Source organism: Streptococcus infantis (genome assembly GCF_001579645.1).
Lineage (GTDB): Bacteria > Bacillota > Bacilli > Lactobacillales > Streptococcaceae > Streptococcus > Streptococcus infantis_E.
Genome location: NZ_KQ970822.1, coordinates 1 through 57,480, shown reverse-complemented (window position 1 = coordinate 57,480; position 57,480 = coordinate 1). Strand labels below are relative to the sequence as shown.

The following is a 57,480-nucleotide window of genomic DNA, read 5'->3' as shown; positions in this document are numbered from 1 at the left end:
AGCTCACAACAAACGTAAATTGGCTCGTCACTTGAAAGAACACCAAGGTGTGGAAATCAATACAAACTCTATTTTTGATATCCAAATCAAACGTCTTCACGAGTACAAACGTCAACAAATGAACGCTTTGTATGTGATCCACAAATATCTTGACATCAAGGCTGGTAACATCCCTGCTCGTCCAATCACAGTATTCTTTGGTGGTAAAGCAGCTCCTGCCTACACAATCGCTCAAGACATCATCCACTTGATTCTTTGCTTGTCAGAAGTAATTGCTAACGATCCAGAAGTAGCACCACACTTACAAGTGGTTATGGTTGAAAACTACAACGTTACTGCAGCAAGCTTCTTGATCCCAGCATGTGACATCTCAGAACAAATCTCACTTGCTTCTAAAGAAGCTTCAGGTACTGGTAACATGAAATTCATGTTGAACGGAGCTTTGACTCTTGGTACTATGGACGGTGCTAACGTGGAAATCGCTGAGTTGGTTGGCGACGAAAACATCTACATCTTCGGTGAAGATTCAGAAACAGTTATCGACCTTTACGCTAAGTCAGCTTACAAATCAAGCGAATTCTACGCTCGTGAAGCTATCAAACCATTGGTTGACTTTATCGTGAGCGATGCGGTTCTTGCGGTTGGTAAGATTGAACGCTTGGAACGTCTTTATAACGAATTGATCAACAAAGACTGGTTCATGACTCTTCTTGACTTGGAAGACTACATCAAAGTGAAAGAGCAAATGCTTGCTGACTACGAAGATCGTGACGCATGGTTGGATAAAGTCATCGTTAACATTTCTAAAGCAGGATTCTTCTCATCTGACCGTACAATCGCTCAGTATAATGAAGATATCTGGCACTTGAACTAAGATATGAAATTTAATAGTTATTACATATCTAGCAAAAAAGCGAGTTTCAATTGAAATTCGCTTTTTTGAATGTTATGGATTTGAGGTTGACTGGTCTCAAAAGAAAAAATAATTTGTCAATAATTTCTAGACTTAAAAATCAGACCTAGAGGACACTAAGAAGGCTGGTTGTACTACCTTTAAACCTCAGGTTCTTATTAGCTATTACCTCAAATTTCTTGTATTCGTTTACAAACAGTATTATAATAGTATTGTAGTAAAGAAAGAGGGTGTTTTTATGTGGAAAAAATATTTTTCAAAATATAAATGGACTGATTTATTTTGGATTCTTCTTGTAATTTGGTCATGCCTTTATATGGGTAATAGTTTTTCGTTTCCATTGACTCATCAAGAAATCTCTTTTCATGGATGTTGTTATGGGGCCTCGCTTGCCTTATATCACTTGCTATTTATTGATAAATTTTTCATTTCGAATCGAAAATAAATGGAGAGGTCAAAATTTTTAAGACTTTTCGGAAAGACAGTTAAAAATTGTTTTTTAAACCCGCATCTCGAGAAGAGGTGCGGGCTTGGTTTTATCTCATAAACTAGTTTACAGGGCTTTTCCGACTAGAATCTCTGCTTCGATAGTAATCTCAGTTAACTGGCTCCAATCAATCTTGCTCTGGTCGACATGAAAAAGCAGGGGCGTCATGCTGAGCAAGGCTTGGCGTTGCTCTACGGTGATAGACTTGGTCAGGGAAGCGATTTGACTAGATTGGATGCTGAAATGTTCCTGGAAGTGTTCCTTGATATCTTGGTTAGAATAGTCCTTCTTTGTTAGCTGGTTCTGTACCATTTGACGGATTTCCTTGAGGTGGTTTTCAGTTGGGATGACCTTAATTAAGACACCGTCTTTGGATAAAACGCGGCTAAATTCACCATAGTTAGCAGGGGAAAAGACATCAAGCAGGATATCCATGCTAGCGTCTTTTATAGGAAGGCGAGCCAGGTCACCAACGAACCAGTTGACTGCCCAGTTGGTTTCACTTTTAGCAGCGATTTGGACCGAGTCTTTTGAAATGTCAAAGGCGTAAAAGGTCTTGTCAGGGTGCACTTCTTGGAGTTTGCGAGAGTAGTAGCCCTCACCACAGCCGATATCTAAAATTGTTTTGGCAGTTTTTGAACTTGCAATTAAATCAGAGATGGCATCTAGAATAGCTTGGTAAAAGCCAGCTTCTAGGATTTGTTGGCGGTTTTGAAAGTTTTCCTTGTCGTAGTTGGCGGATTGTTTGATTTGAGGGGCTAGATTGACATAGCCGAATTTTGCTAGGTCAAAAGAATGGCGATTGGTGCACTTGAGACTAGATTCTACCAAGGTCAGATTTTCTTGGCAGATAGGACAGGCAAAGGCACTAGCAGAAGCAAAACGCTGGAGTTTGGGTTTGAGGTTTGTATTCATAGTTTAAGTGTATCAAAAGAGGCAAATGAAAGCAACTTTAGGAATAAGTAGATGGGAGATTCAGTAGAAATAAAACTAATTCTCCAATTTATAGAATGAAATTGCTTTTATATCTAAATTGCTATATAATAATGATAAGGAGGAAATAAGTATGTTAAAAGAAGTATTAAGCGTCGCAAAAGTTGCGAAAAAATCATCACTCTTTTTGGGTGGTGTCGCATTTGGTACCCTTGGTTTGAAAATCTTGGCAAGTAAGGAAGCTAAAAAAGGTTATTCTAAAGCTTTGGCTAAGGCTTACAAGTTGAAAGACGAGCTAGATGCATCTGTTTCTGTTGTGAAGCAACATGGAGACGATGTCTTGCAAGATGCCAAATATTTGTACGAGCAAGAGAAAAAAGAAGAGCAATTAGATAGCCTTATAGGTGAATAATATGTCTTTTAAAGTGCTACATAGAGGATACCAACATATCCGACTATCATCTTCTTTTTCACTCACCTTGGATATTCAAGACTATCTTCGTTCCTTGGCGAGAGATGAAAAGGGGATTGAGTCTATCCAGTTTTACATGGATCAACAGCACTTTACTCTACGTATAAAAGAAGGCTTTTCTGTATTAGATAATGCAGAAGCCTTTTTAAAAAGAATTGATAAAGGGAAAGTTTCTGAGTTGATGACTCTTCCCATTCGTAGAGAAGAGAGTGCTTATTCTATTGTTTCAGGTGCAGCGATTAAGCGTGTGCTTTTTCGTAGTCTTGTACCGTTTCCTATTCGCTATATATGGACTTGTTATCAGGCTTTGGGTTATGTTAGAGAAGCCTATCAGACTCTAGCGCGTAAGGAACTAACGATGGAGGTCTTGGACTGTTCAGCGATTTTATTGTCCTTATTTATGAACCAATCCAAGACGGCAAGTAATATCATGTTTATGCTTGATTTGGGGAATCATTTAGATCAGTGGTCTTTGAAAAAAACTGCAACAGATTTAGAACAAAGCCTTCTTGCAAAAGAGAGCGATGTATTCTTAGTACAGGGCGATACGGTTGTTAGTATCAAGAGTTCCGATGTTCAAATAGGAGATGTCTTGGTCTTATCTCAAGGAAATGAAATTCTATTTGATGGACAAGTAGTTTCAGGTTTAGGTATGGTCAACGAAAGTTCCTTGACGGGAGAGAGTTTTCCAGTTGAAAAAAGAGAGTCTGATTTGGTTTGTGCAAATACAGTATTAGAAACTGGAGAGTTACGCATTCGTGTAACCGATAATCAGATGAACAGCCGGATTTTACAACTGATTGAGTTGATGAAAAAATCTGAAGAAAACAAGAAAACGAAACAACGCTATTTCATCAAGATGGCGGACAAGGTCGTCAAATATAATTTCTTGGGGGCTGGGCTGACTTACCTATTAACGGGTTCTTTTTCTAAGGCTATCTCTTTCCTATTGGTCGATTTCTCCTGCGCTTTGAAAATCTCTACTCCTGTAGCTTATTTGACAGCTATCAAGGAGGGGTTGAACCGTGAAATGGTGATTAAGGATGGAGATGTTCTGGAGAAATACCTGGAAGTTGATACTTTCTTGTTTGATAAGACGGGAACGATCACAACTAGCTATCCGATAGTTGAAAAGGTGTTACCTTTTGGAGACAATAGTGAGGAAGATATTCTCAGAATCAGTGCCTGTCTTGAGGAACACATTTATCATCCTATTGCTAATGCCATCGTCAAGCAAGCCGAGATAGAGGGAATTGAACATGAGGAAATGCATGGGAAACTCCAATATATCGCAAGTAAGGGGATCAAATCTCATATAGATGGTCAACCAGTTCTTATTGGGAATTATGTCTTGATGCAGGATGAACAGATTCATATCAGTTCAGAACAAAATGCTTTAATTGAAGAGTACAAGAGTCACTACAATCTCTTATTCTTAGCCTACCAGAATGAATTGATTGGAATGTTCTGCATTCATACTCCTTTGAGAAAAGAAGCAAAAGCAGCCTTGGAGAAACTTAAGGCACAAGGGAAAAAATTGATTCTGGCAACAGGGGACACCTTGGTTAGAACAGAGGAATTAGTCAAAGATTTGCCCTTTGATCAGGTCTATACAGACTTGAAACCTGATGGGAAATTTGAGCTAGTAGAGGAACTGCAGAAAGCAGGTCACACTATTTTGATGGTTGGAGATGGATTGAATGACTCAGCAGCTCTAACCCTATCAGATATCGGTGTGGTGATGAATGAGAGTGCAGACATTTCTAAGCAGATGAGCGATATCTTATTGTTAGATAATCGCTTGGATTTCTTCCAAGAGTTGGATTGGCTATCATCATCTTTGCAAACACTCATCAAGAAGAATATTCAAGATACCGTTATCGTAAATAGTAGTTTGATTGGCTTTGGCTTGTTTAATTGGCTCAGTCCTTCAAATCTCTCTATCTTACATAATCTAACAACCTTACGTATTGTACTGCGTAGCCTGTCTATTAAGGCTAGATAGATATGGTTATCAACAACAAAAAGGAGTTACCTTTCTCGAGGTTAACTCCTTTTTTTATAGGTAAATGTTGAACAGTTTAGTAAGTCAATACAAAATATTTTTTCTTCCCACGTCGGATAACAGTGAGTTCGCTCTCTAACTTATCTGCATCTCCTAAGACATAGTCAAGGTCTTGGATACGGTCACCGTTGACGTAAATAGCTCCATTTTGTACGTCTTCACGGGCTTGGCGTTTTGAGTTAACCACGCCAGAAGACACAAGAAGTTCAACGATGTTGTGATTTTCGTCTGCTTGTACTTGGTAGTTTGGCACGCCACGAAGTCCTTGTTTGAGTTCTTTGACAGAAAGGTTTTTGATGTTTCCAGCAAAGAGTTGCTCAGTGATGTTAAGGGCTTCTTTGTAAGCTTCTTCTCCATGTACAAGTGTTACTACTTCACGAGCGAGGACTTTTTGAGCCAAACGTTCGTGTGGAGCTGCTTCAAATTGTTTGCGGATGTCTTCAATCTCATCAAGTGACAAGAAAGTAAAGATTTTCAAAAAGCGAACAGCGTCAGCGTCCATAACATTCATCCAGAATTGATACATTTCGTATGGAGAAGTCTTTTCAGGGTTGAGCCAAACAGCGTTCCCTTCAGATTTACCAAATTTCTTACCAGTTGCGTCTGTGATGAGTGGAACAGTGATTACGTGACCAGTTTTGTCAGCCTTACGACGAAGCAATTCTGTACCAGCTGTCATATTTCCCCATTGGTCAGAACCACCGATTTGCAGGGTTACATTGTGCTCTTGGTTAAGGACAAAGAAGTCGTAACCTTGCATGATTTGGTAGGCAAATTCTGTGTAAGAAATCCCTGTTTCAATCCGTTTTTTAACAGACTCCTTGCTCATCATGTAGTTGACAGTGAAGTATTTTCCGATATCGCGGAGGAAGTCAATGAAGCTGATGCTGCCAAACCAGTCGTAGTTGTTGACCATGACAGCTTTATTTTCACCATTTTCAAAATCAAGAAAGCGAGAAAGTTGTCCTTGGATAGACTTGACCCAGCCATCTACTGTGTCTTTTGTTTGGAGACTACGCTCAGCATCTTTGAAGGACGGATCTCCGATGAGACCAGTAGCACCGCCAACGAGCGCATAAGGTTTGTGACCTGCTAACTGCAAACGACGACTTGTCAAGATAGCGACAAGGTGGCCTAGGTGAAGGCTGTCAGCAGTTGGATCGTAGCCAGTATAATAAGAAACTTGACCTTCTTCTAGGGCTTTACGCAAAGCTTCTTCATCAGTCGTTTGAAAAATCAAACCACGCTCTTTTAGCTCATCAAAAATGTGCATGTGTCTTTTCTCCTTTATAAAATATTGTTTCTACCTATTGTACCACAAACTTGGTAAATAACCTAGTAAAATCGGGAAGAAAGTTGCTACTCGGACTTTTTTGGAAACGAGTGAAATATGGTATAATAGCACTAGCATATTTTCAAAGAAATAGAATAAAAATCGTTAAGAAAGGGGCTGAAAGATGTCTCATATTATTGAATTGCCAGAAGTATTGGCCAACCAGATCGCAGCAGGAGAAGTTATCGAGCGTCCTGCTAGCGTTGTTAAAGAGTTGGTTGAAAATGCTATCGATGCTGGCTCAAGCCAGATTATCGTTGAAATTGAAGAAGCTGGCCTTAAGAAAATCCAAATTACCGATAATGGTCACGGGATTGCCCACGATGAAGTCGAGTTGGCTCTCCGCCGTCATGCTACTAGTAAGATTAAGAATCAAGCGGATCTTTTTCGGATTCGAACACTTGGTTTTCGTGGTGAAGCTCTGCCTTCTATCGCATCTGTTAGTGTACTGACTCTTTTGACAGCAGTGGATGGAGCAAGTCACGGGACCAAGCTAGTGGCTCGTGGGGGAGAAGTTGAAGAAATCATCCCTGCGACCAGTCCTGTTGGGACCAAGATTTGTGTGGAGGATCTCTTTTTCAACACACCAGCTCGTCTCAAGTATATGAAGAGCCAGCAGGCGGAGTTGTCTCATATCATCGATATCGTTAACCGTCTAGGCTTGGCCCACCCTGAGATTTCCTTTAGCCTGATTAGTGATGGCAAGGAAATGACACGAACAGCTGGTACGGGTCAACTGCGCCAAGCCATTGCTGGAATCTATGGTTTAGCCAGTGCCAAAAAGATGGTTGAGATTGAAAATTCGGACCTAGATTTTGAAATTTCAGGCTTTGTCTCATTGCCTGAATTAACACGTGCTAATCGCAACTACATCAGCCTTTTTATCAATGGCCGTTATATCAAAAACTTCCTACTCAATCGAGCTATTTTAGATGGCTATGGTAGTAAGCTCATGGTGGGGCGTTTTCCACTAGCCGTTATTCACATTCATATCGATCCTTATCTAGCAGATGTCAATGTGCATCCAACCAAGCAAGAAGTGCGGATTTCCAAGGAAAGAGAGCTGATGGCGCTGGTTTCAGAAGCTATCGCAAAGAGTCTCAAGGAACAGACTTTGATTCCAGACGCCTTGGAAAATCTTGCCAAATCTACCGTACGCAATCGTGAAAAAGTAGAGCAAACGACTTTGCCACTGAGAGAAAATACGCTCTACTATGAAAAAAGTGAACCGACAAGACCGACTCAAGCTGAGGTAGCAGACCATCAGGTAAACTTAACAGAAGAGAAGCAGGATTTGAACCTCTTTGCTAAGGAAGCCTTAGACCAGATAACCAAACCAGCCAAACTGCATTTTGCAGAGAGAAAGCCTGTCAGCTACGACCAACTGGACCATCCAGAGTTAGATCTAGCTAGTCTGGATAAGGCCTATGATAAGCTAGAACGAGAAGAATCTTCGAGTTTCCCAGAGTTGGAATTTTTCGGGCAAATGCACGGAACTTATCTCTTTGCCCAAGGTCGAGATGGACTTTACATCATAGATCAACACGCAGCTCAGGAACGGGTTAAGTATGAGGAGTACCGTGAGAGCATTGGCAATGTTGACCAGAGCCAGCAGCAACTCCTAGTGCCTTATATCTTTGAATTTCCTGCAGATGATGCCCTTCGTCTCAAGGAAAGAATGTATCTCTTAGAGGAAGTTGGTGTCTTTCTATCAGAGTACGGAGAGAATCAATTTATCCTACGGGAACATCCGATTTGGATGGCAGAAGAGGAAATCGAGTCTGGTATCTATGAGATGTGTGATATGCTCCTTTTGACTAAGGAAGTTTCGATCAAGAAATACCGAGCAGAGCTGGCGATTATGATGTCCTGCAAGCGTTCCATCAAGGCCAATCATCGTATCGATGACCACTCAGCTAGACAACTCCTCTATCAGCTCTCTCAATGTGACAACCCATACAACTGTCCGCACGGACGTCCTGTTTTGGTCCACTTTACCAAGTCAGACATGGAAAAGATGTTCCGTCGCATTCAGGAAAATCACACTAGCCTACGAGAACTAGGTAAATACTAATACTCTTCGAAAATCTCTCTAAACCTCGTCAGCTTTACCTTGCCTAACTAAAGTTATGCCTACGGTTAACTTCCTAGTTTAGATTTGATTTTCATTGAGTATAAATTGAAGGGAAAATTATGTACGAATATCTAAAGGGTATTATTACCAAAATTACTGCTAAATACATCGTTCTAGAAGTTAACGGTATCGGCTACATTCTGCATGTAGCTAACCCTTATGCTTACTCAGGACAAGTCAATCAAGAAGCGCAAATCTATGTGCATCAAGTTGTCCGCGAAGATGCTCATCTGCTTTACGGCTTTCGTTCAGAAGACGAGAAAAAGCTCTTTCTCAGCTTGATTTCGGTCTCTGGCATTGGCCCTGTTTCTGCTCTGGCTATCATTGCAGCTGATGACAATGCTGGCCTCGTCCAAGCTATCGAGACCAAGAACATTACCTACTTGACCAAGTTTCCGAAGATTGGCAAAAAAACAGCCCAACAGATGGTTCTGGACCTAGAAGGTAAGGTGGTTGTGGCAGGAGATGATCTCCCTGCTAAGACTACAGCTCCATCTAGCAGTGACAACCAAGAACTGGAAGAGGCTATGGAAGCCATGTTGGCACTGGGCTACAAGGCAACAGAGCTCAAGAAAATTAAGAAATTCTTTGAAGGAACGACAGATACAGCAGAGAATTATATCAAGTCGGCCCTTAAGATGTTGGTGAAATAGGAGATTTCTATGCCAAAACGCTGTGGCTGGGTTAAAATGAACAACCCTCTGTATGTAGCCTACCACGATGAAGAGTGGGGGCAACCTCTCCATGATGACCAAGCTCTTTTTGAGTTGCTTTGCATGGAAACCTATCAGGCTGGACTATCTTGGGAAACGGTGCTCAATAAACGACAAGCCTTTCGGGAAGCTTTTCATGACTATCAAGTTCAAGATGTTGCGGACATGACTGATGAAGAATTGGAAGCTTTGATGGATAATCCGGCCATCATTCGCAACCGTGCCAAGATATTTGCGACACGTGCCAACGCCCAGGCCTTTCTACAAGTTCAGGCAGAATTCGGAACTTTTGATGCCTATCTCTGGTCTTTTGTAGATGGTAAAACCATCACCAATGATGTTCCTGACTATGCCCAAGCCCCTGCCAAGACGGCCTTATCTGAGACATTATCCAAGGAACTCAAAAAACGAGGCTTTAAGTTTACTGGACCAGTCGCTGTTTTGTCCTTTCTACAGGCTGCAGGGTTGGTTGATGACCATGAGAATGATTGTGAATGGAAGGGTCTTAAATGATGTCTAACAAATATAAGGGAATTCTGATTTTTTCGATTCTCTATACAGTTCTTTTTGTGTTTGATGGTGATAAATTGCTGGCTTCTGTGATGCCATCTGCCATTGCGAATTATCTAGAATATCTAGTCTATGTAGTATTAGCTCTATATGGCTCTTTCTTGTTCAAGGATAAATTAATCCAACAATGGAATGAGATTAGAAAAACTAAGAGAAAATTCTTCTTTGGCGTTTTAAAAGGCTGGCTCTTTCTCATTCTGATGACTGTTGTCTTTGGCTTTGTATCAGAGATGTTGAGACGGTTTTTGGGACTGGATGGACAAGGTCTAAATCAGTCGAATATTCAAAGCAGCTTTCAAGAGCAACCAATACTGATAGCGGTTTTCGCCTGTATCATTGGACCTTTGGTGGAAGAGCTCTTTTTCCGTCAACTGTTATTGCATCACCTGCAGAAAAAACTGTCAACTTGGCTAAGCATTTTTCTGGTAGGACTTGTCTTTGCTCTAACTCATATGCATAATGTAAGTTTATCAGAGTGGATTGGTGCAGTCGGATACCTAGGTGGTGGGCTTACCTTTTCTATTATTTATGTGAAAGAAAAGGAGAATATTTACTATCCCCTATTTGTTCACATGTTAGGGAATAGCCTCTCCTTGATCATTTTAGCTATCAGTAGTATGTGATGAAAATGCCAGTAATAATAATGAGAAAAAGAGGCTGGGACAAAAGTCCTAGCCTCTCAATTGTCTATGGATTGTCGAGCAAGACGCAGTGGTTGAGTGGGCTCTACTACGCGGATTTCATCAGCTTTTACAGCCCTACTCAACTGTGCGGAGGTGGGACGACGAAATCGAATTCTAACGAATTACCGATTTCTGTCCCACTCTCTTTCTTTGTTATAGTCAAAGTGAATGACTTGCTCCGTTGCATCTACATACGCGTGGACTCCAAAGGGAACAATGGCTCTTGGTGTGGCATGGCCAACATTCAGATTATAGATAATCGGGATATTGTTGTCAATGATATCCAATAGTGCTTCCTTATAGTCGTCATAGAAGGTTTCATCCATAGGTTTTCCGACCAGGAGTCCACTGATGATCTCGAATATACCAGTGTTCTTTAAAGTCCGCAACATCTTTTTGAATTCTTCAGGCTCAGGCTTTTCTTCGCTTGTTTCTAGCAAGAGGATTTTTCCTTCCCAGTCTGACAAGTTAGGGAAAAGTTTGTATTTTTGGCAGAGGTCTGTGCTATCTGCGTACCGAGAGCTATCGAAGATATCGTAGAGGGATTCGAGGCAACCACCGAGAATTTTCCCCTCGAACTGGGCAGTTCCTTGTAACAACTCAAAACCATTATTTACATGACTGACACGAGGTGTTCCCAGAGCCTTGGGACTAAAATCAGTCCGTTCCTCATACCAAACGTTACTAGGGCGAATTTCTGAGATTTTTCCAGTCTCAATCAATTCTTTAAAGTAGTGGAGGCTATATGGCAACATTTCTTTGTCTAATTCACAAATGTCTGCTAGAAATGATTGACCGTAAAAAGTCTTGATTCCTAGTTTATGCAACATGAGATGGTTCATGGTCGTATCCGAGAAGCCAAGAAAAATTTTTTGTTTGATAACCTTTTGTAGTTGGTCATTTTCAAAAAGATAAGGTAGTAAGCGGTAGGTATCGTCTCCACCAATGGCGCATAGGATCATGTCGATACTATCATCAGAAAAGGCCTGAATCAAATCCTCTGCACGAGCTTCAGGATGTTCTTTTACAAAGTCTAAGCCTTTTAGTGAATGAGGTAAAAAGATAGGCTTGAGTCCCAAGTCCTTGAGACGTTGGACACCCAAGTCCACTTCGTGTTTCACAAAGTCCTCTCCGATAATGCCACTAGACAAGCTCACAATACCAATAGTAGAAACCATATCTTATCCTCCGAGAAATAGATTGAGCCTATTTTATCACAAAAGATGAGGGGAAACAACAAGAATTAGAATCAGAAAAAGGCTTTTAGATCAAGAAAGTAAGCAAAAAGCAACCGCTCGATGTGGGCTTTTGAATTTATCTTAATATCTAGCTGGTCCTGCACTTGCGCTCTTGATGTTGAAACGTTTCTTGAGGTAGAAACGTAGGGCAAGGAGAGCTCCTCCAATCACCAATAAAACAAGTGGTGGGAGGCTGATGTTGATGGCTTGTGGAAGGAAATTACTCAAGAAGAGGATGAAGACCCAGGCAAACATGGTTGCTAACATAACCAAAAGTGATTTCCAGAATGGTGGGCGTTGGCTACGGTCAGTATCTGGTCCGTAGTAGCGGTAGATGAAGTGGTAGAGCAGGTAAAAGGCAACTCCACCAAAGGCCCCTACACTGATAAGTGTTACCAATCCGTAGGCCACAGGTTGGTTTGAGAAGAAGCTCATCAAGGCGCTAACTACTGCAAATAATCCTGTGATGAAAAGGGCTGAATCCAACATCATCAATTTTGGATCGTCGTTTTCTTTTGGATGTTCTTTTTCGTATTGCTCTTTTTCGCTGAAGCTATGAGCCCAGTGAGTTGGTGCTCCGTAGATAGAACGTGCTGTCACTCCCTTTGGTTGCTCTTCAAGGATATGAGGAATGACTTCTTCAAGGATAGCCTTGATTTCAGCATCTGTTTTGCCGTCCTTGAGAAATTGCTGGGTTGCAATATGGATAAATTCCTGGTTTTTCTTTGTTAATTCTTTTAAATCAATCTGTGACATAATAACTCCTGTTTAGAACCATTTTTTATGGATGAGGTAAAGAGTGAGGGAAACACTCATAGCAAAGGCGATAAAGACGATGAGCCAGAAAGCGTGCGGTTCTCCGTTTAAAGGAATTTCATTATCCTTAAAGTTCATTCCGTAGGCTGAGAAAATCATGGTCGGCACAGACATAACGATGGTCACGAGGGCCAAGGTTTTCATGATATTGTTCTGGTTGTTTGAAATGATAGAGGCAAAGGTCTCTGTCATAGAATGAAGGACGTTTCCATAGATATCCGCCATCTCGATGGCCTGTTGCGTTTCAATCAAGGTATCTTCCAGTAAGTCTTCATCTTCGAGGTATTTCTTGATATTGCTAGTCGCACTGGTCAATTTTTTAATCACGCGCTCATTTGTTTTCAGAGAAGCTTTGAAGTAGACGATGGTCTTTTCCAACTCCATGAGTTCGATCAATTCTTCGTTTCGAGTAGATTTGTGAAGTTGACTCTCAATCTGCTCACTCTTACGTTCGATTGAACGGAGGGCGGTTAGGTAAATCTCCGCATTGCGGTATAGGATTTGGAAGATGAAGCGCGAACGCATGAAGGTATAGAAATTTCGAAGCCTACGATTGATAAAGACATCAAGAAGTGGTAGAGGCTCCAAACAAGTGGTAATAATAGCCTCTTCTGTGAGGATAATCCCCAAGGGAATGGTCACGTAGTAGGTCTGGTTGTTTCTTTCCTCTGTGATTGGGACGTCTACGATAATCAAGGTGTACTCATCTTCGATGGTGATACGTGACATCTCTTCCGCATCGAGCGGTGCACGGAGATCGGCGATATCAATATCAAAGGCCGAGGCGATTTCCATCGATTCGCTTTGAGTAGGATTGACGAGATTGATCCAAGTGCCCGGCTGGAGCGTATCGATCTCTTTAAATTCAGTTGTCGTTGAGAGAAAGACTTGTTTCATATCTCCGATCCTTTCCTAATCTATTCTGTGTTAATACTCTTCGAAAATCAAATTCAAACCGCGTCAACGTCGCCTTGCCGTACTCAAGTACAGCCTGCAGCTAGTTTCCTAGTTTGCTCTTTGATTTTCATTGAGTATAAAGTGATTTTTGACACCGTACTATTATACTACAAAATCGGCTTTTTTGGTAATAGAATTTCACTTTTTTTGGTATAATGGAAAGCAACAATGGACTAGAAAGAAGTAACATGCAAGATAAGATTGTCATCCATGGGGCACGCGCCCATAATTTAAAAAATATAGATGTGGAAATTCCACGTGACAAGCTAGTTGTGGTGACGGGGCTGTCGGGTTCGGGCAAGTCCAGTCTTGCCTTTGATACCCTTTATGCAGAAGGGCAACGTCGCTATGTAGAGAGTCTATCAGCCTACGCTCGTCAGTTCTTAGGGAATATGGAGAAACCAGATGTGGACTCTATCGATGGTCTTAGCCCTGCCATTTCCATTGACCAGAAAACGACTAGTAAAAATCCACGCTCAACGGTTGGGACAACGACGGAAATCAACGACTATCTCCGTCTCCTCTATGCTCGTGTAGGAACACCATACTGTATCAACGGACATGGGGCTATCAAGGCTTCGTCTGTAGAGCAGATTGTAGACAAGGTTTTGGAATTGCCAGAACGCCAGCGCTTGCAGATTTTAGCGCCTGTCATTCGTAAGAAAAAAGGGCAGCATAAGACGCTGATTGAAAAGATTCAAAAGGATGGCTACGTTCGTGTCCGTGTTGATGGGGTTGTCTATGATGTGACCGAAGTTCCTGAACTTGAAAAGAATAAACAACACAACATCGATGTGGTGGTAGACCGTATTATCATCAAGGAAGGTATCCGTAGTCGTCTCTTTGATTCGATTGAAGCAGCCCTTCGTATTGCGGAAGGTTATGTAGTTATCGATACCATGGATGATTCAGAGATGCTCTTTTCAGAACACTATGCTTGTCCAGTTTGTGGATTTACAGTTCCAGAGCTAGAACCTCGTCTCTTCTCCTTCAATGCTCCGTTTGGTTCTTGTAGTGAGTGTGATGGTTTGGGGATCAAGCTAGAGGTTGATACGGACTTAGTCGTACCAGATGCTAGCAAGACCCTTCGTGAGGGAGCCTTAGCACCTTGGAATCCTATCTCTTCTAACTATTATCCAAATATGCTGGAACAAGCTATGACAGCCTTTGGGGTGGACATGGATACTCCTTTTGAGGCCTTGTCGGAGGAGGACAAGCATCTCATTTTCTATGGTTCAGATGGTAAGGAATTCCATTTCCATTATGAAAATGAATTCGGTGGAGTTCGAGATATCGACATTCCTTTTGAAGGTGTTATAAGGAATATCAAGCGTCGTTACCATGAAACCAATAGCGACTACACCCGCACACAAATGCGCCTTTATATGAATGAGCTAACTTGTGGCACCTGTCACGGTTATCGCCTCAATGACCAGGCCTTATCTGTTCGAGTAGGGGGAGAAAAAGGACTCCATATCGGAGAAATTTCAGACCTCTCCATCGCAGACCATTTGGAAGCTATTGATCAGTTGACCCTCTCAAAAAACGAAGCCATTATTGCTCGTCCAATTCTTAAAGAAATCAAGGACCGCTTGACCTTCCTCAATAATGTCGGTCTTAACTATTTGACGCTTTCTCGTTCAGCAGGAACCCTATCAGGAGGGGAGAGTCAGCGTATTCGCTTGGCAACTCAAATTGGTTCCAATCTCTCTGGAGTCCTTTATATCTTGGATGAGCCGTCAATCGGTCTTCACCAGAGGGACAATGATCGCCTGATTGCCAGTCTGAAAAAGATGCGTGATTTGGGGAATACTCTTATCGTAGTAGAACACGATGAAGATACCATGCGAGAGGCTGATTATCTGATAGATGTCGGCCCTGGTGCGGGAGTCTTTGGTGGAGAAATTGTAGCAGCAGGAACGCCTAAGCAGGTGGCTCGCAACAGTAAATCCATTACAGGACAGTATCTATCAGGAAAACGTGCGATTCCAGTGCCGTCAGAACGCCGTGTAGGAAATGGTCGCTTTATTGAGGTGACTGGAGCGCGTGAAAACAACCTACAAAATATCACCGCTCGCTTCCCACTCGGGAAATTCATTGCGGTGACAGGGGTCTCTGGTTCAGGGAAGTCGACACTCATTAACAGTATTCTCAAAAAAGCCATTGCTCAAAAACTCAATCGCAATTCAGATAAACCTGGAAAGTTTAAGACTATCTCAGGGATTGAGCATATCGATCGTCTGATTGACATTGACCAGAGTCCTATTGGAAGAACACCAAGATCCAATCCTGCAACCTATACAGGTGTTTTCGATGACATTCGAGACCTTTTTGCCCAAACCAATGAAGCCAAGATTCGAGGCTACAAGAAGGGGCGTTTCAGCTTCAATGTTAAGGGTGGTCGCTGTGAGGCCTGCTCAGGTGACGGGATTATCAAGATTGAGATGCACTTCTTGCCAGACGTATACGTAGCTTGTGAAGTCTGCCATGGAACTCGCTATAACAGTGAAACGCTGGAAGTTCATTATAAGGAAAAGAATATCTCGCAAGTTTTAGATATGACCGTCAACGATGCGGTAGAATTCTTCAAACACATTCCGAAAATTCAACGCAAACTCCAGACTATCAAAGATGTTGGTCTAGGCTATGTGACCTTGGGCCAACCAGCTACGACACTTTCTGGCGGAGAGGCTCAACGTATGAAGCTGGCCAGTGAACTCCATAAGCGCTCGACCGGTAAATCCTTCTACATTCTTGATGAACCGACAACTGGTCTTCATACCGAGGATATCGCGCGTCTACTGAAGGTCTTGTCTCGCTTTGTAGATGATGGTAATACAGTTCTCGTGATTGAGCACAATCTAGATGTCATCAAAACAGCAGACCATATCATCGATTTAGGTCCAGAAGGCGGTGTTGGTGGTGGTACCATCATTGCAACAGGAACTCCAGAGGAAGTAGCTGGCAATGAAGCAAGCTATACAGGACAGTATTTGAAAGGAAAGTTACATCATGAATAAACGTGTGCAAGCATTTCTCGATAAAATGCAAGAAAAAGAACTAGATGGAATCATTATCAATAACCTTAAAAATGTCTACTATTTGACAGGATTTTGGGGTTCAAATGGAACAGTCTTTATCAGTCGTGACCGTCAAATTTTGGTGACGGATGCCCGCTATATCATCGCTGCTAAGCAGGAAGTTACTGGTTTTGAGATTTTTGCGGAACGTGACGAGTTGGCTACTATCGCAAAAATTGCGAAAGACATGGGACTTTCTCGTATCGGGTTTGAAGACGAAATCTCGGTTTCTTATTACCACCGCATGCAAGCCGCTTTTGAAGGTTTGGAATTAATTCCTCAGACACAGTTTGTTGAAGCGCTTCGCATGATTAAGGATGAAACAGAGATTGCGACGATTCGCAAGGCTTGTTCAATATCAGACCAAGCTTTCCACGATGCCCTTGACTTTATCAAGCCAGGGAAGACTGAAATTGAAATTGCCAATTTCCTTGATTTCCGTATGCGTGAGCTGGGAGCGGCAGGCTTGTCTTTTGATACCATTCTAGCGAGCGGCATCAACTCTTCTAAACCCCATGCTCATCCAATGCACAAGCCAGTAGAACTAGGTGAAGCTATTACTATGGACTTTGGGTGCCTTTACGAGCATTATGTGAGTGATATGACTCGTACCATCTACCTAGGCCATGTTAGCGACGAACAAGCAGAAATCTACAACACTGTTTTAAAGGCTAACCAAGCATTGATTGACCAAGCTAAGGCTGGCTTAGGTTTCCGTGACTTTGACAAGATCCCTCGTGATATCATTGTGGAAGCAGGCTATGGACAATACTTTACACACGGTATCGGACACGGTATCGGACTTGATATCCACGAAGAGCCATACTTTAGCCAAACTTCCAAAGAAGTCATCAAATCGGGTATGGTCTTGACGGATGAGCCTGGTATTTATATTGAAGGTAAATACGGGGTTCGTATCGAAGATGATATCCTGATTACAGATACAGGTTGTGAGTTATTAACCCTTGCTCCAAAAGAATTAATCGTAATCTAAGAAAAATGAGATAAATCGTTGACTTTTACTAGTTAAAGGTTTATACTGAAAGGCGAAAACGGTAGGTGAGGCTACCATAGGGATACGGATGACTACCGCAAAGCAGTGGAGACACTACTCGTTGGTCAACAGTCCTGGTCGCGAAGGTCAAGACTAAGCTCATTACATCGCCCTATGGAGTTAAAGCTTGAACGAAAACAGACAATAAGTTTTTTAGTCCTGCCATTTTATGGCAGGACTTTCTGCTGTTTTGAAACAAAGAAAGGAGACAAACGATGCAAATTGACGATCATCCAGAACCGCACATACACAGCCAATCGCTGATTTGTGTCGTTCTGTCCCTATAAAGTGATTGGTCTCTGTGTATGATACTCTTCGAAAATCAAATTCAAATCACGTCAACGTCGCCTTGCCGTACTCAAGTACAGCCTGTGGCTAGTTTCCTAGTTTGCTCTTTGATTTTCATTGAGTATGAAATCACTATTCATACAGATAGGAGAAACCAATGAAAACTACAAAAGAAAGATTAGCAGCAGCTATTCAAGCTCCATTCGCAGACAGTCTAGCTTTTTACCATACAAGTCTAAAAGGCTTAGACCAAGAACAAGTCGAAGAAAACCGTGACCTATATGGTGAAAACACCATCACAAAAGGTCAAGAGGATTCCATCTTTAAAAAGATTTATGAGTCTATTATCAATCCTTTCACAATCATTTTGCTTGTGATTGCCTTTATCTCTCTCGTTACAAACGTCTGGCTTGCCAAACCTGGTCAAGAGGATCCAACGACTTCTATCATTATCGTTGTCTTGGTTTTGATTTCAGGAGGCATCCGTTTTGTCCAAGAGTTGCGGAGCGACAAGGCAACAACCAACCTTTCAAAAATGATTGTCAACACTGCAACTGTTATTCGTGATGGTCTTGAACAAGAGTTACCTATCGATGAGTTGGTTGTGGGAGACCTCGTGAAATTGAGTGCTGGAGATATGATTCCTGCAGATGTTATCTTGTTTGAATCCCGCGACTTTTTCGTTCAACAGTCAGGTTTGACTGGAGAAAGCGATGCAGTCGAAAAGCTTGCTTTAAATAAAGCTACTAATCAAAATGTAGAGAGTCTTTTAGAAGCAGAATCCTTGGCATTCATGGGGACAAACGTTATCTCAGGAAGTGCTACAGCTATGGTTCTCGCTGTTGGTGATGACACCATGATGGGAGCTATTGAGCAAACTCTCAACACCTATGATGAACCAACTTCTTTTGAACGTGAAATGAACAGCATTTCTTGGCTCTTGATCCGCTTGATGCTTGTCATGGTTCCGATCGTGTTTTTCGCAAATGGATTGACTGATGGAGACTGGCTAGAGGCTGGAGTATTTGCCTTGAGCGTCGGTGTCGGACTTACACCAGAAATGCTTCCAATGATTATCACAGCCAGCTTGGCCAAAGGTTCCATTATTATGGCCAAGGAAAAGGTGGTTATCAAAAAACTTAATGCCATTCAGGACTTAGGAGCAATTGATATCCTATGTACAGATAAAACTGGAACTCTAACGCAAGATGAGATTGTCTTAGAATACCCTTTGGATATCCATGGTGATTTGGATATGGCAGTCTTAAGAAGAGCTTATCTAAATTCACATTTCCAAACAGGTTTGAAAAACTTGATGGACCGTGCCATTATCAGTAGAACTGAAAAAGAAGCTAAAGAACACGTTATTCTACAAGATTTGGATAAAATCTTCCAAAAGATTGATGAACTGCCTTTTGACTTTGAACGCAGACGCATGAGTGTCATCGTCAAAGACGATAGCAATGTCGTTAGTATGGTTACCAAAGGCGCTTTAGAAGAAATGTTGACCATTTCGACTTATGTGGAATATCGCGGAGAAATCATTCCCCTAACCGAAGACATTCGCCAAGAAGTATTAGCAGAAGTTGGTCAATTAAACCGTCAAGGTTTGCGTGTTTTAGGTGTTGGTTACAAGTCAGGTCTACGTGAAGATTATGCCTATGCTGTGACTGATGAAAGTGACATGATCCTTACAGGTTACCTTGCCTTTTTGGATCCGCCAAAACCATCTGCAGCACCAGCTATTCAAGCTCTACTTGAGCATGGTGTCAAAACAAAAATTTTAACTGGGGATAACGAAAAAGTAACCCAAGCCATTTGTGAAAAGGTTGGTTTGGACGTTGAGCATATGATCTTAGGGGCTGACATTGACCAAATGACAGATCAAGAATTGGCAGAAGCGGTTGAAAGTGTAACAGTATTTGCTAAATTGTCTCCGGATCAAAAAGCGCGTATCATTTTACAGTTAAAGAGAAATGGTCACGGTGTTGGTTATATGGGTGACGGTATTAATGACGCCCCATCCATGAAGGTAGCGGATGTTGGTATTTCTGTGGATACAGCAGTTGATATCGCCAAGGAAACTGCGGATGTTATTTTGCTAGACAAGGATCTCATGGTCCTTGAAACTGGTATCGTTGAGGGCCGCAAGGTCTACGCCAACATGACCAAGTACATCAAGATGACAGTTAGTTCAAACTTTGGGAATATCTTCTCACTATTGGTTGCAAGTATTTTCTTACCATTTTTACCAATGGCTCCTGTTCATCTCATTGTCCTAAACCTAGTCTACGATTTATCTTGTGTGGCATTGCCATTTGATAATGTGGATCAAGATTTCCTTAAACAACCCCATACATGGGAAGCAAAATCCATTACACGATTTATGGTTTGGATGGGACCAATCTCATCTGTCTTTGATATTTTGACATTTATCTTCCTCTACTTTATCATTGTTCCTTTGGTGACTGGCCATCATTATGTTCATGGGTCAGAATCTGCCCTTCAGTTCATTATCTTGTTCCAAACAGGATGGTTCATCGAATCTATGTGGTCTCAAACCATGGTCATCCATATGCTTCGTACAGCAAAAGTTCCTTTTGTACAAAGCAGACCAGCTTGGCTTGTGATTTTGATGACACTGGTTGCAGCCTTTTTCGTAACCAGTCTACCTTATGGACCGCTAGTAAATATCCTTCGTCTAGCACCCTTAGGGCTTCCTTACTTCTTATTCTTAATCTGTATTATTTTCTTGTATATGTTTAGCGTCACAGTTATAAAGAAATTTTACATTAAGAAGTATAAAGAATGGTTATAGTTCGTATTTTGTCAAGAAAAAAGTTCAAAAATTGCCAAAAAAGTTAAAATTTTTTAAAAATAGGTCGCAAGTCCGATGTTTTTTATGGTATAATAGTCTAAACTGATAGTAACATGTAGCGAAAGGGGTAGGTACATGATCAAAATTTATACAGTCTCAAGTTGTACTAGCTGTAAAAAAGCGAAGACCTGGCTCAATGCCCACCAGTTAAGTTATAAAGAACAAAACCTCGGTAAGGAAGGAATTTCGAGAGAAGAACTACTTGATATTTTGACAAAAACAGACAATGGAATTGCAAGTATCGTATCATCGAAAAATCGTTATGCAAAGGCCCTTGGTGTTGATATCGAAGATTTGAGTGTGAATGAAGTACTCAACCTGATTATGGAAACACCACGTATCTTGAAAAGTCCGATTCTTGTAGATGAGAAACGCCTACAAGTCGGCTATAAAGAAGACGATATCCGTGCCTTTTTGCCACGCTCTGTCCGTAATGTGGAAAATGCAGAAGCGCGTTTACGTGCGGCTCTATAAAACATCAAGGCTGGGAGTGACTCCTGGCCTTCTCTAATATTTAAATTGGATAACATGTGAGGATTTATGAAAAAGTTAGTCATTGGAACATTCGCAGCACTATTTTTGCTCGTTGGATGTGGTCAGAAAAAAGAAACAGTAGCTTCAACTACTGAGAGTTCACAGGAAGCTCTACAGTCTACCTTGCCCGTATTAGAAAATGCAACCAAGAATACAGTTGTTACCAAGACCTTGGTTTTGCCAGCTGATGAGAGTGGAGCACAGCAAACTCAAATCATTACTTACAAAGGCAATCAATTTTTAAGCTTGACCATTCAGCAGAAACGTCCTGTATCAGAAGATTTAAAAAATTATATTTCTGAACGTGGATTAGACGAAGCTAAAAAAGCTCTTAAAGAAGCTGAGGACAAGGATGAGTCTGTTCAAGCAGCTCGAAAAATTTCAGGCTTTACCATTGAAACGACTCTTTTAAATGAGAAAGAAATGGAAACCAAGACTAGCTATGATTTCCAAACGATGGATATTAAAAAAGCCAGTGAAAACGAATACTTGAAGAATGTTGGACTGGAAAATCTATTGAAAAACGAACCAGAGGACTATATCGCAAATCGTGTTGCAAATGGGGCAACAGTCCAGTAAAAAGTCAGAGAAAATCAGCAGAATCAGACTGTGTGATTTGTAGAACGACCGCGAATGTGCTATAATAGTACTATTCTAAGGAAAGAGGGTGTTAGAATGGGATTTACTGAAGAAACCGTACGTTTTAAATTGGACGATTCCAATAAAAAAGAAATCAGTGAAACATTGACAGATGTCTATGCTTCTTTGAATGAAAAGGGCTATAACCCTATTAATCAGATCGTGGGCTATGTTCTCAGTGGAGACCCAGCTTACGTTCCTCGTTATAACAATGCACGAAATCAAATCCGTAAGTATGAGCGAGATGAAATCGTTGAAGAACTGGTTCGCTACTACCTTAAAGGACAAGGAGTCGATCTATAATCTATGAGAATTATGGGATTGGACGTTGGTTCCAAAACGGTAGGAGTAGCGATTAGCGATCCGTTAGGTTTTACGGCACAAGGGCTTGAAATCATCCAAATCAATGAAGATCAAGGTCAGTTTGGTTTTGAACGCCTCAAGGAACTCGTTGAAACCTATAAGGTAGACCGTTTTGTTGTTGGTTTGCCTAAAAACATGAACAATACCAGCGGACCGCGCGTGGAAGCCAGTCAAGCCTATGGGGCCAAACTAGAAGAACTCTTTGGTCTACCGGTAGAGTATCAAGATGAACGCCTAACTACGGTCGCTGCAGAGCGTATGTTGATTGAGCAAGCAGATATTAGTCGCAATAAGCGTAAAAAAGTTATTGATAAATTAGCCGCTCAATTGATTTTGCAAAATTATTTAGATAGAAAATTTTAAGACAGAGGAGAAACTATGTCACACGATCACAACCACGATCACGAAGAACGTGAACTTATTACACTTGTAGATGAGCAAGGAAACGAAACTTTATTTGAAATCCTTTTGACTATTGACGGAAAAGAAGAATTTGGTAAAAACTATGTCCTTCTTGTACCAGTTAATGCAGAAGAGGATGAAAACGGTGAAGTTGAAATCCAAGCATACTCATTCATCGAAAATGAAGATGGAACAGAAGGTGAATTGCAACCAATCCCTGAAGATTCAGAAGATGAGTGGAACATGATTGAAGAAGTCTTCAACAGCTTTATGGAGGAGTAAAAATGTTCAGTGAACATTTTTACCCTTACGCTAAAAATAAAGACCGTAAGTAAGTCTGGGAGACTGTATCAGCCCAACTCCCAGAAACTGGAGAGAGTTGGAACATCCGGGGGATGTTTTTACTCCTGCTTCTAGAAATAAGAAAAAGCAGGAACGTTCGGGGAACGTTTTTAGCCCAGCTCCTTGAAACAAGAGAGAGTTGGCGAGTCCGGGGGACATTTTTCTCCCATACTAGAATTAAATACTAGCTAATGAAGTAAAAAAGCGAAGAGAATCTTCGCTTTTTTGTTAAGGATTAAGGAGATTAAGCGTGTTTGAAGTAGAAAAATGGCTTCATAGTCGAATCGGATTGAATTTCAGATCAGGTTTGGGGCGGATGCAGAGAGCGGTAGACTTGCTGGGGAACCCTGAGCAAGCCTATCCTATTATCCATGTGACAGGGACAAATGGAAAGGGTTCAACCATTGCATTTATGAGAGAGCTCTTTATTTCTCATGGTAAGAAGGTGGGGACCTTTACTTCGCCTCACATTGTTAGCATCCATGATCGGATTTGTATCAATGGTCAACCCATATCGGATGCAGACTTTATCCGTTTAGCAAATCAAGTTAAGGAAATGGAGCAAAGACTTCTAGAAACCCACGATCAGCTATCTTTTTTTGAGTTGTTAACCGTGATTGCTTTGCTTTATTTTAAAGAACAAGGGGTGGATCTAGTTCTATTAGAAGTTGGAATTGGTGGCTTGCTTGACACGACTAATGTGGTGACTGGAGAGATCGCAGTTATTACATCAATCGGCCTAGATCACCAGGAGACCTTGGGCAATAGTCTGGAAGAAATCGCTGAACAGAAAGCAGGAATTTTTAAGCAAGGAAGAGCAGCAGTGATTGCAAACTTAGCTCCTGAAGCCCAGCTCGTTTGTCAAAAGATATCAGAAGATTTAGATGTTACTCTCTACCAAGCTGACCGAGATTTTTCTTTCAAATCAGGAGTTTTTTCTTCTTCTATTGCGAACTTGTCCCGACTAAAACTAGGTTTGGAAGGAACTTATCAAGAGGAGAATGCTGCTTTGGCTTTGCAGGCATTTCTGTTGTTTATGACAGAGAGAGGTGAAAAAGTCAATGAGGAAGCTATCCGGCGTGCTCTGGAAACAACCAGCTGGGCTGGGCGTCTAGAAGCTGTTACGGAGCATATTTATCTAGATGGTGCCCATAATTTACCAGCTCTGGAGCGGTTGGTTGAATTTATCCAGGAAAAGATTCAGCAAGGTTATCAACCTCAAATCCTTTTTGGTGCTTTAAAGCGTAAAGATTACAGTGGCATGCTTGGTTATCTGACAGATCATTTACCTGATACAGCTCTCTATGTGACGAGTTTTGACTATCAGGGATCTTTGGAGGAGCAGGATTTGAGCGACTATCATAGAGTTGCTTCCTATCGAGACTTTATAGATGATTTTGAAAAGTCTGCAGGGGAGAAAGACTTACTGTTTGTTACAGGTTCCCTCTATTTTATATCTGAAGTTCGTGCCTACCTTATAAAAACATAGTTGCTTGATTGACCTTGTTTCCTTTATTTGATATAGTATAAGTAGAATAGTTCTGCAGTTTTTCTGCCTTTAGCTCCTGAAAGGAAGGAGACATTATGTCACTAAGAAAATTTACACTTTCTCTTGCTACTGTAGCAAGTCTTAGTCTTTTAGTTGCTTGTTCGTCAACAACTAAGTCGACACCTTCATCCCAAGCAAGCACTAGCTCTGAAGTGAGCACTAGTCAAGTATCAGAAACCAGTGCTTCAAGTTCTACTACTAGTGCAAAGACTGACGTAACTACTAATATAGATGGGACCTACAAGGGACAAGACGAGGGTGATAGCATTACTCTTGTAGTCACTGGAAATACCGGAACGTGGACAGAAGTTGAAGCGAACGGAGATAAAGAGGTGAAGAAGGTGACCTTCGAACCAGAAAATCAGAGAGTCTTTATTGGAGACGATATCAAGATTTATGTGGCAGAGGAGAACCAGATTATTATCGATGACATGGACCGTGAGGCTTCAGATCGTATCGTTTTAAAGAAATAGACATCATTTGTTGGGATTTGGATCTGTAAAAGACGGATTCAAATCCTTTTTTTATTGACTTTGAGCTCAAAAAAATTCCATACTCTTAAGGTAGCTAATGCCTACCCCAAAAGTATAGAATGAGTGAAATTAAAGAAATCGTTCCTGTAAAAAGTGAGCGACGCCATCTTCTTCATTGGTCAATGGTAATTGCTCGTCTGCGAAAGGTAACAGAGCAGGATTTGCATTTTTCATGGCATAGCCTTTACCTGCAAAAGAAAGCATCTCTTGGTCATTATGTTCGTCACCAAAGGCAATCAAATTCTGTTTGTCGATATTCATGACGTTGAGAAGATATTCAAGGGCAAAGGCCTTGTGAACTCCTTTGGGAGTGCATTCAAGGATATTTAAGGGGCCACCCCAAGTGTTAATATTGAGTTGGTGCTTGTAAAAGCTGTTCATCTCTTCAGCCAGTGCATATTTATCGTCTGCCCTAGTTTGTAATAAAATACAGTTAGGACCCTTGGTCACTAAGTTAGACTGGAATTGATTTTCTGGGCGAAAGTTTTCAACACCAAATAATTTAGGGTCGGCAATTTCTTTGTTCGGGGCTGTAATGTAAAACTTTTTACGGTATTCACCTGCGATAAAGTCTGCCTCAATATCCTCTTTTCGTTTCACGATATCCAAGAGGTATTTTTTGTCCACAGTCAGACACTTTTCATGTTTCCAAGTCTTACCTGGTAGATGAGTAAGTGAACCGTTGAAGTTGATCATAGGGGTTTCAAGTTCAAGTTGGTCATAAAAATCTTTGGCCATACGGTAAGGGCGACCAGTTGCGATAACAACTTGGTGGCCTTTTTTAGAGATTTTCTTAATCGTTTCAATAGTAAAATCAGAAAGTTTGCTTTCAGAGTTGAGCAAGGTTCCGTCCAAATCGACGGCAATCATTTTTTTAGTCATAAAATCCTCCCGAATCTAGTTTCAGATAAGATGTTTTCTATTATATCAGAAAGTGACTAGAAAAGCTGATAATAAGCGAAAATAGAGACAATAATATCTCATAAGAATTTTTAAAATTAGAAAAAACATCTTGAAAAGATGAATGATTGGTGATATAATGGTAGTATTGTTCGTAAAATGACAAAGGAGATTAAAAATGGACAAACTATTTAAACTAAAAGAGCACGGGACAGACGTCCGTACAGAGGTTCTTGCTGGTTTAACAACTTTCTTTGCAATGAGTTATATTCTCTTTGTAAACCCTCAAATGCTTTCACAAACAGGAATGCCTGTTCAAGGTGTATTCTTGGCAACAATCATCGGTTCTGTTGTGGGAACTTTGATGATGGCCTTCTATGCTAACTTGCCATATGCACAAGCCCCAGGTATGGGACTAAACGCCTTCTTTACATTTACCGTCGTATTTGGGATGGGCTATACTTGGAAAGAAGCTCTTGGGATGGTCTTCATCTGTGGAGTTATTTCACTGATTATTACATTGACCAATGTTCGTAAAATGATCATCGAATCTATTCCTACAACTCTTCGTTCAGCGATTTCAGCTGGTATTGGGGTTTTCCTTGCTTATGTTGGGATTAAGAATGCTGGTCTCTTGAAATTCTCGATTGACCCAGGTACCTATACAGTAGCAGGTGAAGGAGCAGATAAGGCTCAAGCAGCACTTACTGCAAACTCAGCAGCTGTTCCAGGATTGGTAGACTTCAACACTCCAGCTGTCTTGGTAGCTCTTGCAGGTCTTGCCATTACTATCTTCTTCGTTGTTAAGGGGATCAAAGGTGGTATCATCCTTTCTATTTTGACAACGACAGTTCTTGCCATTGCTGTTGGTCTTGTTAATTTGTCTAGCATTGACTTTGCAAGCAATAATCTTTCATCAGCAGTTAACGACCTAGGAACCTTGTTTGGTGCTGCTCTTGGTTCAGAAGGATTGGGATCTCTGATTTCAAACACTTCTCGTTTGCCAGAAACCTTAATGGCCATTCTTGCCTTCTCATTGACAGATATTTTTGATACTATCGGTACTCTTATCGGTACTGGTGAAAAAGTTGGTATCATTGCAACAAGTGGTGAAAACCATGAGTCAGCTAAATTGGATAAGGCTCTTTACTCTGACTTGGTGGCAACTTCAGTAGGTGCTATTGCAGGTACTTCAAACGTTACAACTTATGTTGAGTCTGCAGCGGGTATCGGTGCTGGTGGACGTACTGGTTTGACAGCTTTGGTTGTTGCCATCTGTTTTGCCCTATCAAGCTTCTTTAGCCCACTTCTAGCAATTGTTCCAACAGCTGCAACTGCACCAATTTTGATCATCGTCGGAATTATGATGCTTTCTAACTTGAAAAATATCCCTTGGGATGATATGGCTGAAGCTGTTCCAGCTTTCTTCACATCTATCTTTATGGGATTCAGCTACTCAATCACACAAGGGATTGCCGTTGGTTTCTTAACTTATACTTTGACGAAGGTTGTCAAAGGTCAAGTGAAAGATGTGCATGTCATGATTTGGATTTTGGATGCCTTGTTTATCTTGAACTACATCAGTATGGCTCTTAACTAATGACAAAAACTAAAAAAAGAGGGGAGTCTCCTCTTTTTTTGTTGATGGAAATATCACAAAATAAAACTTTTTGGTATAATAATTACATGTACACAAAAAATGAAGATGAGTTGGTTGCACTTGGGGAAAAGCTAGGGCACTTGTTAGAAAAAAATGATGTGTTGATTTTGACTGGTGAATTAGGTGCTGGGAAAACAACGCTAACAAAGGGTCTGGCTAAGGGATTAGGCATTCATCAAATGATTAAGAGTCCTACTTATACCATTGTTAGAGAATATGAAGGACGTCTACCCTTGTATCACTTAGATGTTTATCGCATCGAAGGGGATGCAGATTCTATCGACTTGGATGAATTCCTTTTTGGTTCAGGTGTAACGGTTATTGAGTGGGGACATCTATTGGGGGAAAATCTTCCATCAGATTATCTGGAGTTAGAAATCCTTAAAAGAGATGAGGGCCGAGAAATCGTTTTTCATGCTCATGGCCAAAGAGCGACAGAACTTTTGAAAGGATTGACGGATGGAGTATGATCTTTTAATCCGTGAAGCGGAAGCCCAGGATGCTTCAGCGGTCATTGCTCTCTTAGATCAAATTGGTCAAGAGTCTAGTTTTACCAGTCTGGATGAAAATGGGATTACAATGAGTGAGTCTGAAATGCAACATTTTTTGGATAAGCAGGCCCAGTCGGATAATCAAATTACCCTACTCGCTTTTTTGAATGATGAGTTAGTAGGAATCATCAATACAACAGCTGATCAACGTCCGCGAGTCCGTCATATTGGAGATGTCTTTTTAGGAATAAAAAAAGCTTACTGGGGAAATGGTCTCGGTAGTATCTTGATGGAAGAAACTATTGAATGGGCCAAATCAAGTGGTAGTATTCGACGTTTACAATTGACAGTTCAAAAAAGAAATCTTGCTGCGGTGCATCTGTATGAAAAAATGGGCTTTAACATAGAAGGATTACAGGAACGTGGTGCTTGTATAGAAGGAGGAGAGTTTCTAGATGTATACCTGATGGGTCAACTGATAGATGAATAAAAGTATGGCAAAAAAGATAATCGGAATGTTTTTAGGCTTTGTTCTTGTGACAGTACTTGGTGTGGGAGCTTATGCCTATACGATCTACCAACAGAGTACACAGACCCTAGCTAAAACCTATAAAAAAATCGGAGAAGAAACCAAGGTCATTGAAGCGACCGAACCTCTGACGATTTTGCTTATGGGAGTGGACACAGGGAATGTTGAACGTACAGACCCATGGGCTGGTAATAGTGATTCAATGATCTTGGTGACAGTGAATCCTAAAACCAAGAAGACCGTTATGATGAGTTTGGAGCGTGATATTCTCACACAAATCCAGCAACCAGATGGTAGTGTAATGGAGGCAAAACTCAATGCTGCCTATGCCAATGGTGGAGCAGAGTTGTCTATTTCAACGATTCAAAAAATGATGAATATCCATATCGACCGATATGTTATGGTCAACATGCATGGACTTCAAAGAATGGTTGATGCAGTAGGTGGAATTACAGTGAACAACACTCTAGGTTTCCCAATCTCTATCCAAGATCAGGAACCATTTAATACAATTTCTATCGGTGTTGGTGAACAGAAGCTAAATGGTGAAGAAGCCCTTGTTTATTCACGTATGCGTTATCAGGATCCAGAAGGAGACTATGGTCGTCAAAAACGTCAGCGTGAAGTGATTCAAAAAGTTGTTGAGAAGATTCTTAGTCTGAACAGTGTGAGCCACTATCAAGAGATTCTGAAGGCTCTTAGTGACAATATGCAGACAAATATCGAGATTACAACGACAACGATTCCTCGGTTGATGGGTTATCAAGATTCATTTAAAAATATTGAGTCTCAACAATTGCGTGGAGAGGATGCAATGCTTCAAGGGACATCTTACCAAATCGTGACATCTGAGCATATGTTAGAGATGCAAAATCTTTTACGCCGTTCGCTCGGGCAACCAGAAGTTACGAATTTGGAGACCAACGTAGTCTTGTATGAGAATCTTTATGGTCAGGGGCAGTTGCCTCAATCTACTAGTGTTGCAGTAGAAGAGTTAGAATAATAGGAAACTATTCATCAAATCGTAGGAATTATCCTGCGATTTTTTCAAAGAAATCCGAATAGGTAAGTAGGAGGAAAAAATGAAAGCAGAAATTATAGCTGTTGGAACAGAGATTTTGACAGGTCAAATTTTCAATACCAATGCGCAATTCTTGTCTGAAAAGTTGGCTGAAATCGGTGTAGATGTCTATTTTCAGACAGCTGTAGGAGATAACGAGGCTCGTCTCTTATCCTTGTTGGAAATTGCTCAGAATCGCAGTAGTCTAGTCATTTTAACAGGTGGCTTGGGGCCAACGGAAGATGATTTGACCAAGCAAACTTTGGCCCAATTTTTGGGACGTGACTTGACTTTTGATTCTCAGGCTCAGGCTAAGCTAGATGACTTTTTTGCTCATCGACCAGACTATGCTAGAACTCCAAATAATGAACGCCAGGCTCAAATCGTTCAAGGTTCAACTTCATTACCAAACGAAACAGGACTGGCAGTCGGTGGCATGATCGAGGTGGCTGGGGTAACCTACGTCGTTCTACCAGGACCTCCAAGTGAATTGAAACCTATGGTTTTAAATGAGTTGCTTCCAAGATTGACAACGGGATCTAAGCTCTATTCACGTGTGCTACGTTTCTTTGGGATTGGTGAGAGCCAGTTAGTGACCATTCTATCAGATTTGATTGACCAGCAGACGGATCCAACCTTGGCACCTTATGCTAAAACTGGGGAAGTGACCCTTCGATTATCGACCAAGGCTAAGAGTCAAGAAGAAGCGGATCGTGTTCTAGATACTTTAGAACAAAAAATCCTTGAAAGAGAAACCTTTGAAGGTGTTTCACTTCGAGAAATTTGCTATGGCTATGGGGAAGAAACCAGCTTGGCTAGCCTGGTAGTAGAAGAGTTGAAAAAGAAAAAGAAAACTATCACTGCAGCAGAAAGTTTGACTGCAGGTCTCTTTCAAGCTACTTTGGCTGATTTCTCAGGTGTATCTGCTATCTTTAAAGGTGGTTTTGTGACCTATAGCCTTGAAGAAAAAGCTAAGATGCTTGATATTCCACATGCTGAATTGGAAAAACACGGAGTCGTCTCAGCCTTTACTGCTGAAAAAATGGCTGAACAGGCGCGAATCAAGACCCAGTCAGATTTTGGAATTAGTTTGACAGGAGTGGCTGGACCAGATAGCCTAGAAGGACATCCAGCAGGTACAGTCTTTATCGCTTTGGCGCAAGCTTCGGGGACAGAAGTTATCCAGGCCAATATCGCAGGTAGAAGTCGTGCAGATGTGCGAGAAATTGCAGTCTTACATGCCTTTAACCTAGTTCGCAAAGCTTTATTAAGTGCTGGAGATTTGTTATAATAGAAGAAGGTCTAAGGACTATTAGAATACAGGAGAATATAATGGCGAAAAAACCAACAAAAAAATTAGACGAAATTGGCAAAAAATTTGGTGCTGATCGTGAAAAAGCCCTAAACGATGCCCTTAAATTGATTGAAAAAGATTTCGGTAAGGGATCAATCATGCGCTTGGGTGAACGTGCAGAGCAAAAGGTCCAAGTGATGAGCTCAGGTTCTTTGGCTCTTGATATCGCACTCGGATCAGGTGGTTATCCAAAGGGACGTATCATCGAAATCTACGGGCCAGAATCATCAGGTAAGACAACGGTTGCCCTTCATGCGGTAGCGCAAGCGCAAAAAGAAGGCGGAATTGCTGCCTTTATCGATGCGGAGCACGCTCTTGATCCAGCCTATGCAGCAGCACTTGGTGTTAATATCGATGAATTGCTCTTGTCACAACCAGACTCAGGGGAGCAAGGTCTTGAAATTGCTGGGAAATTGATTGATTCAGGTGCAGTTGATCTTGTTGTTATCGACTCAGTTGCTGCCCTTGTACCTCGTGCAGAAATCGATGGAGATATCGGAGATAGCCACGTTGGTCTTCAAGCTCGTATGATGAGCCAGGCTATGCGTAAACTCGGGGCATCTATTAATAAGACTAAGACAATTGCTATCTTCATCAACCAATTGCGTGAAAAAGTAGGGGTTATGTTTGGTAATCCAGAGACAACTCCTGGTGGACGTGCCCTTAAATTCTACGCTTCTGTCCGTTTGGATGTTCGTGGAAGCACACAAATCAAGGGAACTGGTGACCAAAAAGATACGAGCGTAGGTAAGGAAACCAAGATTAAGGTTGTTAAAAACAAGGTAGCTCCACCATTTAAAGAAGCCTTTGTTGAAATCATGTATGGTGAAGGAATTTCAAGAACTGGTGAGCTTTTGAAGATTGCAAGTGATCTTGACATCATCAAAAAAGCAGGAGCATGGTATTCTTACAAAGACGAAAAGATCGGTCAAGGTTCTGAAAATGCTAAGAAATACTTGGCAGATCACCCAGAAGTCTTTGACGAGATTGATCACCAAGTTCGTGTCAAGTTTGGCTTGATTGAAGATGATGCAGTAGCTGATGAAAAAGTTGCACCTGTGGAATCAGAAGTAGCTAATCAAGAAGTGACTCTTGACCTTGGCGATGATCTTGAAATCGAAATTGAAGATTAAAAAGTAAAAGTGGCGGAGGAATCCCCACTTTTTCTGTTCTTTGGACTAAGGAACCGAAACAATGAGAGCTTAAGAATTGCTAATACTCTTCGAAAATCAAATTCAAACCACGTCAGCGTCGCCTTGCCGTACTCAAGTACAGCCTGTGGCTAGCTTCCTAGTTTGCTCTTTGATTTTCATTGAGTATAAAACTAGCATCTACAGATAAAAAGTAGAAAGACTATTGAAAAAGATTTGATTTGATGATAAAATAAAAAGAAAAATTAGTATTAGGAGATTATTATGGAAAAACGTTTAGTTCGTAATGTTCAAGATAAAAAGATTGCTGGTGTTTGTGCAGGTCTTGCTGACTACTTAGATATGGACCAAACATTGGTTCGTGCTATTTGGATTCTCTTCACATTGCTAGGTGGATCAGGAATTCTTGCTTACCTCATTCTTTGGCTCATCATGCCAGAAGCTAGAACAGAAGCGTAAACTTAGTGCATCTTTATAAGATAAATCATGATAAGGCTGAGACAAAATTGTTTCAGCCTTATTTATGATGAGCTAGGGATAGTTTTTTTCAAATTTTCATCTTCTTTGGGAAAAATAAAAAATCACCTGCGATAGGTGATTGTATATCGGTTATAAAGAAAATTACAAATCTTTAATGGAGATTCAAAGTTGCAATCTAGATTAGTGTTCACTAAAGCGACGGTACTCAATGTGGAAGTCAAAGTAATTCTCTTCTTGCAATTTTTGAAAGATATTGCGATAGGCTTCTTCATCAAAATGGTCACCGCGATAGAGAATTTCAAAGCTCATACCCTCGTATTCTAATAGAGCGTTGGCAGTTTTAAAGCCATTTTGTAAGTAAAAGTCCATGCGGGCTTTTCTTTGTTCGAGATTGTCACAGTCTTCGTCTAATCGCTCCACTTCAAGAATCATGGTACGCTGGTAAAAATCAATGAGTTTTTCAATGATTTCTCTCCCGTATCCATGGCTACGGAGATGGGGCATAATGGCAAAGAAGCTAATGTAGAAAGCTTTTTGATTAGAAATGGCAAAAGCGAAGCCGACAAATTCTTCTTCGTTATAAAAGGCAAAAAAGTGGGCGTCATCTCTATTCTGGTAACTTAAAAATTCCTCCAAAGAGACGCGTTCTTCTTCAGGGAAGGCCTCCTTGTTTAATTGTTCCACTTTCTCAAGGTCTGGGAATACATCTGTAATTAACCGACTTGTTAAGCTCATACATAGCCTCCTTTTCTGTCACGATTATACCAGATTGTTTGTATCTAGGCAACGCTTTCTTATCCAAACTCCCTTGTTCCCCTACTAGAAAGCTGATATAATAGCCTTATGAATAAGAAATCAACGGTGGACTTGATTCATGGTCCCATTCTTCCTTCACTGATTAGTTTTGCATTACCGATTTTACTGTCCAATATCTTTCAGCAACTCTACAATACAGCTGATATTTTGATTGTTGGGCGTTTTTTGGGACAAAATTCCTTGGCGGCAGTCGGAGCTACGACAGCCATTTTTGATTTGATTATTGGATTTGCCCTCGGAGTCGGAAATGGGATGGGGGTTGTTATTGCCCGTCTTTACGGTGCTCGTAATTTTACAAAGATTAAAGAGGCTGTCGCAGCGACTTGGATTTTAGGTGCAATCCTGAGTGGTCTTGTGATGCTGATGGGTTTCTTCGGCCTTTATCCACTCTTACAGTACCTAGAAACTCCTATAGAAATTCTCCCCCAATCTTATGAATACATCTCTATGATTGTCAGCTGTGTGGGAGTTAGTTTTGCCTATAATCTCTTTGCAGGATTACTACGCTCGATTGGTGATAGCCTTGCGGCGCTTGCCTTTCTTATCTTTTCAGCCATTGTTAATGTCATTCTAGATTTATATTTTATTACACAACTGCAGTTGGGGGTTCAGTCTGCAGGTCTTGCAACTATCATCTCGCAAGGTTTATCCGCTATTCTCTGTTATTTTTATATCCGAAAGAGTGTTCCAGAGCTTCTTCCAAGCTTGAAGCATTTCAAATGGAATAAGGCTCTCTATGTTGATCTCTTGGAGCAGGGGCTAGCCATGGGGCTGATGGGTTCAATCGTCTCTGTCGGAAGTGTCATCTTACAATCCTCTGTTAATGGCTTTGGAGCAGTTATTATCAGTGCCCAAACGGCAGCACGTAGAATCATGGCCTTTGCCCTATTGCCAATGACGGCAATTTCGGCTTCTATGACGACTTTTATCTCTCAAAACTTTGGGGCAAAACGTCCAGATCGTATCGTCCAAGGTCTTCGTCTAGGGAGCTATTTGAGTATGGCTTGGGCAACCTTTGCTTGTGTGTTCCTATTTTTTGCAAGTCCTAGCCTAGTTTCTTTCTTAGCGAGTTCAACAGATGGTTACTTGATTGAAAATGGGACCTTGTACCTACGTATTAGTTCTGTTTTCTATCCGTTTTTGAGTCTTTTATTGATTTATAGAAATAGTTTGCAAGGACTTGGTCAAAAACTCTTACCCCTCATTTCTAGTTTTATCGAGTTTATCGGGAAAATTGTTTTCGTCGCTTGGATTATTCCATGGGCAGGTTATACAGGTGTGATTCTATGTGAACCGCTACTTTGGCTTGTTATGACTGCACAGCTTTATATCTCACTCTCTCAGCACCCTTGGATAAAAGAAGGCAAGAAAATCTTGGCTGTCGGCGGACAATCCTAGCTTCATTTATAAAAGAAAAATCCATTTCCTCTAGTGAAAATCGACTAGACTTGTGTTATAATAAGAAAGATTAAAATGTGAAAAAAGGAGATTCCTAATGGGACGTAAATGGGCCAATATCGTAGCCAAGAAAACGGCTAAAGATGGAGCTAACTCTAAAGTATATGCAAAATTTGGTGTAGAAATCTATGTAGCAGCTAAAAAAGGTGATCCAGATCCAGAATCAAACTCAGCTTTGAAATTCGTTATCGACCGTGCTAAACAAGCGCAAGTGCCAAAACACGTTATTGATAAGGCTATCGATAAAGCAAAAGGAAACACAGACGAAACATTTACAGAAGGTCGTTACGAAGGTTTCGGACCAAATGGTTCAATGCTCATCGTTGATACCTTGACTTCAAACGTTAACCGTACAGCTGCCAATGTCCGTGCTGCTTTTGGTAAAAACGGTGGAAACATGGGAGCTTCAGGTTCTGTATCTTACCTCTTTGACAACAAAGGTGTTATCGTCTTTGCAGGTGATGATGCTGATGCTATCTTTGAACTCTTGCTTGAAGCAGATGTTGATGTAGACGATGTAGAAGCAGAAGAAGGAACAATCACTGTTTACACAGCTCCGACTGACCTTCACAAAGCGATCGTAGCTTTGCGTGAGTCTGGTATCGAAGAATTCCAAGTAACAGAACTTGAGATGATTCCTCAATCAGAAGTTGAGTTATCAGGTGAAGATTTAGAAACATTCGAAAAACTATACAGCGTACTTGAAGACGACGAAGACGTACAAAAAATCTACACAAACGTAGATGGATTCTAATAGAAAAGCGAACAGGCTTAATAGCTGTTCGCTTTTTTGTTATGTTAAACTTTCACTCCATCATCAGTTTGCTCTGTTCTATCCAAGCCTAGGGCAAATTTACGGACGAGAAGAAACTGGCCGTTTTCCTGCTTTGCGAAAGTGAGTACGACTGTCTTGGTGTTTGAACCGAGGGATAGATAGGTGATTCTCTTGATGTCGTAGTCACCTGAGGTTGACTCAATTTCAGAATCTGGTAGTCCATGCTTGCTGATGATATCTTTGTAGTTGGAGCCACCTTTTCCTCTGTTTGCAGTGTCTCCCTCTATCAAAGCATCGAACTGCTCCTGGGTCCAAGAGAAGGTATCGGTATCTTCGTCTTCATCATGATCTTCATCTGGTCTATAATCTGGTAAGTTTCCAAATTCCTCATTTTCTGTTAAAGAGGTCAGACTTCTGTAGGGGTGACGAAAGTTTTTAGCCAAGTCAGTAAAGACACCAGAAGGTAATACTTGCGTCATTAAGACAAGAAAAATGGATAGAATACCTAGGCTTGTTCCGATGATAGCCAATATTTTACGATTTTTGAGATTAAGGCTAATACCAAAAACTCCTAGGGCTATAGCGATAATGGCAAAGAAAAACGCTAGAATGCTAATGATTGGTAGCCAGGGACCAAGAAGGGCCAGGGCTCCAAAGATGATGGCAAAGATTCCTAAAATTTTCTCTTCTTTATGTTTCATTTGTGAGTTTCTCATTTCTAATCAGGGTGTATTCTTATAGGTGTGAGATAGTGTTTATTATAGATAAAATAAGAGCTGATGTCAATTTCTGCTTAGATAGTTCTCAGGGAAACTTTTTTCTTGACATCTTTTCTGAAAATGGTAAAATGGTTCTCATGGAAACTTAAATGTTCTTATGGGAACTATTTTCGCTTAGAAGGGAGAAAGCATGGATAAACCGATGTTGATCTTTAAACGTTTTGGTCACCAGTTACATCTGATGGTACAAAAGGAAGCCAAGCGTTGTGGTATTGAATTTATGGGAGGACCGCAAGGGCAGGTCATTCGTTTTTTAGAACGTCGTGAGCATGAACAAGAATTAACACTCATCAAAGATATTGAACAAGAACTCAATATTACCAAGTCAGTTGCTAGTAATTTGGTCAAGCGTATGGTACAAAATGGTTTGGTAGAGTTGGAGGCGAGCCCAAGTGATAAACGGGCGAAATTTGTTCATTTGACCGAAAAATCACGCTCTCAAATGAAGCAAGTTAAGTCTTTCTTTGATCGAATTGACCGCAGCTTACTTGATGGTATTTCCGAAGAGAATCTCGCTATTTTTGAAGAAGTCATGGGCCGCCTACAAGCAAATGTAGAAAAAATAGGAGGTAAGAATGAAGAAACTCGCTAAGCGTATCACAGGAAAAGAGTGGGGCATGATTCTAATAACTGTTCTCTTTACCTGTTGCTCGGTCTATCTAGAGTTAGAAGTACCGACTTACGTTTCAAAAATAACAGAATTACTCGGAACACCAGGTACGGAGTTGGGAGACCTTTGGTCGCCAGCAACTAAGATGATGGGTTTGTCATTCTTAGCCTTCCTATCATCTGTAACAGTTGGATTTTTTGCCGCTCGAGTTGCAGCATCCTATACGGCTCATCTACGAAGCGATATTTTTAATCGTGTTTTAGATTACTCCCAGACAGAAATTAAACGTTTTTCAATTTCCAGTCTATTGACTCGGACGACTAATGATATCACGCAGATTCAGATGCTCTTTACCATGGGACTTCAGGTAGTCACTCGCGGACCAATCATGGCATTCTGGGCTATTGGGAAAATTCTTGGCAAGTCAGAATACTGGATTTGGGCAGTAGTGGTGGCAGTCATTGTCAATGTTCTGATGACAACTGTCTTGATGACTTTGGCCTTTCCTAAACAATCTGTCATTCAAAAATTGACAGATAAACTGAATAGTATTACTCGTGAAAGCTTGACAGGGATTCGGGTTGTTCGTGCATACAATGCTGAGGAATATCAAGATAAGAAATTCGAAGAAGCCAATGATGAAGTCACACGACTCAATCTATTTGTCAGTCGCTTAATGGCCATTATGAATCCTATTATGATGGCGATTTCTAGCGGATTAGTCCTTGCCATTTACTGGATGGGCGCTTATATTATCAACGACGCTAGCTTGACAGAGCGTCTCCCCCTCTTTAGCGATATGGTGGTCTTCATGTCCTATGCTATGCAAGTGGTAATGGGCTTCTTACTCATGGGTGCTCTTTTTATCGTCTTGCCTCGTACCTTGGTTTCTGCAGGACGTATCAATCAAGTGCTAGACCTTCATTCCTCTATTGAAAATCCTAGTCACCCACAGACGGCAGATTCTTCTATTCAAGGTCAAGTGGAATACCGCGACGTAACCTTCCGCTACTCTAAAAACTCAGAAGCAGTTGTGGAACATGTCAGCTTCAAGGCAGAAGTAGGGCAAACCATTGCCTTTATCGGTTCAACTGGTTCTGGTAAATCTACGCTTGTGAACCTCTTACCCCGTTTTTATGATGTGTCAGAGGGAGAAATTTTAGTAGACGGCGTCAATGTTCAGAATTATGACTTAGAAGATTTGCGTAATAAAGTTGGCTATATCCCTCAAAAAGCTGTGCTCTTTTCTGGAGATGTTAAGGGCAATCTCGACTTTGGTAAGAGTCAAGAAACGCTACTAAGTGAGACGGCCATGTGGCAAGCTCTGGAATTGGCCCAGTCTAAAAACTTTATCGAGGATAAGGAAGCTGGCCTTGACTCAGAAGTAGCTCAAGGTGGGACCAATTTCTCAGGTGGACAGAGACAACGTCTGGCTATCGCACGCGCCTTGGCTCGTAAACCAGAGATTCTCATTTTTGATGATTCATTCTCAGCCTTGGACTACAAGACCGATCGTATCTTGCGTCAAGTATTAGCTGAAAAAACACAATCCATGACCAAGTTAATCGTTGCCCAACGCATTTCAACCATTATGGATGCAGACCTGATCTTAGTCTTGGATCAGGGAAAAGTCGTGGGACAAGGCACCCACAAGGAACTTCTTGCAAGCAATGAAGTATACCAAGAAATTGCCTATTCACAACTATCGAAGGAGGAATTGGAACATGGAAAATAAGAAAATGTCCTTATGGAAACAGTGTAGACCTTTTCTAGCAGGTCTCCAACTTCCCCTACTAATCGCAGTTGTGGCGGCTATATGTTCAAGTATTATCACGGTTTATGGACCAACTAAGATCAAAGAAATTACCAATTTGATTTCAGATGGGCTAATGACAGAGATTGATCTAGAGGCTGTGTCAAGCATCGCCAGCTTTTTAGCTGTTTTGTATGTACTTGGTGCCATTCTCAACTATACTCAAGCCTATATCTTTTCAACGAGTATCCAACATTTTTCAAAACGCTTGCGGACAGCTATCGCTGAAAAAATTAACCGTCTGCCACTTGCTTATTTTGACCGTCATTCTCAAGGAGATACTCTCTCTCGTGTAACCAATGACGTCGATACGGCAGCTCAGTCCCTCAACCAAAGTCTGGGAACAGTTCTCTCAGCTAGCTTCTTGCTGATTGCTGTTTTGATTACCATGTTTGGGATGAACTGGATTTTGGCATTGGTAACAGTTGTTTCAACACTTGTAGGTTTTGCAGCGGTTTCAGTGATTATGGCCAAGTCACAAGGTTACTTTAAAGCCCAACAAAACAACCTAGCAGCTGTAAATGGCTATGTGGAAGAAATGTACTCTGGGCACAATGTGGTGACTAGCTATAATGCTGTGGAACCAACAAAAGATACATTTGCAGGATTGAATCAGAATCTACATGATAGCATCTGGAAATCTCAGTTTATCTCTGGAATTATGATGCCTGCCATGGTCTTTGTAGGCAACTTTAGTTATGTTCTAGTCATTATCGTCGGTGCTGCCTTGGCTCTTGAAGGGTATATCAGTATCGGGATTATTGTAGCCTTCATGGTTTATGTTCGAACATTCTCACAACCCTTGTCACAGATTGCCCAAGGAATTACCAGCTTACAACAAGCTAGTGCAGCCATGACTCGTGTCTTCGAATTTCTAGGTGAAGAGGAAATGGAAGATGAATCTCATAAGGAAAGACAATTGACCAACATGAAGGGTGAAGTGGTCTTCGACAGAGTTTTATTTGGCTACACACCGGAGCGAACGATCATTCATGACTTTTCTGCGACAGCTCATGCAGGTCAAAAGGTCGCGATTGTCGGACCAACTGGTGCTGGGAAGACGACCATTGTTAACCTCTTGATGAAATTTTATGAGATTGATAAGGGAAGTATTCGCATTGATGGTGTAGATACCAAGGCTATGAAGCGCTCAGAAGTGCACGATGCCTTTTCAATGGTCTTGCAGGATACCTGGCTCTTTGAAGGAACCATTCGTGACAATCTCATCTACAATCAAACAGGTATCAGTGATGAAAAAGTGATTGAAGCTGCCAAAGCAGTCGGAATCCACCACTTCATCACAACCTTACCTGATGGATACGATACTGTTTTGGATGATACAGTGACCTTGTCAGTAGGTCAAAAGCAGCTCTTGACTATCGCTCGTGCTCTGCTCAAGGATGCTCCGCTCTTGATTCTGGACGAAGCAACATCCTCAGTCGATACTCGTACGGAGGAGTTGATTCAAAAGGCTATGGACCGTTTGATGGAAGGACGCACATCCTTTGTCATCGCCCACCGCTTGTCAACAATCCGCAATGCTGACTTGATTCTGGTCATGAAAGAAGGAAACATCATCGAGCAAGGGAATCATGATGAGCTTATGGCTCAGGGTGGTTTCTATGCAGACCTCTACAATAGTCAATTTACAGAAGACCAAGCAGAAGAGTAAATCAAAAGAAGGCTTGACGGCCTTCTTTTTCTGAACTATACTAGAGTAGGAGAAGCTAGTAGGCTTCTTGTGTAAAATCTAAAAATAACGAGAAAATATATGAAAAACTATCAAGAGTGGTATGACAAGAGGAAATCAAGTCTTCTTCGACATCCACAAGGATTACAACTGATGCGAGTCTTTAATCGCATGATGACAGTTCTGATGCCCTTGGCATACTTGACCTTACTGGGAGCAAACTTTATCAGCAAAGGCTTGGGGAAAGAATTTGCTACTTATATCATGGTGCCAGCATTGGGCTTTATCCTATTGACGCTAGTTCGTAAGTGGATCAATCAACCGCGTCCTTATGAGACTTGGGAAATTATTCCGCTACTAGACAAGGACAGCTCTGGGAATTCAATGCCTAGTCGCCATGTCTTTTCGGCAACCATTATTTCCACGGCTTGCTTGCATGCAAATCTTCCTGTGGGGTTGGTTTTGTTGGTCTTATCAGCTCTTCTCGGTCTTGTGCGAGTCTTAGGAGGCGTTCATTATCCCAAGGATGTTTTAGTTGGCTACGCCTGTGGCCTCCTCTTGGGAATTCTTTTCTTTATTTTCTAAAAAGCAAAGCAAGTGGGCTTGGCCTTGTAACCACTTACGGGTCAAAAGTGACCACTTGCTTTTTTGCCCTTGTAAAGTCTTCTGGGCTTTGGTATAGTAGATGCAGAAAGGAGATAGGATGAAGTTACGAATCGAGATTGATAGTGAATTAACTGAGACAGAGATTGTCATCAAGGCTGCAGCTCTGACAGATGAAATAGCTGACTTGCAACGACTCTTGCAAGAAACCAAGGCTCCTAGGTTGATCTTTTATAAGGGGACGGGTGAGTACTACTTAGACTTGGCAGAAATTCTCTTTTTTGAGACAGAAGGTAGCAAGATTTACGCCCACACCCAGAAAGAAGCCTACGAGGTTCGACTCAAGCTTTATGAGTTAGAGTCCATCCTACCCCGCTATTTCAGTCGGGTATCCAAGTCGACCATAGCCAATCTTCGGCAGGTCTACTCGGTGGACAAGTCCTTCTCAGGGACAGGTACTATTTCCTTTTATCAGACCCACAAGGAGGTTCACGTGTCACGACACTACCAATCCCTCCTAAAAGAAAATCTAAGAAACATGAGGTAAGAACATGAAAAAGAAAGCATTTGGTATTGTGTTGCTAGTATTGGCAGCTTTAGTGTTATTGCAGGGAAATTTTGGAATCCCTTCTCTGGGAGGGCACATTTGGCCTTTGATTGGTATTGGATTTTTTGCCTATCAATCAATTGAAGCTTTGCTTCGTCGTCATCTGACATCAGCCTCTTTTACAGCCCTAGTGGCCCTCATGATTGCTAATCATTTTTATGACATTTTACCGATTCCCAATCAGTCATTGTTCTGGGCAAGTATTTTAATCGTAATGGGTGTCAGCGCACTCACTCATTCTAACAGAACTTGGAATGGGAAAAAATGGTGGTATGACGGTGAAAAGACTATTCTGACAGACAAGGAAGTCGCTTTTGGGGCGGGTACATTTTACAAGCAAGACCAAGAATTGGTAGAAGACGAGTTTGAAGTCGGATTTGGGAATGCCAAAATCTATTATGACAATGCAGAGATGTTAGGTGATTTTGCTACTCTGAATATCGAAGTCGGATTTGGGAATGCAGTTATCTACGTGCCTCAACACTGGAGAGTGGACTTGAAGGTGGAAACTTTTTGTGGTGCAGCCAAGGCAGATGCCCCTGTAGCCCCAACCAGCAAAACTTTGATTATCCGTGGAGACGTAGCTTTTGGGAAACTAGGAGTTGTTTACGTTAAATAAAAAAATATTCCAATCCCCTTGCCAAAAAAGAGAAAGTGTGATAACATAGTACAGTATGTGGTGCTAGCACATCCGCTATATTAGATCTAATAGGAGGAAAACACAAATGGCTAAAGTATGTTACTTTACAGGTCGTAAGACTGTATCAGGAAACAACCGTTCACACGCGATGAACCAAACAAAACGTGCCGTAAAACCAAACCTTCAAAAAGTTACTGTACTTATCGATGGTAAACCTAAAAAAGTTTGGGCTTCAGCTCGTGCTTTGAAATCAGGTAAAGTAGAACGCGTTTAATAAAGAGTAAAAGGCCATCAGGTCTTTTTCTTTTGCTCTAAGCTCAAAAAGTCTCGTCAAAGGAGCAAATATCCGCCGATACAGTATTCTGCTTTTACACTTGGCTTGAAATATGATAAAATAGAGTATCAACTAGTTGAGGTAGAAAAAATGACTGTAAAAATTAATACAAAAGATGGTCAAATCGAACTAACAGATGAAGTGATTGCTACCGTTGTAGGCGGTGCAGCAACTGAGATTTTTGGTGTGGTCGGTATGGCAAGTAAGAAAGCCCTCAAAGATAATTTCCAAGCCCTCCTTAGGAAGGAAAATTATTCTAAAGGTGTCGTTGTAAAAGCGACCGAAGATGGTAGCATTGCAGTTGATGTATATACCGTGTTGAGCTACGGAACAAAAATCAGTGAAGTCTCAAAAAACATCCAAGAGCGTGTACGCTTTAGTTTGGAAAACCAACTTGGCATCACTGCTCAAACTGTGAATGTCTACATTCAAAATATCAAAGTTGTAGGAGAATAATCGTGTCAAATATTACTACAAGCTTATTTCAAGAAATGGTACAGGCTGCATCTACTCGTTTGAACAAGCAAGCCGAATATGTCAACTCATTGAACGTCTTCCCAGTTCCAGATGGAGATACAGGAACAAACATGGGAATGACTATCGAAAATGGTGCTAAAGAAGTAGCAGACAAACCAGCTTCAACAGTTGGTGAGGCCGCAAGTATCTTGGCTAAAGGTCTTTTGATGGGTGCGCGTGGGAACTCAGGAGTTATCACTTCTCAGCTTTTCCGCGGATTTTCACAAGCTATCAAGGAAAAAGATGAATTAACAGGGAAAGATCTAGCTCTTGCCTTCCAATCAGGTGTTGAAGTAGCCTATAAGGCCGTTATGAAGCCAGTTGAAGGAACAATCTTGACCGTATCACGTGGTGCTGCCATCGGTGCTAAGAAAAAAGCAGAGCAGACAGACGATGCTATTGAGGTGATGCGTGCAGCCTTGGAAGGAGCTAAAACAGCCCTTGCTAAGACTCCAGACATGCTTCCAGTATTAAAGGAAGTTGGAGTTGTAGACTCAGGTGGTCAAGGTTTGGTCTTCATCTATGAAGGTTTCCTTTCAGCTCTTACTGGTGAATACAGCGCTTCTGAAGACTTTGTAGCTACTCCAGCTAACATGAGTGAAATGATCAATGCAGAACACCACAAGTCTGTAGCTGGACATGTGGCAACAGAAGATATTACTTTTGGTTACTGTACGGAGATCATGGTTGCCCTTAAACAAGGTCCAACTTATGCTAAAGAGTTTGACTACGAAGAATTCCGTAACTACTTGAACGAACTTGGGGACTCATTGCTTGTTGTTAATGACGATGAAATCGTTAAAGTTCACGTCCATACAGAAGATCCAGGTCTTGTTATGCAAGAAGGTCTCAAGTATGGTAGCTTGGTTAAGGTTAAAGTCGATAACATGCGTAACCAACACGAAGCACAAGTGGAAAAAGAAGCTAAAGTTAGCAAACCAGCTGAAGAAAAAGAATATGCTCTTATCGCAGTAGTAGCTGGACAAGGCTTGGCAGACATCTTCCGTGCTCAAGGTGTGGACTATGTCATCGAAGGTGGACAAACCATGAACCCTTCGACAGAAGACTTTATCAAGGCTGTTGAGCAAGTCAATGCTCGCAACATTATCTTCTTGCCAAACAACAAAAATATCTTCATGGCAGCTCAATCTGCAGCAGAAGTATTGGAACAACCAGCAGTAGTGGTAGAAGCTCGTACCCTTCCTCAAGGATTGACTAGTCTTCTTGCCTTCGATCCAAGCAAATCTATCGAAGAAAATAAAGAACGCATGACAGCAGCTCTTGGTGATGTGGTCAGCGGTAGTGTAACAACAGCCGTTCGTGACACGACTATCGATGGTTTGGAAATCCATGAAAATGACAATCTTGGTATGGTAGATGGTAAGATCCTCGTATCAAACCCTGATATGCACCAAACTCTGACTGAAACTTTGAAACATATGTTGGATGAAGACAGTGAAATCGTAACCTTCTATATTGGAGAAGACGGAAGTGAAGAATTGGCTAACCAAATCGCCCAAGAAATCGCAGAAGAATTTGAAGATGTAGAAGTTGAAATCCACCAAGGTCAACAACCAGTTTACCCATATCTTTTCAGTGTGGAATAAGAATTAAATAGAAAACGAAAGAGGTCGGGATTTCCCGACCTTTTTTGATTTGGAAAGAATTCTATTTTCATAGTTGAGTAGACTTTTTGTGACATTTGTCATATCTCCTCATGACAGAAGCTTCTAGTGACACAACCTTCAAAGAATTATACTAGATGTATCAAATGGAGGAAGAAAAAATGAAAGATAAAGTAATTGTCGTAATGAGCTTAGTAGCAGCAGGAGTCATGACTTATCTCATGTTTTCTGGATTAGATGAAGGCTTCTATCATTTCCCTTGGGAGTTATTTGCAGGTTTTGGAATCATGTCTTGGGTGATTCGAGAAGGTTTGAAATTGGTCTCAGATGTGAAAAAGGAGTTTGAAAAATGAAAAAAGCGATTCTCTATCTTTTTATTGGACTATCACTAGTGGTATGGTTGGTAGAAATGTTTACAGGTTGGTTTGATCAAGCCTTCCTTCACCAAGCCATTCGCGGTGCCTGGGGTCTAGGATTTATGATTTTTATCGCCTTTCCGATGGGAAAGGAGTGGCTGAAAGGAGAATATCATGAACATGATTAAGGTAGAAAGCCTAAATAAAAACATCAAGGGCAAGGCTATTTTGAAGGATATTTCCTTTGAGGTAGCTGAAGGTGACTGCGTCGCCTTGATTGGTCCCAATGGTGCTGGGAAGACCACACTCTTGGACTGTTTGCTTGGAGATAAACTGGTCACCAGCGGTCAAGTATCCATCCAAGGCTTGCCAGTGACGAGTTCTCAGTTAGACTATATTAGAGGCTACCTGCCTCAAGAAAATGTCATCGTTCAGAAATTAAAGGTCAAAGAGTTGATTGCTTTCTTTCAAAGCATTTACCCAAATCCCTTGAGCAACCAGGAAATCGATCAACTATTGCAGTTTGACAAACAACAAAAAGAACAATTCGCAGAAAAATTATCAGGTGGGCAAAAGCGTCTCTTCTCTTTTGTCTTGACCTTGATTGGGCGACCAAAGCTTGTCTTTTTAGATGAGCCGACTGCGGCCATGGATACTTCAACCCGTCAACGTTTTTGGGAAATTGTCCAGGATCTAAAAGCGCAGGGAGTCACCATTCTCTATTCATCCCATTATATCGAAGAGGTAGAGCATACAGCGGACCGAATCTTGGTCTTGAATAAGGGAGAGTTGATTCGCGATACAACACCTCTAGCCATGCGCAGTGAGGAGATTGAAAAGCACTTTATCCTTCCTCTATCATACAAGGAAGTCATTGAGCAGTCTAACTTGGTTGAAAACTGGTCACAAAAACAAGATGCTTTGCAAGTAGTCACACGTGAAGCGGATGCTTTTTGGCAACTATTAGTGCAAGCAGGATGTAGGATTCAAGAAATTGAAGTCAATAACCGTAGTTTGCTGGATACAATCTTTGAAGAAACACAAAAGGGAGATGACTAAGATGAAACGATGGATCGCACTAAACAAGATAGAATTTCTATTGACCAAACGACAATTAGTCTATTATCTGTTATCTGTAGGGATGCCGACAGCCTTCTATTTATTCTTTTCAGGTATGTACCAGGACACACCCGGTGGACCAGCTAATTTTATGCGTGATTACCTCATCTCCATGACGGCTTTTTCCATGATGTCGACAGCTATCTTTTCATTTCCAGTTGTTTTACATACCGACAAGATCAACAACTGGCAGAAAATATTACGTCATAGCCCTGTAAATATGGTAGAATATTATCTATCAAAGATAACAAGTATGATGGTTGATTATTTGGTCTCAATTCTGGTTGTTTTCTCAGTTGGGCATTTTGTAAGAGGTGTGGATATGTCTCTTGGAAACTGGATTGGGGCTGCGTTCTTGCTGATAGTAGGAAGTGTTGCTTTTGTAGCACTTGGCTTAACCCTGACTCTCTTACCGTCCAGTCAGCTGATGTCTGTCGTGGGCAATCTTCTTTACTTTGGCTTGGCTGTTTTAGGCGGACTCTGGATGCCTGTCTCTTTATTTCCAGACTGGATGCAAGCAATCGGGAAGCGCCTACCAAGCTATCAGTTGATGGAGTTGCTCGAGACCTTCTTAAACGAGGGTGGCATCAATTTATCAGCCACAGTTTATCTACTTGTTTTTTCAGCAGTTTTGTTTGGTTTGACCATTTACCTTAAAGGTCATAAGGAGAATGCTTAATGCTTGAAAGACTGAAAAGCATACATTATATGTTCTGGGTCAGTTTAATTTTTATGATTTTCCCCATCCTGCCTGTAGTGACTGGGTGGCTTTCTGCCTGGCATTTATTGATTGATATTCTATTTGTAGTGGCGTATTTGGGTGTTTTAACAACTAAGAATCAGCGCCTATCTTGGCTATATTGGGGCCTCATGCTGACTTATGTAGTTGGGAATACTGCCTTTGTTGCTGTTAATTATATCTGGTTTTTCTTTTTCCTATCCAATCTCTTAAGTTATCATTTCAGCGTAAGTGGTTTAAAGTCTTTACATGTCTGGACTTTTCTTCTTGCTCAAGTCCTTGTTGTGGGCCAACTTTTGATTTTTCAGAGAATCGAAGTTGAGTTTCTATTCTATCTACTTGTAATTCTTGCTTTTGTCGATTTAATGACTTTTGGCTTGGTTCGGATTCGGATTGTGGAGGATTTGAAAGAAGCGCAAGCTAAGCAAAATGCCCAGATAAATCTATTGCTTGCTGAAAATGAACGCAGTCGTATCGGTCAGGATTTGCATGATAGTCTGGGACATACTTTTGCTATGCTGAGTGTCAAGACAGATCTGGCATTGCAGTTATTTCAGATGCAGGCCTATCCACAGGTGGAAAAGGAATTAAAAGAAATCCACCAGATCAGCAAGGATTCCATGAATGAAGTGCGAACCATTGTGGAAAATCTGAAATCACGGACCCTAGCATCAGAGCTTGAGACTGTTAAGAAGATGCTGGAAATTGCTGGCATTGAGGTTCAAGTTGACAATCACTTGGACAAGGCTAGTTTGACCCAGGATGTAGAGTCGACGGCTGCTATGGTTTTGTTAGAACTGGCGACCAATATCATCAAGCATGCCAGCGCTAAAAAAGCCTATCTAAAACTGGAACGTACAGATCAGGAATTGGTCCTGACGGTCAGAGATGACGGGAAAGGCTTTGCAACTGTAAAAGGAAATGAACTCCATACAGTCCGTGACCGTGCAGCAGCCTTTTCAGGTCAAGTAGAGCTGGTCAGCTTGAAACATCCAACAGAGGTGCGCGTGCATCTGCCTTATAAGGAGAGAAAGTAGATGAAAGTATTAGTCGCAGAAGATCAAAGTATGCTGAGAGATGCCATGTGCCAGCTCTTAAGCTTTCAACCAGATGTGGAGACTGTCTTGCAGGCAAAAAATGGAGCCGAGGCTATTGAGATTTTGGGGAAAGAAGCAGTAGATATTGCCATCCTTGACGTCGAAATGCCAGTAAAGACGGGACTCGAAGCCCTCGAGTGGATCAAACAAGAAGTGCCTGAAACCAAGGTGGTTATCGTCACGACCTTTAAACGCCCAGGCTATTTTGAACGAGCTGTCAAAGCAGGAGTAGACGCCTATGTCTTGAAAGAGCGAAGCATCGCTGAGCTCATGCAAACCCTGCATACGGTGTTAGAGGGACGCAAGGAATATTCCCCAGAGCTGATGGAAGTCATGATGACTCATCCCAATCCCTTGACCGAGCAAGAAGTCGCTGTTCTACATGGAGTGGCTCAGGGACTCTCCAACCAAGAAATTGCTGACAAGCTCTACCTCTCAAACGGCACCGTCCGAAATTATATGACCAATATCCTCTCTAAACTAGGCGCCAGCAACCGAACCGAAGCAGCCAAAACTGCCGAAGAAGAAGGCTGGTTGTGAGGGAGAGAAGAAAGAAAAAAATCTCTTAGAAATGAATCTAAGAGATTTTTTGTATTATTCAAGTCTATTTTGCTACCCAGCCGATGGCATCGCTAGGTGGGTTTTCGGTATCAATCCAGATGAATTCGATGCCAATTTCCCCGTTTTTAAACTTAGTCAAACGAATACCATTGATTTCCAGTTCATTGAGCCGTTGGCCTGTCAAGACCTCTCGTTCCTTCAACTGGAAAACACCACGCAAAATCCAATTTCCAAGGATTTCTTGCTTATCAGTTGACTGAATCGCCTTACCAGCTTCTTGGTTGATATAGGCATTGATGACATCTCCAGAAGGTAAGAAGCGTAGTTTAAAGGTTCTTTCTTCTTTGGATAGAGCTAGTTTTTTAGTACCAGGTTCAAAAGTCCCAAATCCTGGACCAAAGAAATCAGGTCTTTCGTCGTGAAAGTTTTTTGAGTCAGGCAGAGGAATGTAAACTTCACTAACTGGACGATACACTAACTGCTCAATTTCTTTAATGAGTTTTTCATTGCCAGTATTGTGGACAAAGTTAATCAAGTCTTCACGAATAGCCTTCATCTGAGCTTTTTCTTCCTTGTTGGTCCATTTCTTCAAGAGGATTTCTTCCAGAGAGAAGGTCACAAAAGCTAGTTCTTCTGGAGCCAGACTGTCCTTAAATTTATCCTGAATCTTTAAAATCCGTGGCAGACGATCTTTTTTGGCTAATTTTGAACCGCCGTTAAAGGCATTGAAACCAGAGTTTTCTTCCACATTTCCATGTTTGTCTGTGATAACCCAAGACACAGTTTCTAAAATATCGGATTGTCCCTTTTCAGTTATCAGTAAATGAAGATTTTCAAAGAGAGAAAAAGGATCTTCGATATAATGGACATTCCAAGTGTCTACCACAATGTCTTTATTGTTAAAAGTCATGTGGAGCTGACTGTCAGCTGCTGTGTACTTGTAGTGGTGTTGCCCATCTGTAAAACGAAAATTGGTTGGATTGATTTTGGTAGTTGATCCTTCAATGACCAGATTATCAATATCGACTGGCAAATAAGTCGTTTCTCCAACAAAAATCCTAGGATTTTCTCCCTTTGGTGTTGGCATCAGGACATGGTAAACAGCTTCAACATTGACCGAGTCAGAGTTGAATCCCTTGATTTGCGCCTTAGAAGATTCGATTCTCTGGTTTCTCAAGGCCCCAATCTTTCGTGCTAACTCTTCATAGCGTTGATAGTTTTCCTTGTCTGCAGCTTCTTTATCAGTAGCAATATCTGCATGAAACTTGATATCACCCAACAAGTCTGTCCAAGATTGAGAATCTTTCTTGAACTGGGCAATTTTTTGGTCTCCTGAATTAATCCCAAAAGACTTAATACCCACTAAGTATTTATGATTTTCATCTACAACGACAGAGGCATCATAGGAGGTGTTGGCAATATCTTCCCCTACGGCATTAAAGGCTTTTTGAAAAACAGTCTCCTGAAATTTGGAGTTGACGATAGGAGCGACAGAATGTTCTATTTGTTCCTCGTCTTCGGATTCTGCCTTTTGAGAAAAAGCTTGGCTCAAGCTAGCGAAGTTGGTAATTAAGGTTTTGTATTTATCTTTTTGTTCAGACTTTAGATGTTCCCACATAAGCACCCTCTTTTCTATTTTCAGTATATCAAAAGAAGATTAGTTTTTCACTAATCCTCTTATATATTCGTTAATTGATACTGTAAAATTCAAGTTTGCCTTGTTTTTTGACAAGTCTCAAATACTCTTCATCTGACAGAAGGGTTAAACCATCATCATAAGACTTGATTTTTTCAAGAGCTTGGTCATAGCTATCTACAAAGTCCTTGACATAGGATTGGCCTTCAAACTGGCCATTCATCTTGGTGTAGATAATGGCGAATTTCCCTGACCGTTCCAGTTGAGACTGCCCTTGACTTTCGTTCAAAGCCTTGGCAATATTCTCTGCGATGCGTTTAATCACAGGAACAACTACGCTATTTCCAGCTTGTTTGTAGAGCTGACCATTGGAAACGCCCTCTGGGATTTTAAAGGATTTTGGATAACCTTGAACATTAAAGGTTTCTTTCGGAGTCAACTTCCGAATCTCGCCACTGTCCGTCAAAATCAATGGAACGTTGTGTCCACCAGTTCCCATATTTGCTGTCAAGGTAGGGACAACGCCGTTTTTGTTTTCACGGACATACTGACGACGCCACTGGTAGACCGTATCTTGGTTGGTGACTTCAAATTTCAACTGATCGTAGAAATTTTGCTTGCCTTCACGGTAGTAGTAGATCTCATCTAGCTTATCACCAAAGTTAATCACATCCTGAAGAGTAGTAGTCAGCTTGATTTCCTCTGGGAATTCAAACAAGTCATAAGCTTCCTTGGTATCAAAACCAACGATGTAGATACGCTCACGGTTTTGCGGGATATTCCCATAGTCTTTTCCGTTGAGAACCTTCCACTTGATAAAGTAGTTGTTCTCGGTCAAGGCTTCACGAATGACCTTGAAGGTATTGCCATGGTCATGACCGACCATGTTTTTGACATTTTCGATGAAAATAGCTCGAGGTTTGCATCCCTCAATCATGCGAAGCAATTCGAAGAAAAGATCGCCACGGTCATCATCAAAGCCCTTGCGATAACCCGCAATACTAAAGGCCTGGCAAGGAAAACCTCCCATAATCACATCCACGCGCTCAGCTGGAATATCCTCTGGCTGAACATCGTGAATATCACGACCATCCAAATAGGTATCTGGATGGTTTAACTGATAAGTCTGACGCGCATACTTATCAAATTCATTGGCATACACCACTCTGAACTCGTTGGTCTGTTCAAATCCCAACTCAATTCCCCCAACACCTGAGAAGAAAGCTGCAATATTGTACTTCTCAGGTCGGTTCGAACTTACAGAATTTGTCATGTAGTAACCTGCTTTCTAAAAGATTTATTATTATTCAAGTAAATTTCTTTGTAATTCTATTAGAGTATCTACATCAAAACTACTATATTTAAAAATTGAAGCAATAATAATTTGATTATCGCTAAATTCATCGTTTAAGATATCGAACATATCTTCAATATTTTTTTGATCAACCTCTCTACCACTTGGAGAATCTAAAACGATTGGAAGTGTTAGCCCAATATATTTTTGAATTTCAATTATATACGCCATTTTATAGCAAAATACAATTTTATGTAATACCGAACCACTCAACGACTTTAGATCTGATGTGAATACAAAATTTTTATCCGAATTTAAGTATTCTACAACATTCAATTTCCTTGCAAATTTTAAAATATTATCAAAAATATGTTGATTAGTATCATCACGTAACGAAAACTTTATTCTATCATCAATTTCTTTTTTGTATTCCTTAAGCCTTTTTATTTCAGAATCAATAATTTCTTCTGGTGCTGTGATAAGTTGTAATCGTTGTTCAAAAAGCTCAATAGGATTTTCAACTTTTACAAGGTACTGAGAATTATTGATCTCTTGCTCTAATTCGAGTTCTTTTTTTTGTAATTTTTCTATTTCTTGTCCCAAATGAAATACTCGCAGTTCAATTACCGTTTGCGTTTCCTTAAAACCTGAGATATTATCCCGAGTTAATTCTACTATACTTCCATCTGGACAGCGAACACTTAATCCCAAACTTTCAACATACTTAAGATAATCTTCATTTTTAGTCAAAATATTTTTTAAAATAGATTGTTTTCTTAATAACTCATTTCTGTTATTTCTAGTTATTAAAAGTCTATTTTCTAAATCCGATACCTTATTGGTCTGAAAATTACTTTTATCCATTAAATCAAAATTTTCACTCTGAAATAAAATAATTTTCTGCAATTCACTTAATTTATTTAGCTCTACAGCAATTTTATTTGCTTCAACTCTTAAATGTGATATATCTTTTTCAGAAATTCCTTCTATTAAAGTTTCAACTTTAAATTTTATACCACCTATAACGGTTCCTCTATTTAGCAGGGTCCATCCTTTATCTTGATCCAAATATATACAACCTAACAGACTTTCTAAAACGTTGATATTACTTGTTTTAAAAATTTTCCCTAGAATATAATATAAATCTCTTGGCAACTCTAAAGACTCAGTTTCCCCTCCCATCTCTATTTTTATATTATTATTATTACGCCACAAAATTATTAATTGATCTGTCTCAATAATCAATTTTGTTTGTAGTTTAGAAAATCTAATTTTCTTTGTAGACGGTATAGAATATCCCATTGAATAAAATAGCAATCTTAACAAAGTCGACTTACCTACACTATTGACATTACTATAAATTTCTGTTTTCTTACCAAATTCAAATTTTTTTGTTTCATATCCACTGATAATTTCTAGCGACTTAAAATTCATATATCTAATCCTCTTCTAATGCGGTCTATATCTGAGTTCGAAGACAAAATTTGAAATAGTATTACTTTGGTTAAGTCTTCTAAAAGATGAGAAGATATTTTATCATGTAGATTCAAAATATCATCTTGGAATCTAGTGTAATGTTCTTTAATGAAGTTCTCAACCATATCCCTTCGTGTGGGATAGCTCAACGAAAATTTATTAAATTCAGTTGTTACAGAAGTGACAAATTCAAAATCTAGTGACTTATTTAAAATTAGTTCTGACAAATCTGTCTTCAAACTAGTTTCATTAATTTTTGGAATATCAAATAATTCATATACCATATTCTCTTCAATATTAATACTATGCAGAATTATCAACCACCCTAAATCTTTTATGGTTAAATCGACTCTTCTAGAAGCATTATTTTTAAACTCGTTTTGCAAATTAGAAAAAATTTTACTTGCTTTAAACCTTGGGAAACCAATCTCATCTAAACGATCAATTACTTTTTCCCTGATATGCCGATAACGTGTTTCGTCATCACTTCCATGAAAAGTTATTTTTAGGATACGAATATTTTGTTTAAGTTTCTCAAAATCAATTACAACAGTCGTTTTATTAAATATTGAATCAATTTTTTTCTTATGAGTCTCAGGAAGTTCAACATAACTCAAATTCACCCTAGCTCCCTGAAATAAATTTGGGTATTTATTTGCTCTTATAGGAATTTCAATATTATTTCCATAAATGACCTCGCTATATTTCTCATTCACTTTATCCACAGTATTAATTAAAGAATTAATAGCATTATTCAAATGTTGATTAGTTGTAGAACTTGAATACGGATTTTCCTGGGCTTTAGCCTGTATATAAATTGGTTCTTTATTACGGAAGTATATCTCAATATCTTCTGTTGGACCTTCAACTTTAAATTTTTCAACTTGGGTTAGGTCCTGATCCATAACTAAGTATAACGCCAGATTATATTGAAAATCCCAACCAAACGCAGAGGAAGTCGCATTTGTATTTTTATGATGAGTAGTCATTAAAAATCATCTCTCTAAAAGTATTCTCAGTTTCTATTATACCAAAAAAACACGGCATTCCGCCGTGTTTCTGTGTTTATTTCACCAACTTCTTCATCTCATCAATACGTGCTACGGTCGCGTCGTATTTGGCTTGGTAGTCGGCTTGTTTGTCGCGTTCTTTTTGGACGACTTCTGGTTTGGCATTGGCTACGAAGCGTTCGTTAGAGAGCTTTTTGCCGACCATATCCAGTTCTTTTTGCCATTTAGCGAGTTCCTTGTCGAGACGAGCGAGTTCTTCTTCGACATTGAGGAGGTCTACTAACTGTACTATAGTCCTAGATTTTCCGAATCAGCGTAATATTTATTTCTACGCACTTATTACAAATTTCATATTTCAGATGTCTTCAGACTTTATATATCTATATCTGAAAACCAATTTGTTTGAAATAATTCTTAAATTCCTCCATATTGTCAATTTGATTTGCATTAATCAATACAACTAATTCTTCTTCAGCTCGAGAACACCCAACATAAAAAAGTTTGTAAGCTGTTAAGACTGATCTAACTAAATTATTATTAAAAATATTTTCTTGTATCTTCTTTATTGCTGTTTTCTTTTGAAAGTTAAGTTTATTTTCTTTTAAACAAATAAATTTAAAATAATCATTATCTAGATACTTATTAAAAATCTCTTGAAAATCACTAAAGTATCGTTCTCTATCTGCTGCTTTAATTTCCTTAATTTTTTTTCCTAGTTTTTCTTCTAGTGATAAAATATCACGATTAAAATCATAATAAAACTGTTGAAACCTATCGAAATTAAATGAAATATTTTGAGTATAAAAACGTGTAAATAGGTTTAGAAACTCATATATCTTAATACCTGGGTTACTTGAATCCTCAGCTACAAGTAGTATCTTTTTATGCCCTTCTCCCTTAACTCCATGTTGTGTTGACACCATAGGGTTTCTATTATATTCATCAATCAATTTAAATAATTCAATTGATGAAGAGAATAAATCAGTATAGAGAAAAGAGCCATTTCTTTCATATGAGGATATAAATTTATAGAAATCACTACTGATAATTTTCTCATTAACTAATTCCTGAAGTACGGTTTCTAGCGAAGAATCAGATTCTAATAATTCGATAAAGAAATTCATTTTTTCTTTCAGTTTTAACTTATCCTCATGAAGTTCAATTTTCAAAAGATGGTTATTAAAAACTGAAATAAATTTACCAAAAGATAAGTTTCTTTTGCTATTCTTTAAGATACGAATCACTTCACCATAATTTTTATTTTTATATTCATTCAATACCTGAAATAGCAAACTTAAAAAAGACATTAGCACATCAGGATTTTCATCATAGTTGCTGTTTGTCAAAACATCCATTACACTAACACGACCATTATTAGGGTATATTTTCTGATATATTGTATAGATTTCTTCAGCAGACTTCCCACTATTATTGATGTTTTGAAACCTTTTTTTATTAATTGTTCTTAATTTATAAAACTCTTCATAAGCCTCTCTATTATCAAATAAATATTTTTCAATGTTATCTGTGAAGACTAATTGAGGGAATTGACCTTTTTTGCCTTTGTAGGCGACTTGTTTTACTCTAGAAGAAGATTGGTATAAATTATTTAATAAATCAACTATTTCTTCAGAGGATCGGTAATTGGTGGTAAAGGTTTTTGAGAGATTACCATCAAATTCTCTAAATTCAGTTTCAAACGAACCATCATATTTATTATAAATTTCTTGCATCTTGTCTCCAAGAAAATAAACATTTGTTGAACTATCTTTAGCCGAATTATAAAAAAATCTCAAAATAACTGCATTTGTATCTTGAACCTCATCAATGAAAATATAATCATACATCTCACGTAACTTAAACCCAATTTTAGGAAATCTATCTATTAATTTAAATGAAAAGTTCAATAAATCATCATGAGATAAACCACCATTTAACACGGATGAGTATTGTCGTTCATTATAATAAATTTCATATAAATTTGATTTTATTGTCTCCTCAGAAACTTCACCCTCTACTTGAAATCTTTCTTTATATCTATTTAATTTTGTTTCTTCTTTGAGTGTAGTCTCAATTTCTTCTTTATAAATTTCAAGATAATAGTCTATAACTTTCTCATTTCTAAAGAATGGCTTTAAAAACTTATTTAAGAAACTATGAATAGTTGATATTTCAACGTTTGGAGAAACAATTCTTTCCTGCATTACTTGGGAGGCTCTATTAGTATAGGTAATACACAAAATTTTAACAAATGGTTCATTATTAAGAATATCGTTAATAGTCTTACTAATAAAGTAAGTCTTGCCACTTCCAGCAGGAGCATTTATTTTGTAGAAGTTATTTTGTTGTTGAGCCATAATAATCCCTCCTCGATATAATTAGGTAGTATTTCAGCTTCTTTTCCATTCATGATAATTGAATACATGAAGTCGGTTTTGTCCATACTATTTACAACATCTCTGATGCTGATTGCTAATCCCTTTTTAGTCGGGATAGAAAAATCTAATTTTGATTCAATCTTTATATCTTTCCAAAAATCTCTCCCATATTTTATAAATACACCTTTATTCCTATTCTTATTTGCTTGATTGTATTTTCTTGATTTTATATTTCTTTTGACTCTTTTTTTATTCACAAATGCTGTAATCATTTTTGATTTGAACTTTCTTTGATCTACATTAGAATAAGTAGTAATATGGTAAACTAAATTACATAAAAGTTTATATAAAATTGCTTCTTCCAAGGTTCTTGCATACCCATCTATGTCTGTTTGAGTAAAAATTTCAATATTCTTTTTCCTATCCTGTTTCTGTTGGTGATATATACTGCCAACATTACAATTTCTATCAGGAAATATCGAATTTAAAGTTGTATTAGAAGACTTATCCTTATCTATTTTAAATAAATTTACTCTATCTTTATCGTAATCAATATCAGTAAAGACACAGGCCGTCATTCTCAATTCATTTAATAGTGGAAAATACTTATGTGCGTGATCTCCGCCACATTGACAATAACTTATATATTGGCGAGTTAAATTGATATATTTTGAATGTTTCCTATTAATCAAACTTTCAAAATACATTCTCTCCGCATCACCCTCATAAAAGATAACAGCATCTGAAAAAATTAAATCTGCGAAATTCAATTTAAAGAATGTTTCATAAAATTTTTTATCTCCATTATTAACAATAAATTGATGCAAATCAACTATACGATTCATAAAATTATTTTCTGAACGAATGACTTTTATATCATTAACATCTACATTTTTAACAATTTCGCTTGAATGAGTTGTAATAATTCCTTGTAGATTTTTTTGTTT

At 40.0% G+C, this 57,480-nt stretch carries 56 protein-coding genes, 1 pseudogene and 1 riboswitch (1 of these 58 only partly in view); of the genes and pseudogenes, 42 read left to right on the top strand and 15 right to left on the bottom strand.

Translation table 11 applies throughout. The features are described 5' to 3' along the window. Both glgP and SINDD18_RS11605 read left to right on the top strand, forming a co-directional pair. Nucleotides 1–874 carry the 3' portion of a glycogen/starch/alpha-glucan family phosphorylase gene (gene glgP / locus SINDD18_RS07545; RefSeq protein WP_061863688.1) on the top strand. It extends 1,385 nt beyond the left edge of the window, so only the last 874 of its 2,259 coding nucleotides appear in the window; its start codon lies beyond the left edge, outside the window; it ends in the stop codon at nt 872–874. 277 nt (nt 875–1,151) lie between these two features. Beyond that, entirely contained in the window at nt 1,152–1,358 is a 207-nt protein-coding gene (locus SINDD18_RS11605; RefSeq protein WP_061863687.1) for a hypothetical protein, read from the top strand. A gap of 108 nt (nt 1,359–1,466) precedes the next feature. Here SINDD18_RS11605 and SINDD18_RS07535 read toward each other — a convergent pair whose 3' ends face one another. Continuing rightward, complete coding sequence (locus tag SINDD18_RS07535) at nt 1,467–2,315, bottom strand: putative RNA methyltransferase (RefSeq protein WP_061863686.1); 849 nt, start codon at nt 2,313–2,315, stop codon at nt 1,467–1,469. Nucleotides 2,316–2,466: 151 nt separating this feature from the next. Between SINDD18_RS07535 and SINDD18_RS07530 the strand changes: the two genes are divergently transcribed. Both SINDD18_RS07530 and SINDD18_RS07525 read left to right on the top strand, forming a co-directional pair. Further along, nucleotides 2,467–2,745 carry a DUF6110 family protein gene (locus tag SINDD18_RS07530; RefSeq protein WP_000910903.1) on the top strand — a complete coding sequence of 93 codons (279 nt, stop codon included), beginning with the start codon at nt 2,467–2,469 and terminating at the stop codon, nt 2,743–2,745. A 1-nt stretch (nt 2,746) separates the two neighbouring features. Then, nucleotides 2,747–4,810, top strand: coding sequence for a heavy metal translocating P-type ATPase (locus SINDD18_RS07525; protein WP_061863685.1), 2,064 nt, complete (start codon nt 2,747–2,749; stop codon nt 4,808–4,810). Nucleotides 4,811–4,886: 76 nt separating this feature from the next. Here SINDD18_RS07525 and tyrS read toward each other — a convergent pair whose 3' ends face one another. Next, entirely contained in the window at nt 4,887–6,143 is a 1,257-nt protein-coding gene (tyrS, locus tag SINDD18_RS07520; RefSeq protein ID WP_061863684.1) for a tyrosine--tRNA ligase, read from the bottom strand. A gap of 184 nt (nt 6,144–6,327) precedes the next feature. Here tyrS and mutL point away from each other — a divergent pair, with 184 nt between their 5' ends. From mutL to SINDD18_RS07500, 4 genes are all read left to right on the top strand, one after another. Next, nucleotides 6,328–8,277 carry a DNA mismatch repair endonuclease MutL gene (gene mutL, locus SINDD18_RS07515; protein ID WP_061863683.1) on the top strand — a complete coding sequence of 650 codons (1,950 nt, stop codon included), beginning with the start codon at nt 6,328–6,330 and terminating at the stop codon, nt 8,275–8,277. 119 nt (nt 8,278–8,396) lie between these two features. Beyond that, nucleotides 8,397–8,990, top strand: a complete 594-nt coding sequence (ruvA, locus tag SINDD18_RS07510; protein WP_061863682.1) for a Holliday junction branch migration protein RuvA — start codon at nt 8,397–8,399, stop codon at nt 8,988–8,990. Nucleotides 8,991–8,999: 9 nt separating this feature from the next. After that, nucleotides 9,000–9,563, top strand: a complete 564-nt coding sequence (locus tag SINDD18_RS07505) for a DNA-3-methyladenine glycosylase I (RefSeq protein ID WP_061863681.1) — start codon at nt 9,000–9,002, stop codon at nt 9,561–9,563. Continuing rightward, nucleotides 9,560–10,243, top strand: a complete 684-nt coding sequence (locus SINDD18_RS07500) for a CPBP family intramembrane glutamic endopeptidase (RefSeq protein WP_061863680.1) — start codon at nt 9,560–9,562, stop codon at nt 10,241–10,243. Before SINDD18_RS07505 ends, SINDD18_RS07500 begins: the two co-directional genes overlap by 4 nt. Before the next feature lie 182 nt (nt 10,244–10,425). Here SINDD18_RS07500 and SINDD18_RS07495 read toward each other — a convergent pair whose 3' ends face one another. From SINDD18_RS07495 to SINDD18_RS07485, 3 genes are all read right to left on the bottom strand, one after another. Then, nucleotides 10,426–11,481 (bottom strand): S66 family peptidase, encoded by a 1,056-nt coding sequence (locus tag SINDD18_RS07495; RefSeq protein WP_061863679.1) that lies wholly within the window; start codon nt 11,479–11,481, stop codon nt 10,426–10,428. A gap of 141 nt (nt 11,482–11,622) precedes the next feature. Next, on the bottom strand, nt 11,623–12,297 hold the full coding sequence (locus tag SINDD18_RS07490; protein WP_006146142.1) for a DUF1129 domain-containing protein: 675 nt from the start codon (nt 12,295–12,297) through the stop codon (nt 11,623–11,625). Between the two features lie 12 nt (nt 12,298–12,309). Next, nucleotides 12,310–13,254 carry a magnesium transporter CorA family protein gene (locus SINDD18_RS07485; protein ID WP_061863678.1) on the bottom strand — a complete coding sequence of 315 codons (945 nt, stop codon included), beginning with the start codon at nt 13,252–13,254 and terminating at the stop codon, nt 12,310–12,312. Between the two features lie 248 nt (nt 13,255–13,502). On the opposite strand from SINDD18_RS07485, the gene uvrA reads away from it, so the two are divergent. The 10 genes from uvrA to SINDD18_RS07435 all read left to right on the top strand — a co-directional run bounded on the left by uvrA (nt 13,503) and on the right by SINDD18_RS07435 (nt 24,916). Then, complete coding sequence (gene uvrA / locus SINDD18_RS07480; protein ID WP_061863677.1) at nt 13,503–16,334, top strand: excinuclease ABC subunit UvrA; 2,832 nt, start codon at nt 13,503–13,505, stop codon at nt 16,332–16,334. Next, the gene (locus tag SINDD18_RS07475; RefSeq protein WP_061863676.1) at nt 16,327–17,388 is read left to right on the top strand and encodes a M24 family metallopeptidase; all 1,062 of its coding nucleotides are present in this window, start codon (nt 16,327–16,329) and stop codon (nt 17,386–17,388) included. The genes uvrA and SINDD18_RS07475 overlap by 8 nt, the downstream gene beginning before the upstream one ends. A 50-nt stretch (nt 17,389–17,438) precedes the next feature. Beyond that, nucleotides 17,439–17,595: riboswitch (M-box (ykoK) riboswitch) on the top strand. Between the two features lie 298 nt (nt 17,596–17,893). Beyond that, on the top strand, nt 17,894–20,554 hold the full coding sequence (gene mgtA / locus SINDD18_RS07470; RefSeq protein WP_061863675.1) for a magnesium-translocating P-type ATPase: 2,661 nt from the start codon (nt 17,894–17,896) through the stop codon (nt 20,552–20,554). Nucleotides 20,555–20,689: 135 nt separating this feature from the next. Continuing rightward, entirely contained in the window at nt 20,690–21,088 is a 399-nt protein-coding gene (spx, locus tag SINDD18_RS07465; protein ID WP_000591164.1) for a transcriptional regulator Spx, read from the top strand. A gap of 66 nt (nt 21,089–21,154) precedes the next feature. Next, nucleotides 21,155–21,727: an SP0191 family lipoprotein gene (locus tag SINDD18_RS07460; RefSeq protein WP_061863674.1), complete on the top strand. Its 573-nt coding sequence runs from the start codon at nt 21,155–21,157 to the stop codon at nt 21,725–21,727. Nucleotides 21,728–21,823: 96 nt separating this feature from the next. Beyond that, complete coding sequence (locus tag SINDD18_RS07455) at nt 21,824–22,090, top strand: IreB family regulatory phosphoprotein (RefSeq protein WP_000507060.1); 267 nt, start codon at nt 21,824–21,826, stop codon at nt 22,088–22,090. Between the two features lie 3 nt (nt 22,091–22,093). After that, nucleotides 22,094–22,513 carry a Holliday junction resolvase RuvX gene (ruvX, locus tag SINDD18_RS07450; RefSeq protein ID WP_049502846.1) on the top strand — a complete coding sequence of 140 codons (420 nt, stop codon included), beginning with the start codon at nt 22,094–22,096 and terminating at the stop codon, nt 22,511–22,513. A 15-nt stretch (nt 22,514–22,528) separates the two neighbouring features. Continuing rightward, on the top strand, nt 22,529–22,834 hold the full coding sequence (locus tag SINDD18_RS07445) for a DUF1292 domain-containing protein (RefSeq protein WP_000017624.1): 306 nt from the start codon (nt 22,529–22,531) through the stop codon (nt 22,832–22,834). Between the two features lie 310 nt (nt 22,835–23,144). Further along, complete coding sequence (locus tag SINDD18_RS07440) at nt 23,145–24,383, top strand: bifunctional folylpolyglutamate synthase/dihydrofolate synthase (protein ID WP_061863673.1); 1,239 nt, start codon at nt 23,145–23,147, stop codon at nt 24,381–24,383. A 95-nt stretch (nt 24,384–24,478) separates the two neighbouring features. Next, nucleotides 24,479–24,916, top strand: coding sequence for an SP_0198 family lipoprotein (locus tag SINDD18_RS07435; protein ID WP_061863672.1), 438 nt, complete (start codon nt 24,479–24,481; stop codon nt 24,914–24,916). Nucleotides 24,917–25,045: 129 nt separating this feature from the next. Here SINDD18_RS07435 and SINDD18_RS07430 read toward each other — a convergent pair whose 3' ends face one another. Continuing rightward, nucleotides 25,046–25,858 carry a Cof-type HAD-IIB family hydrolase gene (locus SINDD18_RS07430; RefSeq protein WP_061863671.1) on the bottom strand — a complete coding sequence of 271 codons (813 nt, stop codon included), beginning with the start codon at nt 25,856–25,858 and terminating at the stop codon, nt 25,046–25,048. Between the two features lie 196 nt (nt 25,859–26,054). Between SINDD18_RS07430 and SINDD18_RS07425 the strand changes: the two genes are divergently transcribed. The 7 genes from SINDD18_RS07425 to SINDD18_RS07395 all read left to right on the top strand — a co-directional run bounded on the left by SINDD18_RS07425 (nt 26,055) and on the right by SINDD18_RS07395 (nt 32,580). After that, nucleotides 26,055–27,476, top strand: coding sequence for an NCS2 family permease (locus tag SINDD18_RS07425; protein WP_061863670.1), 1,422 nt, complete (start codon nt 26,055–26,057; stop codon nt 27,474–27,476). Between the two features lie 86 nt (nt 27,477–27,562). Next, nucleotides 27,563–28,006, top strand: coding sequence for a tRNA (adenosine(37)-N6)-threonylcarbamoyltransferase complex ATPase subunit type 1 TsaE (gene tsaE / locus SINDD18_RS07420; RefSeq protein ID WP_061863763.1), 444 nt, complete (start codon nt 27,563–27,565; stop codon nt 28,004–28,006). After that, the gene (locus SINDD18_RS07415) at nt 27,996–28,517 is read left to right on the top strand and encodes a GNAT family N-acetyltransferase (RefSeq protein ID WP_061863669.1); all 522 of its coding nucleotides are present in this window, start codon (nt 27,996–27,998) and stop codon (nt 28,515–28,517) included. Before tsaE ends, SINDD18_RS07415 begins: the two co-directional genes overlap by 11 nt. Before the next feature lie 4 nt (nt 28,518–28,521). After that, nucleotides 28,522–29,559, top strand: coding sequence for a glycopolymer--peptidoglycan transferase LytR (gene brpA / locus SINDD18_RS07410; RefSeq protein ID WP_061863764.1), 1,038 nt, complete (start codon nt 28,522–28,524; stop codon nt 29,557–29,559). A gap of 79 nt (nt 29,560–29,638) precedes the next feature. Further along, the gene (locus tag SINDD18_RS07405) at nt 29,639–30,907 is read left to right on the top strand and encodes a competence/damage-inducible protein A (RefSeq protein ID WP_061863668.1); all 1,269 of its coding nucleotides are present in this window, start codon (nt 29,639–29,641) and stop codon (nt 30,905–30,907) included. 41 nt (nt 30,908–30,948) lie between these two features. Beyond that, on the top strand, nt 30,949–32,103 hold the full coding sequence (gene recA / locus SINDD18_RS07400) for a recombinase RecA (RefSeq protein ID WP_001085523.1): 1,155 nt from the start codon (nt 30,949–30,951) through the stop codon (nt 32,101–32,103). Between the two features lie 282 nt (nt 32,104–32,385). Beyond that, nucleotides 32,386–32,580 carry a PspC domain-containing protein gene (locus tag SINDD18_RS07395; RefSeq protein ID WP_061863667.1) on the top strand — a complete coding sequence of 65 codons (195 nt, stop codon included), beginning with the start codon at nt 32,386–32,388 and terminating at the stop codon, nt 32,578–32,580. A gap of 201 nt (nt 32,581–32,781) precedes the next feature. On the opposite strand, the gene SINDD18_RS07390 is transcribed toward SINDD18_RS07395, so the two are convergent. Continuing rightward, a complete protein-coding gene (locus tag SINDD18_RS07390; protein WP_061863666.1) occupies nt 32,782–33,336 on the bottom strand; it encodes a GNAT family N-acetyltransferase in 555 nt (184 codons plus the stop codon). A gap of 108 nt (nt 33,337–33,444) precedes the next feature. Between SINDD18_RS07390 and SINDD18_RS07385 the strand changes: the two genes are divergently transcribed. Beyond that, nucleotides 33,445–34,815 carry an MATE family efflux transporter gene (locus SINDD18_RS07385; RefSeq protein WP_061863665.1) on the top strand — a complete coding sequence of 457 codons (1,371 nt, stop codon included), beginning with the start codon at nt 33,445–33,447 and terminating at the stop codon, nt 34,813–34,815. A 97-nt stretch (nt 34,816–34,912) separates the two neighbouring features. Beyond that, a complete protein-coding gene (locus SINDD18_RS07380) occupies nt 34,913–35,629 on the top strand; it encodes a YebC/PmpR family DNA-binding transcriptional regulator (protein WP_061863664.1) in 717 nt (238 codons plus the stop codon). Between the two features lie 44 nt (nt 35,630–35,673). Here SINDD18_RS07380 and SINDD18_RS07375 read toward each other — a convergent pair whose 3' ends face one another. Further along, nucleotides 35,674–36,351 (bottom strand): CD20-like domain-containing protein, encoded by a 678-nt coding sequence (locus tag SINDD18_RS07375; protein WP_061863663.1) that lies wholly within the window; start codon nt 36,349–36,351, stop codon nt 35,674–35,676. A gap of 208 nt (nt 36,352–36,559) precedes the next feature. Between SINDD18_RS07375 and SINDD18_RS07370 the strand changes: the two genes are divergently transcribed. From SINDD18_RS07370 to SINDD18_RS07300, 15 genes are all read left to right on the top strand, one after another. Further along, nucleotides 36,560–37,021 carry a MarR family winged helix-turn-helix transcriptional regulator gene (locus SINDD18_RS07370; protein WP_049496870.1) on the top strand — a complete coding sequence of 154 codons (462 nt, stop codon included), beginning with the start codon at nt 36,560–36,562 and terminating at the stop codon, nt 37,019–37,021. Beyond that, nucleotides 37,005–38,774: an ABC transporter ATP-binding protein gene (locus SINDD18_RS07365; RefSeq protein ID WP_061863662.1), complete on the top strand. Its 1,770-nt coding sequence runs from the start codon at nt 37,005–37,007 to the stop codon at nt 38,772–38,774. Before SINDD18_RS07370 ends, SINDD18_RS07365 begins: the two co-directional genes overlap by 17 nt. Further along, nucleotides 38,764–40,524 carry an ABC transporter ATP-binding protein gene (locus SINDD18_RS07360; protein WP_061863661.1) on the top strand — a complete coding sequence of 587 codons (1,761 nt, stop codon included), beginning with the start codon at nt 38,764–38,766 and terminating at the stop codon, nt 40,522–40,524. The genes SINDD18_RS07365 and SINDD18_RS07360 overlap by 11 nt, the downstream gene beginning before the upstream one ends. A 99-nt stretch (nt 40,525–40,623) precedes the next feature. After that, complete coding sequence (locus SINDD18_RS07355; RefSeq protein ID WP_061863660.1) at nt 40,624–41,127, top strand: phosphatase PAP2 family protein; 504 nt, start codon at nt 40,624–40,626, stop codon at nt 41,125–41,127. Between the two features lie 118 nt (nt 41,128–41,245). After that, on the top strand, nt 41,246–41,692 hold the full coding sequence (locus SINDD18_RS07350; RefSeq protein WP_006155797.1) for a LytTR family DNA-binding domain-containing protein: 447 nt from the start codon (nt 41,246–41,248) through the stop codon (nt 41,690–41,692). A 4-nt stretch (nt 41,693–41,696) separates the two neighbouring features. Then, nucleotides 41,697–42,371, top strand: coding sequence for a LiaF transmembrane domain-containing protein (locus SINDD18_RS07345; RefSeq protein ID WP_049502863.1), 675 nt, complete (start codon nt 41,697–41,699; stop codon nt 42,369–42,371). A 106-nt stretch (nt 42,372–42,477) separates the two neighbouring features. Then, nucleotides 42,478–42,666: a 50S ribosomal protein L28 gene (gene rpmB / locus SINDD18_RS07340; protein ID WP_001140948.1), complete on the top strand. Its 189-nt coding sequence runs from the start codon at nt 42,478–42,480 to the stop codon at nt 42,664–42,666. Nucleotides 42,667–42,816: 150 nt separating this feature from the next. Beyond that, the gene (locus SINDD18_RS07335; protein ID WP_061863659.1) at nt 42,817–43,182 is read left to right on the top strand and encodes an Asp23/Gls24 family envelope stress response protein; all 366 of its coding nucleotides are present in this window, start codon (nt 42,817–42,819) and stop codon (nt 43,180–43,182) included. Nucleotides 43,183–43,184: 2 nt separating this feature from the next. Next, nucleotides 43,185–44,849, top strand: a complete 1,665-nt coding sequence (locus SINDD18_RS07330) for a DAK2 domain-containing protein (protein WP_061863658.1) — start codon at nt 43,185–43,187, stop codon at nt 44,847–44,849. 164 nt (nt 44,850–45,013) lie between these two features. Beyond that, entirely contained in the window at nt 45,014–45,220 is a 207-nt protein-coding gene (locus SINDD18_RS07325) for a hypothetical protein (protein WP_061863762.1), read from the top strand. Continuing rightward, nucleotides 45,217–45,411: a hypothetical protein gene (locus tag SINDD18_RS07320; RefSeq protein ID WP_006154913.1), complete on the top strand. Its 195-nt coding sequence runs from the start codon at nt 45,217–45,219 to the stop codon at nt 45,409–45,411. Before SINDD18_RS07325 ends, SINDD18_RS07320 begins: the two co-directional genes overlap by 4 nt. Further along, a complete protein-coding gene (locus tag SINDD18_RS07315; RefSeq protein WP_061863657.1) occupies nt 45,398–46,282 on the top strand; it encodes an ABC transporter ATP-binding protein in 885 nt (294 codons plus the stop codon). Before SINDD18_RS07320 ends, SINDD18_RS07315 begins: the two co-directional genes overlap by 14 nt. A gap of 1 nt (nt 46,283) precedes the next feature. Beyond that, the gene (locus SINDD18_RS07310; RefSeq protein ID WP_061863656.1) at nt 46,284–47,021 is read left to right on the top strand and encodes an ABC transporter permease; all 738 of its coding nucleotides are present in this window, start codon (nt 46,284–46,286) and stop codon (nt 47,019–47,021) included. Further along, on the top strand, nt 47,021–48,118 hold the full coding sequence (locus SINDD18_RS07305; RefSeq protein ID WP_061863655.1) for a sensor histidine kinase: 1,098 nt from the start codon (nt 47,021–47,023) through the stop codon (nt 48,116–48,118). The genes SINDD18_RS07310 and SINDD18_RS07305 overlap by 1 nt, the downstream gene beginning before the upstream one ends. Beyond that, on the top strand, nt 48,119–48,718 hold the full coding sequence (locus SINDD18_RS07300) for a response regulator transcription factor (RefSeq protein WP_006151288.1): 600 nt from the start codon (nt 48,119–48,121) through the stop codon (nt 48,716–48,718). Between the two features lie 64 nt (nt 48,719–48,782). Here SINDD18_RS07300 and SINDD18_RS11010 read toward each other — a convergent pair whose 3' ends face one another. The 7 genes and pseudogenes from SINDD18_RS11010 to SINDD18_RS11005 all read right to left on the bottom strand — a co-directional run. Next, on the bottom strand, nt 48,783–50,357 hold the full coding sequence (locus SINDD18_RS11010; RefSeq protein WP_061863654.1) for a hypothetical protein: 1,575 nt from the start codon (nt 50,355–50,357) through the stop codon (nt 48,783–48,785). A gap of 70 nt (nt 50,358–50,427) precedes the next feature. Then, nucleotides 50,428–51,648 (bottom strand): DNA cytosine methyltransferase, encoded by a 1,221-nt coding sequence (locus SINDD18_RS07290; RefSeq protein WP_061863653.1) that lies wholly within the window; start codon nt 51,646–51,648, stop codon nt 50,428–50,430. 30 nt (nt 51,649–51,678) lie between these two features. Beyond that, complete coding sequence (locus SINDD18_RS07285; RefSeq protein ID WP_061863652.1) at nt 51,679–53,103, bottom strand: hypothetical protein; 1,425 nt, start codon at nt 53,101–53,103, stop codon at nt 51,679–51,681. Continuing rightward, nucleotides 53,100–54,134 (bottom strand): hypothetical protein, encoded by a 1,035-nt coding sequence (locus SINDD18_RS07280; RefSeq protein ID WP_061863651.1) that lies wholly within the window; start codon nt 54,132–54,134, stop codon nt 53,100–53,102. Before SINDD18_RS07280 ends, SINDD18_RS07285 begins: the two co-directional genes overlap by 4 nt. 76 nt (nt 54,135–54,210) lie before the next feature. Beyond that, nucleotides 54,211–54,438 (bottom strand): annotated as a pseudogene (locus SINDD18_RS10575) (hypothetical protein); the annotation flags it as partial. Nucleotides 54,439–54,535: 97 nt separating this feature from the next. Continuing rightward, entirely contained in the window at nt 54,536–56,512 is a 1,977-nt protein-coding gene (locus SINDD18_RS07275; protein WP_061863650.1) for a UvrD-helicase domain-containing protein, read from the bottom strand. Next, nucleotides 56,479–57,480, bottom strand: a 1,002-nt coding sequence (locus SINDD18_RS11005) for an ATP-dependent nuclease (RefSeq protein WP_193750842.1), incomplete at its 5' end; no start/stop codon positions are given. The genes SINDD18_RS11005 and SINDD18_RS07275, both read right to left, overlap by 34 nt.

What these genes read in the sequence shown, in the direction of transcription:
- SINDD18_RS11605 (WP_061863687.1), top strand. Translation starts at nt 1,152, where the DNA reads ATGTGGAAAAAATATTTTTCAAAATATAAATGGACTGATTTATTTTGG.
- SINDD18_RS07535 (WP_061863686.1), bottom strand. Translation starts at nt 2,315, where the DNA reads ATGAATACAAACCTCAAACCCAAACTCCAGCGTTTTGCTTCTGCTAGT.
- SINDD18_RS07530 (WP_000910903.1), top strand. Translation starts at nt 2,467, where the DNA reads ATGTTAAAAGAAGTATTAAGCGTCGCAAAAGTTGCGAAAAAATCATCA.
- SINDD18_RS07525 (WP_061863685.1), top strand. Translation starts at nt 2,747, where the DNA reads ATGTCTTTTAAAGTGCTACATAGAGGATACCAACATATCCGACTATCA.
- tyrS (WP_061863684.1), bottom strand. Translation starts at nt 6,143, where the DNA reads ATGCACATTTTTGATGAGCTAAAAGAGCGTGGTTTGATTTTTCAAACG.
- mutL (WP_061863683.1), top strand. Translation starts at nt 6,328, where the DNA reads ATGTCTCATATTATTGAATTGCCAGAAGTATTGGCCAACCAGATCGCA.
- ruvA (WP_061863682.1), top strand. Translation starts at nt 8,397, where the DNA reads ATGTACGAATATCTAAAGGGTATTATTACCAAAATTACTGCTAAATAC.
- SINDD18_RS07505 (WP_061863681.1), top strand. Translation starts at nt 9,000, where the DNA reads ATGCCAAAACGCTGTGGCTGGGTTAAAATGAACAACCCTCTGTATGTA.
- SINDD18_RS07500 (WP_061863680.1), top strand. Translation starts at nt 9,560, where the DNA reads ATGATGTCTAACAAATATAAGGGAATTCTGATTTTTTCGATTCTCTAT.
- SINDD18_RS07495 (WP_061863679.1), bottom strand. Translation starts at nt 11,481, where the DNA reads ATGGTTTCTACTATTGGTATTGTGAGCTTGTCTAGTGGCATTATCGGA.
- SINDD18_RS07490 (WP_006146142.1), bottom strand. Translation starts at nt 12,297, where the DNA reads ATGTCACAGATTGATTTAAAAGAATTAACAAAGAAAAACCAGGAATTT.
- SINDD18_RS07485 (WP_061863678.1), bottom strand. Translation starts at nt 13,254, where the DNA reads ATGAAACAAGTCTTTCTCTCAACGACAACTGAATTTAAAGAGATCGAT.
- uvrA (WP_061863677.1), top strand. Translation starts at nt 13,503, where the DNA reads ATGCAAGATAAGATTGTCATCCATGGGGCACGCGCCCATAATTTAAAA.
- SINDD18_RS07475 (WP_061863676.1), top strand. Translation starts at nt 16,327, where the DNA reads ATGAATAAACGTGTGCAAGCATTTCTCGATAAAATGCAAGAAAAAGAA.
- mgtA (WP_061863675.1), top strand. Translation starts at nt 17,894, where the DNA reads ATGAAAACTACAAAAGAAAGATTAGCAGCAGCTATTCAAGCTCCATTC.
- spx (WP_000591164.1), top strand. Translation starts at nt 20,690, where the DNA reads ATGATCAAAATTTATACAGTCTCAAGTTGTACTAGCTGTAAAAAAGCG.
- SINDD18_RS07460 (WP_061863674.1), top strand. Translation starts at nt 21,155, where the DNA reads ATGAAAAAGTTAGTCATTGGAACATTCGCAGCACTATTTTTGCTCGTT.
- SINDD18_RS07455 (WP_000507060.1), top strand. Translation starts at nt 21,824, where the DNA reads ATGGGATTTACTGAAGAAACCGTACGTTTTAAATTGGACGATTCCAAT.
- ruvX (WP_049502846.1), top strand. Translation starts at nt 22,094, where the DNA reads ATGAGAATTATGGGATTGGACGTTGGTTCCAAAACGGTAGGAGTAGCG.
- SINDD18_RS07445 (WP_000017624.1), top strand. Translation starts at nt 22,529, where the DNA reads ATGTCACACGATCACAACCACGATCACGAAGAACGTGAACTTATTACA.
- SINDD18_RS07435 (WP_061863672.1), top strand. Translation starts at nt 24,479, where the DNA reads ATGTCACTAAGAAAATTTACACTTTCTCTTGCTACTGTAGCAAGTCTT.
- SINDD18_RS07430 (WP_061863671.1), bottom strand. Translation starts at nt 25,858, where the DNA reads ATGACTAAAAAAATGATTGCCGTCGATTTGGACGGAACCTTGCTCAAC.
- SINDD18_RS07425 (WP_061863670.1), top strand. Translation starts at nt 26,055, where the DNA reads ATGGACAAACTATTTAAACTAAAAGAGCACGGGACAGACGTCCGTACA.
- tsaE (WP_061863763.1), top strand. Translation starts at nt 27,563, where the DNA reads ATGTACACAAAAAATGAAGATGAGTTGGTTGCACTTGGGGAAAAGCTA.
- SINDD18_RS07415 (WP_061863669.1), top strand. Translation starts at nt 27,996, where the DNA reads ATGGAGTATGATCTTTTAATCCGTGAAGCGGAAGCCCAGGATGCTTCA.
- brpA (WP_061863764.1), top strand. Translation starts at nt 28,522, where the DNA reads ATGGCAAAAAAGATAATCGGAATGTTTTTAGGCTTTGTTCTTGTGACA.
- SINDD18_RS07405 (WP_061863668.1), top strand. Translation starts at nt 29,639, where the DNA reads ATGAAAGCAGAAATTATAGCTGTTGGAACAGAGATTTTGACAGGTCAA.
- recA (WP_001085523.1), top strand. Translation starts at nt 30,949, where the DNA reads ATGGCGAAAAAACCAACAAAAAAATTAGACGAAATTGGCAAAAAATTT.
- SINDD18_RS07395 (WP_061863667.1), top strand. Translation starts at nt 32,386, where the DNA reads ATGGAAAAACGTTTAGTTCGTAATGTTCAAGATAAAAAGATTGCTGGT.
- SINDD18_RS07390 (WP_061863666.1), bottom strand. Translation starts at nt 33,336, where the DNA reads ATGAGCTTAACAAGTCGGTTAATTACAGATGTATTCCCAGACCTTGAG.
- SINDD18_RS07385 (WP_061863665.1), top strand. Translation starts at nt 33,445, where the DNA reads ATGAATAAGAAATCAACGGTGGACTTGATTCATGGTCCCATTCTTCCT.
- SINDD18_RS07380 (WP_061863664.1), top strand. Translation starts at nt 34,913, where the DNA reads ATGGGACGTAAATGGGCCAATATCGTAGCCAAGAAAACGGCTAAAGAT.
- SINDD18_RS07375 (WP_061863663.1), bottom strand. Translation starts at nt 36,351, where the DNA reads ATGAAACATAAAGAAGAGAAAATTTTAGGAATCTTTGCCATCATCTTT.
- SINDD18_RS07370 (WP_049496870.1), top strand. Translation starts at nt 36,560, where the DNA reads ATGGATAAACCGATGTTGATCTTTAAACGTTTTGGTCACCAGTTACAT.
- SINDD18_RS07365 (WP_061863662.1), top strand. Translation starts at nt 37,005, where the DNA reads ATGAAGAAACTCGCTAAGCGTATCACAGGAAAAGAGTGGGGCATGATT.
- SINDD18_RS07360 (WP_061863661.1), top strand. Translation starts at nt 38,764, where the DNA reads ATGGAAAATAAGAAAATGTCCTTATGGAAACAGTGTAGACCTTTTCTA.
- SINDD18_RS07355 (WP_061863660.1), top strand. Translation starts at nt 40,624, where the DNA reads ATGAAAAACTATCAAGAGTGGTATGACAAGAGGAAATCAAGTCTTCTT.
- SINDD18_RS07350 (WP_006155797.1), top strand. Translation starts at nt 41,246, where the DNA reads ATGAAGTTACGAATCGAGATTGATAGTGAATTAACTGAGACAGAGATT.
- SINDD18_RS07345 (WP_049502863.1), top strand. Translation starts at nt 41,697, where the DNA reads ATGAAAAAGAAAGCATTTGGTATTGTGTTGCTAGTATTGGCAGCTTTA.
- rpmB (WP_001140948.1), top strand. Translation starts at nt 42,478, where the DNA reads ATGGCTAAAGTATGTTACTTTACAGGTCGTAAGACTGTATCAGGAAAC.
- SINDD18_RS07335 (WP_061863659.1), top strand. Translation starts at nt 42,817, where the DNA reads ATGACTGTAAAAATTAATACAAAAGATGGTCAAATCGAACTAACAGAT.
- SINDD18_RS07325 (WP_061863762.1), top strand. Translation starts at nt 45,014, where the DNA reads ATGGAGGAAGAAAAAATGAAAGATAAAGTAATTGTCGTAATGAGCTTA.
- SINDD18_RS07320 (WP_006154913.1), top strand. Translation starts at nt 45,217, where the DNA reads ATGAAAAAAGCGATTCTCTATCTTTTTATTGGACTATCACTAGTGGTA.
- SINDD18_RS07315 (WP_061863657.1), top strand. Translation starts at nt 45,398, where the DNA reads ATGAACATGATTAAGGTAGAAAGCCTAAATAAAAACATCAAGGGCAAG.
- SINDD18_RS07310 (WP_061863656.1), top strand. Translation starts at nt 46,284, where the DNA reads ATGAAACGATGGATCGCACTAAACAAGATAGAATTTCTATTGACCAAA.
- SINDD18_RS07305 (WP_061863655.1), top strand. Translation starts at nt 47,021, where the DNA reads ATGCTTGAAAGACTGAAAAGCATACATTATATGTTCTGGGTCAGTTTA.
- SINDD18_RS07300 (WP_006151288.1), top strand. Translation starts at nt 48,119, where the DNA reads ATGAAAGTATTAGTCGCAGAAGATCAAAGTATGCTGAGAGATGCCATG.
- SINDD18_RS11010 (WP_061863654.1), bottom strand. Translation starts at nt 50,357, where the DNA reads ATGTGGGAACATCTAAAGTCTGAACAAAAAGATAAATACAAAACCTTA.
- SINDD18_RS07290 (WP_061863653.1), bottom strand. Translation starts at nt 51,648, where the DNA reads ATGACAAATTCTGTAAGTTCGAACCGACCTGAGAAGTACAATATTGCA.
- SINDD18_RS07285 (WP_061863652.1), bottom strand. Translation starts at nt 53,103, where the DNA reads ATGAATTTTAAGTCGCTAGAAATTATCAGTGGATATGAAACAAAAAAA.
- SINDD18_RS07280 (WP_061863651.1), bottom strand. Translation starts at nt 54,134, where the DNA reads ATGACTACTCATCATAAAAATACAAATGCGACTTCCTCTGCGTTTGGT.
- SINDD18_RS07275 (WP_061863650.1), bottom strand. Translation starts at nt 56,512, where the DNA reads ATGGCTCAACAACAAAATAACTTCTACAAAATAAATGCTCCTGCTGGA.